The sequence below is a fragment of the Streptomyces sp. ITFR-21 genome, from assembly GCF_031844685.1.
Classification (GTDB): Bacteria; Actinomycetota; Actinomycetes; order Streptomycetales; family Streptomycetaceae; genus Actinacidiphila.
The window spans coordinates 3,854,243-3,911,211 of record NZ_CP134605.1; the positions used below are offsets into that span (position 1 = coordinate 3,854,243).

Annotated in this window: 54 protein-coding genes, 1 tRNA gene and 1 pseudogene (2 of these 56 running past the window's edge); 36 read left to right on the plus strand and 20 right to left on the minus strand. The window is 71.8% G+C overall.

Going from position 1 to position 56,969, the window contains the following annotated elements; translation table 11 throughout:
• On the plus strand, positions 1-1,385 hold the 3' portion of the coding sequence (locus RLT57_RS16935) for a SulP family inorganic anion transporter (protein ID WP_311300742.1). It extends 265 nt beyond the left edge of the window; 1,385 of the gene's 1,650 nt are visible here — the last part of the coding sequence; its start codon lies off the left edge, out of view; it ends in the stop codon at positions 1,383-1,385.
• Between the two features lie 11 nt (positions 1,386-1,396).
• Here the strand turns inward: RLT57_RS16935 and RLT57_RS16940 are convergent, their stop codons facing one another.
• Positions 1,397-1,966, minus strand: a complete 570-nt coding sequence (locus RLT57_RS16940) for an ATP-binding protein (RefSeq protein ID WP_311298241.1) — start codon at positions 1,964-1,966, stop codon at positions 1,397-1,399.
• Between the two features lie 113 nt (positions 1,967-2,079).
• Here RLT57_RS16940 and RLT57_RS16945 point away from each other — a divergent pair, with 113 nt between their 5' ends.
• The 5 genes and pseudogenes from RLT57_RS16945 (at position 2,080) to RLT57_RS16960 (ending at position 6,154) form a co-directional block, all read left to right on the plus strand.
• A complete protein-coding gene (locus RLT57_RS16945; protein WP_311298242.1) occupies positions 2,080-2,424 on the plus strand; it encodes a helix-turn-helix domain-containing protein in 345 nt (114 codons plus the stop codon).
• Positions 2,425-2,455: 31 nt separating this feature from the next.
• Positions 2,456-2,554: pseudogene (locus RLT57_RS33395) on the plus strand (hypothetical protein); the annotation flags it as partial.
• A gap of 524 nt (positions 2,555-3,078) precedes the next feature.
• Positions 3,079-3,837, plus strand: a complete 759-nt coding sequence (locus tag RLT57_RS16950; RefSeq protein ID WP_311300743.1) for a phosphoglyceromutase — start codon at positions 3,079-3,081, stop codon at positions 3,835-3,837.
• A 329-nt stretch (positions 3,838-4,166) separates the two neighbouring features.
• Positions 4,167-5,510 (plus strand): AAA family ATPase, encoded by a 1,344-nt coding sequence (locus tag RLT57_RS16955; protein ID WP_311298243.1) that lies wholly within the window; start codon positions 4,167-4,169, stop codon positions 5,508-5,510.
• On the plus strand, positions 5,507-6,154 hold the full coding sequence (locus tag RLT57_RS16960) for an RloB family protein (RefSeq protein ID WP_311298244.1): 648 nt from the start codon (positions 5,507-5,509) through the stop codon (positions 6,152-6,154). Before RLT57_RS16955 ends, RLT57_RS16960 begins: the two co-directional genes overlap by 4 nt.
• 157 nt (positions 6,155-6,311) lie before the next feature.
• Here the strand turns inward: RLT57_RS16960 and RLT57_RS16965 are convergent, their stop codons facing one another.
• Both RLT57_RS16965 and RLT57_RS16970 read right to left on the minus strand, forming a co-directional pair.
• A complete protein-coding gene (locus tag RLT57_RS16965; protein WP_311298245.1) occupies positions 6,312-6,572 on the minus strand; it encodes a hypothetical protein in 261 nt (86 codons plus the stop codon).
• A 209-nt stretch (positions 6,573-6,781) separates the two neighbouring features.
• Complete coding sequence (locus RLT57_RS16970) at positions 6,782-7,588, minus strand: GAF domain-containing protein (protein WP_311298246.1); 807 nt, start codon at positions 7,586-7,588, stop codon at positions 6,782-6,784.
• Positions 7,589-7,822: 234 nt separating this feature from the next.
• Between RLT57_RS16970 and RLT57_RS16975 the strand changes: the two genes are divergently transcribed.
• Complete coding sequence (locus RLT57_RS16975; RefSeq protein WP_311298247.1) at positions 7,823-8,257, plus strand: VOC family protein; 435 nt, start codon at positions 7,823-7,825, stop codon at positions 8,255-8,257.
• 141 nt (positions 8,258-8,398) lie between these two features.
• On the opposite strand, the gene RLT57_RS16980 is transcribed toward RLT57_RS16975, so the two are convergent.
• Together RLT57_RS16980 and phoU are read right to left on the minus strand one after the other, a co-directional pair.
• The gene (locus RLT57_RS16980; RefSeq protein ID WP_311298248.1) at positions 8,399-8,578 is read right to left on the minus strand and encodes a hypothetical protein; all 180 of its coding nucleotides are present in this window, start codon (positions 8,576-8,578) and stop codon (positions 8,399-8,401) included.
• 532 nt (positions 8,579-9,110) lie between these two features.
• A complete protein-coding gene (gene phoU, locus RLT57_RS16985) occupies positions 9,111-9,791 on the minus strand; it encodes a phosphate signaling complex protein PhoU (protein WP_311298249.1) in 681 nt (226 codons plus the stop codon).
• A gap of 194 nt (positions 9,792-9,985) precedes the next feature.
• On the opposite strand from phoU, the gene RLT57_RS16990 reads away from it, so the two are divergent.
• Together RLT57_RS16990 and RLT57_RS16995 are read left to right on the plus strand one after the other, a co-directional pair.
• Entirely contained in the window at positions 9,986-11,320 is a 1,335-nt protein-coding gene (locus RLT57_RS16990; protein WP_311298250.1) for a sensor histidine kinase, read from the plus strand.
• On the plus strand, positions 11,317-11,997 hold the full coding sequence (locus tag RLT57_RS16995; protein WP_311298251.1) for a response regulator transcription factor: 681 nt from the start codon (positions 11,317-11,319) through the stop codon (positions 11,995-11,997). The genes RLT57_RS16990 and RLT57_RS16995 overlap by 4 nt, the downstream gene beginning before the upstream one ends.
• 24 nt (positions 11,998-12,021) lie before the next feature.
• Here the strand turns inward: RLT57_RS16995 and RLT57_RS17000 are convergent, their stop codons facing one another.
• The gene (locus RLT57_RS17000; RefSeq protein WP_311298252.1) at positions 12,022-12,654 is read right to left on the minus strand and encodes a DUF461 domain-containing protein; all 633 of its coding nucleotides are present in this window, start codon (positions 12,652-12,654) and stop codon (positions 12,022-12,024) included.
• Between the two features lie 462 nt (positions 12,655-13,116).
• Here RLT57_RS17000 and RLT57_RS17005 point away from each other — a divergent pair, with 462 nt between their 5' ends.
• From RLT57_RS17005 to RLT57_RS17035, 7 genes are all read left to right on the plus strand, one after another.
• A complete protein-coding gene (locus RLT57_RS17005) occupies positions 13,117-13,599 on the plus strand; it encodes a CarD family transcriptional regulator (protein WP_033174074.1) in 483 nt (160 codons plus the stop codon).
• A 294-nt stretch (positions 13,600-13,893) separates the two neighbouring features.
• Positions 13,894-14,625 carry a 2-C-methyl-D-erythritol 4-phosphate cytidylyltransferase gene (ispD, locus tag RLT57_RS17010; RefSeq protein WP_311300744.1) on the plus strand — a complete coding sequence of 244 codons (732 nt, stop codon included), beginning with the start codon at positions 13,894-13,896 and terminating at the stop codon, positions 14,623-14,625.
• Positions 14,615-15,124, plus strand: coding sequence for a 2-C-methyl-D-erythritol 2,4-cyclodiphosphate synthase (gene ispF / locus RLT57_RS17015; RefSeq protein ID WP_311298253.1), 510 nt, complete (start codon positions 14,615-14,617; stop codon positions 15,122-15,124). The genes ispD and ispF overlap by 11 nt, the downstream gene beginning before the upstream one ends.
• A 239-nt stretch (positions 15,125-15,363) precedes the next feature.
• A complete protein-coding gene (locus tag RLT57_RS17020; protein WP_311298254.1) occupies positions 15,364-15,753 on the plus strand; it encodes a PPOX class F420-dependent oxidoreductase in 390 nt (129 codons plus the stop codon).
• 225 nt (positions 15,754-15,978) lie between these two features.
• A complete protein-coding gene (cysS, locus tag RLT57_RS17025; RefSeq protein WP_311298255.1) occupies positions 15,979-17,373 on the plus strand; it encodes a cysteine--tRNA ligase in 1,395 nt (464 codons plus the stop codon).
• Positions 17,374-17,530: 157 nt separating this feature from the next.
• Positions 17,531-18,487 carry a 23S rRNA (guanosine(2251)-2'-O)-methyltransferase RlmB gene (gene rlmB / locus RLT57_RS17030; protein ID WP_311298256.1) on the plus strand — a complete coding sequence of 319 codons (957 nt, stop codon included), beginning with the start codon at positions 17,531-17,533 and terminating at the stop codon, positions 18,485-18,487.
• Positions 18,488-18,745: 258 nt separating this feature from the next.
• On the plus strand, positions 18,746-20,494 hold the full coding sequence (locus tag RLT57_RS17035) for a DoxX family protein (RefSeq protein ID WP_399128840.1): 1,749 nt from the start codon (positions 18,746-18,748) through the stop codon (positions 20,492-20,494).
• A gap of 403 nt (positions 20,495-20,897) precedes the next feature.
• On the opposite strand, the gene RLT57_RS17040 is transcribed toward RLT57_RS17035, so the two are convergent.
• The 3 genes from RLT57_RS17040 to RLT57_RS17050 form a co-directional block, all read right to left on the minus strand.
• The gene (locus RLT57_RS17040; RefSeq protein WP_311298257.1) at positions 20,898-21,650 is read right to left on the minus strand and encodes a nucleotidyltransferase family protein; all 753 of its coding nucleotides are present in this window, start codon (positions 21,648-21,650) and stop codon (positions 20,898-20,900) included.
• Between the two features lie 343 nt (positions 21,651-21,993).
• Complete coding sequence (locus RLT57_RS17045; protein ID WP_311298258.1) at positions 21,994-22,398, minus strand: hypothetical protein; 405 nt, start codon at positions 22,396-22,398, stop codon at positions 21,994-21,996.
• Between the two features lie 440 nt (positions 22,399-22,838).
• A complete protein-coding gene (locus RLT57_RS17050) occupies positions 22,839-23,957 on the minus strand; it encodes an ABC transporter ATP-binding protein (RefSeq protein WP_311298259.1) in 1,119 nt (372 codons plus the stop codon).
• Positions 23,958-24,332: 375 nt separating this feature from the next.
• On the opposite strand from RLT57_RS17050, the gene RLT57_RS17055 reads away from it, so the two are divergent.
• Both RLT57_RS17055 and RLT57_RS17060 read left to right on the plus strand, forming a co-directional pair.
• Positions 24,333-24,409, plus strand: a tRNA-Thr gene (locus tag RLT57_RS17055).
• A 564-nt stretch (positions 24,410-24,973) separates the two neighbouring features.
• Entirely contained in the window at positions 24,974-25,582 is a 609-nt protein-coding gene (locus tag RLT57_RS17060) for a hypothetical protein (protein WP_311298260.1), read from the plus strand.
• Between the two features lie 73 nt (positions 25,583-25,655).
• On the opposite strand, the gene RLT57_RS17065 is transcribed toward RLT57_RS17060, so the two are convergent.
• The 3 genes from RLT57_RS17065 to RLT57_RS17075 form a co-directional block, all read right to left on the minus strand.
• Entirely contained in the window at positions 25,656-27,959 is a 2,304-nt protein-coding gene (locus RLT57_RS17065; RefSeq protein WP_311298261.1) for a hypothetical protein, read from the minus strand.
• Positions 27,960-28,249: 290 nt separating this feature from the next.
• Positions 28,250-29,083: a helix-turn-helix domain-containing protein gene (locus RLT57_RS17070; protein WP_311298262.1), complete on the minus strand. Its 834-nt coding sequence runs from the start codon at positions 29,081-29,083 to the stop codon at positions 28,250-28,252.
• Positions 29,084-29,142: 59 nt separating this feature from the next.
• The gene (locus RLT57_RS17075; RefSeq protein WP_311298263.1) at positions 29,143-29,577 is read right to left on the minus strand and encodes a DUF6907 domain-containing protein; all 435 of its coding nucleotides are present in this window, start codon (positions 29,575-29,577) and stop codon (positions 29,143-29,145) included.
• Positions 29,578-29,862: 285 nt separating this feature from the next.
• Between RLT57_RS17075 and RLT57_RS17080 the strand changes: the two genes are divergently transcribed.
• Positions 29,863-30,303, plus strand: a complete 441-nt coding sequence (locus tag RLT57_RS17080; protein ID WP_311298264.1) for an NUDIX hydrolase — start codon at positions 29,863-29,865, stop codon at positions 30,301-30,303.
• A 6-nt stretch (positions 30,304-30,309) separates the two neighbouring features.
• Positions 30,310-31,146: a hypothetical protein gene (locus tag RLT57_RS17085; RefSeq protein ID WP_311298265.1), complete on the plus strand. Its 837-nt coding sequence runs from the start codon at positions 30,310-30,312 to the stop codon at positions 31,144-31,146.
• Positions 31,147-31,184: 38 nt separating this feature from the next.
• Here RLT57_RS17085 and RLT57_RS33400 read toward each other — a convergent pair whose 3' ends face one another.
• Positions 31,185-31,913 carry an ATP-binding protein gene (locus tag RLT57_RS33400; RefSeq protein ID WP_399129865.1) on the minus strand — a complete coding sequence of 243 codons (729 nt, stop codon included), beginning with the start codon at positions 31,911-31,913 and terminating at the stop codon, positions 31,185-31,187.
• Between the two features lie 74 nt (positions 31,914-31,987).
• Entirely contained in the window at positions 31,988-32,392 is a 405-nt protein-coding gene (locus RLT57_RS17090; RefSeq protein WP_311298266.1) for a hypothetical protein, read from the minus strand.
• A 455-nt stretch (positions 32,393-32,847) separates the two neighbouring features.
• Here RLT57_RS17090 and RLT57_RS17095 point away from each other — a divergent pair, with 455 nt between their 5' ends.
• From RLT57_RS17095 to RLT57_RS17150, 12 genes are all read left to right on the plus strand, one after another.
• Positions 32,848-33,534: a hypothetical protein gene (locus RLT57_RS17095; RefSeq protein WP_311298267.1), complete on the plus strand. Its 687-nt coding sequence runs from the start codon at positions 32,848-32,850 to the stop codon at positions 33,532-33,534.
• 61 nt (positions 33,535-33,595) lie between these two features.
• Entirely contained in the window at positions 33,596-34,222 is a 627-nt protein-coding gene (locus RLT57_RS17100) for a 2'-5' RNA ligase family protein (RefSeq protein ID WP_311298268.1), read from the plus strand.
• Between the two features lie 235 nt (positions 34,223-34,457).
• Positions 34,458-35,000 carry a phosphotransferase family protein gene (locus RLT57_RS17105; RefSeq protein ID WP_311300746.1) on the plus strand — a complete coding sequence of 181 codons (543 nt, stop codon included), beginning with the start codon at positions 34,458-34,460 and terminating at the stop codon, positions 34,998-35,000.
• Positions 35,001-35,153: 153 nt separating this feature from the next.
• Positions 35,154-36,401: an IS701 family transposase gene (locus tag RLT57_RS17110; RefSeq protein ID WP_399129868.1), complete on the plus strand. Its 1,248-nt coding sequence runs from the start codon at positions 35,154-35,156 to the stop codon at positions 36,399-36,401.
• Positions 36,402-37,041: 640 nt separating this feature from the next.
• On the plus strand, positions 37,042-37,539 hold the full coding sequence (locus tag RLT57_RS17115) for a methylated-DNA--[protein]-cysteine S-methyltransferase (protein ID WP_311298269.1): 498 nt from the start codon (positions 37,042-37,044) through the stop codon (positions 37,537-37,539).
• A 42-nt stretch (positions 37,540-37,581) separates the two neighbouring features.
• Positions 37,582-38,082: an RNA polymerase sigma factor gene (locus tag RLT57_RS17120; protein WP_311298270.1), complete on the plus strand. Its 501-nt coding sequence runs from the start codon at positions 37,582-37,584 to the stop codon at positions 38,080-38,082.
• Positions 38,079-38,699, plus strand: coding sequence for a methylated-DNA--[protein]-cysteine S-methyltransferase (locus RLT57_RS17125; RefSeq protein ID WP_311298271.1), 621 nt, complete (start codon positions 38,079-38,081; stop codon positions 38,697-38,699). The genes RLT57_RS17120 and RLT57_RS17125 overlap by 4 nt, the downstream gene beginning before the upstream one ends.
• Entirely contained in the window at positions 38,696-38,842 is a 147-nt protein-coding gene (locus tag RLT57_RS17130) for a 2OG-Fe(II) oxygenase (protein ID WP_311298272.1), read from the plus strand. Before RLT57_RS17125 ends, RLT57_RS17130 begins: the two co-directional genes overlap by 4 nt.
• A gap of 4 nt (positions 38,843-38,846) precedes the next feature.
• Positions 38,847-39,125, plus strand: coding sequence for an Ada metal-binding domain-containing protein (locus tag RLT57_RS17135; RefSeq protein ID WP_311298273.1), 279 nt, complete (start codon positions 38,847-38,849; stop codon positions 39,123-39,125).
• A 330-nt stretch (positions 39,126-39,455) separates the two neighbouring features.
• On the plus strand, positions 39,456-41,303 hold the full coding sequence (locus RLT57_RS17140) for an acyl-CoA dehydrogenase (RefSeq protein ID WP_311298274.1): 1,848 nt from the start codon (positions 39,456-39,458) through the stop codon (positions 41,301-41,303).
• Positions 41,304-41,568: 265 nt separating this feature from the next.
• Positions 41,569-41,859, plus strand: a complete 291-nt coding sequence (locus RLT57_RS17145; RefSeq protein WP_311298275.1) for a hypothetical protein — start codon at positions 41,569-41,571, stop codon at positions 41,857-41,859.
• A gap of 228 nt (positions 41,860-42,087) precedes the next feature.
• Complete coding sequence (locus tag RLT57_RS17150) at positions 42,088-42,405, plus strand: hypothetical protein (protein WP_311298276.1); 318 nt, start codon at positions 42,088-42,090, stop codon at positions 42,403-42,405.
• 127 nt (positions 42,406-42,532) lie between these two features.
• On the opposite strand, the gene RLT57_RS17155 is transcribed toward RLT57_RS17150, so the two are convergent.
• The gene (locus RLT57_RS17155) at positions 42,533-43,144 is read right to left on the minus strand and encodes a TetR/AcrR family transcriptional regulator (protein ID WP_311298277.1); all 612 of its coding nucleotides are present in this window, start codon (positions 43,142-43,144) and stop codon (positions 42,533-42,535) included.
• 730 nt (positions 43,145-43,874) lie between these two features.
• Here RLT57_RS17155 and RLT57_RS17160 point away from each other — a divergent pair.
• Positions 43,875-45,212 (plus strand): NtaA/DmoA family FMN-dependent monooxygenase, encoded by a 1,338-nt coding sequence (locus RLT57_RS17160; protein WP_311298278.1) that lies wholly within the window; start codon positions 43,875-43,877, stop codon positions 45,210-45,212.
• Positions 45,213-46,912: 1,700 nt separating this feature from the next.
• Positions 46,913-50,482, plus strand: coding sequence for a choice-of-anchor D domain-containing protein (locus tag RLT57_RS17165; protein WP_311298279.1), 3,570 nt, complete (start codon positions 46,913-46,915; stop codon positions 50,480-50,482).
• Positions 50,483-51,179: 697 nt separating this feature from the next.
• Here RLT57_RS17165 and RLT57_RS17170 read toward each other — a convergent pair.
• The 4 genes from RLT57_RS17170 to RLT57_RS17185 all read right to left on the minus strand — a co-directional run bounded on the left by RLT57_RS17170 (position 51,180) and on the right by RLT57_RS17185 (position 54,203).
• Positions 51,180-52,190 (minus strand): helix-turn-helix transcriptional regulator, encoded by a 1,011-nt coding sequence (locus RLT57_RS17170; RefSeq protein WP_311298280.1) that lies wholly within the window; start codon positions 52,188-52,190, stop codon positions 51,180-51,182.
• Between the two features lie 107 nt (positions 52,191-52,297).
• Positions 52,298-52,753, minus strand: a complete 456-nt coding sequence (locus RLT57_RS17175; RefSeq protein ID WP_311298281.1) for a tellurite resistance TerB family protein — start codon at positions 52,751-52,753, stop codon at positions 52,298-52,300.
• A gap of 247 nt (positions 52,754-53,000) precedes the next feature.
• Positions 53,001-53,489 (minus strand): hypothetical protein, encoded by a 489-nt coding sequence (locus tag RLT57_RS17180; RefSeq protein WP_311298282.1) that lies wholly within the window; start codon positions 53,487-53,489, stop codon positions 53,001-53,003.
• Positions 53,490-53,627: 138 nt separating this feature from the next.
• On the minus strand, positions 53,628-54,203 hold the full coding sequence (locus RLT57_RS17185; RefSeq protein WP_311298283.1) for a TerD family protein: 576 nt from the start codon (positions 54,201-54,203) through the stop codon (positions 53,628-53,630).
• Between the two features lie 355 nt (positions 54,204-54,558).
• On the opposite strand from RLT57_RS17185, the gene arfB reads away from it, so the two are divergent.
• The gene (gene arfB / locus RLT57_RS17190) at positions 54,559-54,990 is read left to right on the plus strand and encodes an alternative ribosome rescue aminoacyl-tRNA hydrolase ArfB (RefSeq protein ID WP_311298284.1); all 432 of its coding nucleotides are present in this window, start codon (positions 54,559-54,561) and stop codon (positions 54,988-54,990) included.
• Positions 54,991-55,054: 64 nt separating this feature from the next.
• On the opposite strand, the gene RLT57_RS17195 is transcribed toward arfB, so the two are convergent.
• Positions 55,055-55,528, minus strand: a complete 474-nt coding sequence (locus RLT57_RS17195; protein WP_311300748.1) for a flavin reductase family protein — start codon at positions 55,526-55,528, stop codon at positions 55,055-55,057.
• Positions 55,529-55,959: 431 nt separating this feature from the next.
• Between RLT57_RS17195 and cdgB the strand changes: the two genes are divergently transcribed.
• On the plus strand, positions 55,960-56,969 hold the 5' portion of the coding sequence (gene cdgB, locus RLT57_RS17200) for a diguanylate cyclase CdgB (protein ID WP_311298285.1). 661 nt of this gene lie beyond the right edge of the window; 1,010 of the gene's 1,671 nt are visible here — the first part of the coding sequence; its start codon is at positions 55,960-55,962; the stop codon falls past the right edge of the window.

Here is a 56,969-nt window from a genome sequence, read left to right on the forward strand (position 1 = left end):
GGGTGCTCCTGATCGTCCTGGCGCTGGCCCGAGCCGGGCGGTGGATGGCGTACGTGCCGGTCCCGGTGGTGGAGGGCTTCACCCTGGGCATCGCCGCCGTCATCGCCCTCCAGCAGGTCCCTGCCGCTCTCGGCGTGAAGGCCCCGGCCGGCGACAACCCGGCCGTGGTCGCGGCCAGGGCCGCCCGGGACTTCGCCGCGGACCCCGGCTGGACCGCCGCCTTGATGGCCGCCGGCGTCGTCGCTCTGATGCTCCTCGGCGCGCGTCTGCGGCCCTCGGTGCCGTTCTCCCTGGTGGCCGTCGTTCTCGCGACCCTGCTCGTCCGGTCCGCCCACCTGCACGTCGCCACGATCGGGCACCTGCCCGCCGGCCTCCCCGCCCCCTCGCTGTCGTTCGTGGAGGCCGGGCAGGTGCTTGGGCTGCTGCCCTCCGCGCTGGCCGTCGCCGTACTCGCGGCGCTGGAGTCGCTGATGTCGGCCTCGGCCGCCGACGCGATGAGCGTGGCGGAACGGCACGACAGCAACCGGGAGCTGTTCGGGCAGGGGCTGGCCAATCTGGCCGCGCCGCTGTTCGGCGGGGTCGCCGCGACGGGCGCCATCGCCCGTACCGCCGTCAACGTCCGCACCGGCGCGGTCTCACGCCTGTCCGCCCTGGTCCACGCCGCGGTGCTCATGGTGATCGTGCTCGCCGCCGCCCCCCTGGTCGCGGGCATCCCGCTGGCCGCGCTGGCGGGAGTGCTGATCGCCACCGCGGTCCGCATGGTCGAGGTCGGCTCGCTGAGGGCGCTGGCCCGCTCGGGGCGCGGCGAGGCCCTGGTCATGGGGCTGACCGCCGTGGTCACTCTGGCCTCCACGCTGGTCAACGCCGTCATCGTCGGCCTCCTGGCCGCCGGCGTTCTCGCGCTCCGCCAGGTCGCCCGCGCGGCCCGGCTGGACCAGGTCCCGCTGTACGCGGACCTGATCCCGGCCGACCACCACGAGGAGGAGCAGCGGCTGCTGGCGGAACACATCGTCGCCTACCGGATCGACGGCCCGCTGCTGTTCACCGCCGCCCACCGCTTCCTGCTGGAGCTCACCGAGCAGGCCGACATCCGCGTGGTGATCCTGCGGATGTCGCGGGTGTCCGCGCTGGACTCCTCCGGCGCGAAGGTGCTGGGCGACGCGATCGACAAGCTCAGCCGCCGCGGCACCCTGGTCCTGGTCTCCGGAGTACGCGAGGACCACCGCAGCCGCCTGAACGCCCTCGGCGTCCTGGACCGGCTGCACGAAGCCGGCCGCGTCTTCCCCGGCACACCTGAGGCCATCGCCTACGCCCGAGCCCACCTCCACGGCACCGGCCTGCTCCCCGACCCGCCCCACCCCGAGCAGGCCGCCGCGGTCCGGTGAGCTCCACCGCGTCACCCGCCGGCTCGGCCCGGTCCCTGCGCCGCGGAGGTGTCGAGTCGCCCGCACGGCGTGTCGCGCGGGTCGGTCACGGCCATGAGGGCGTCGATGCCCAGCACCGCCGCCCACACCACTTTGCCGGGACCGTCCCGGTCGGTGACGCCCCAACAGCCGTCGGTGACCGCGTCCACGATGGTGAGCCCCCGGCCGTGTTCTGCGGTGGGGTCCAGGGCGGTGTTGACGGCCGGGCGCTCCGGGCGGGCGTCGTGCACTTCGAGGATCACGCCCTGGTCCGCCCGGAGAAAGCTGGTGCCGATCTCGTGGTCGGTGAGGCGGCCGTGGCGGTGCGCGTTGGTCATGAGTTCGGACAGCACCAGCGCGGCGTCGTCGGCCAGTTCGGCCATGCCCCACTCAGCGAGCTGATCGGTGAGCGTGTGGCGAGCCCGGTGGACACCGGCCGGGGTGGCCGGCCACAGCCGCTGCGGGGGCGTGTAGACCCGCGGCTGGTCTTTCTCGTAGTCCGTGGACATCACCACCGCGATCGGGACTCCCATGTCGTGCCTGGCCTTTCTGAGTTTCATCATTTTGCCGTTGGGGCTTCAGGTGGCCCTTGTTACTCCTAGGCTGAACTGCCTCGACGGTGCGTAACAAGGACCGGGCGTCTCCGGACGCGTCCGAATACTGAAGAGGGTGAGCCATGGGCCGAGCGGAGGAAGAGCTGCCGGAGGGTTCGTGGCTGCGCTTCTACGGCGAGGAGCCACGGGCGGCGCGCGAGGCCAAGGGACTGACCCTGCGGGCGCTGGCCGCCTGCACCGGCTACAGCTTCCGGCAGGTCGGGAACGTGGAGGCGGCGCGGCGGACACCGTCGCTGGAGTCCAGCAGGGAGGTGGACGCGGCACTGGAGACGGGGGACCGGTTCCAGCGGATCCTGCAGCGGGTGTTGGCTGACACGCATCCGGAGTGGTACCGGGGCGCCGCCAAGGAGGAGCGGCGGGCCGCCAGGATCCGGATCTACGAGGCGCAGGTCACCCCTGGGTCCTGACGACCATGCCGGGCTCGACGGCTCGTTCAGGATCTGGAGCTACGAAGAGCGCAATGACGTGGTTGACGAGGAGGGAATGCCGAGTGGCCGGATTATGGAGAGGCGTGAGGACGTGGTTGCGGCTGACTCAGCCTACGATCTCCCGCAACCGGTGGCCCTGGACCCGGGCGAGTCGCTTGATCTCATCCGTTCCGTTGCGAAGGGCGAGTACAGCGCATGGCCAACGACACGTCGCACGGGCTGGACTGGTACAAGTCGAGTTGAAGCGGAGGTCAGGGCGGCAACTGCGTGGAGGTCGGCCGGTGGCGTAAGACCACGCACAGCAACGCCGCCGGTGGCGACTGCGTGGAGGTCGCCGGCGTCGTGCCCGGCGTCGTGCCCGGCGTCGTGCCCGTCAGGGACAGCAAGGACCCCGAGGTCCGCACCTGGCGCTCACCCCGGCCGGCTGGACCGCCTTCCTCACCGCTCTCAGGGCGGACCGCTTCTCCCGCTCACCCCGCGCCGGAGTCGCGACCCCGTCGGGCCCTGCCGGAGCACTCCGGCAGGGTCCGACGGGGTCGGCAGGGCCCGTCGCCCCGCCGGGGTCAGCGGAAGGGGCGCGTACCGCTGAGGGCGCCCGGGAGGCGTCCGGGAGGTTCCACTACCCTCGATGGCATGGCTGCTGCTGCGTACAAGCTGATCCTGCTCCGCCACGGCGAGAGCGAGTGGAACGCGAAGAACCTGTTCACCGGGTGGGTGGACGTCAATCTCAACGACAAGGGCGAGAAGGAGGCGATCCGGGGCGGCGAGCTGCTCAAGGACGCCGGCCTGCTCCCGGACGTACTGCACACCTCGGTCCTGAAGCGGGCGATCCGTACCTCGCAGCTCGCCCTGGAGGCGGCCGACCGGCTCTGGATCCCGGTCCGCCGCTCCTGGCGGCTCAACGAGCGGCACTACGGCGCGCTCCAGGGCAAGGACAAGGCGCAGACCCTCGCGGAGTTCGGCGAGGAGCAGTTCATGCTCTGGCGCCGCTCCTACGACACCCCGCCGCCGGTCCTCGCCGACGGCGGCGAGTTCTCCCAGTCCGACGACCCCCGCTACGCCCCGATCCCGCCGGAGCTCCGCCCGCGCACCGAGTGCCTCAAGGACGTCGTCGACCGGATGCTGCCCTACTGGTACGACGGCATCGTCCCCGACCTCCTCGCCGGCCGCACGGTCCTCGTCGCCGCCCACGGCAACTCCCTGCGCGCCCTCGTCAAGCACCTCGACAACATCTCCGACGCCGACATCGCCGGCCTCAACATCCCCACCGGCATCCCCCTCGCCTACGACCTGGACGCCTCCTTCCGCCCCCTCACCCCTGGCGGCACCTACCTCGACCCGGACGCCGCGGCGGCCTCCATCGAGGCCGTGAAGAACCAGGGCAAGAAGTAGTCCTTAGCGCGATCATGCCCCCTGTCTGCGGGTTCTCCCGCAAACAGGGGGCACGTCTGCGTCCGGGGGACGACTCACCGCTCGTCTCCGGTCAGTTACCGGACACCCGGCCGACTCGGTTCCCGGACACCCGGCCGACACCTTCACGCTCCGGCGGACCCCGACGGTACAGCGGCGCAGGGCCTGTCGTTCCGGTCGGGAACGCGCCCGCGGTACGGGGTCGGGCTTCTCGGCTGTTCCGCCGGCCTTGACGGAATCATCCTGGTAGGGGGGAGACATCCAGCGTACGGTTTGAGTGACCATGGGGACGTCTACCGTCCCAGGGAGAGTTGAAACTGCATCGAGAGAGTGAGGACGCCGTGCTGTTGAGGTTCCGCGTCACCAACCACAAGTCCATCCGAGACACCGCTGAACTTGTCCTCACCACGGCCGACTTTGATGCGATTCGCCCGAAGGACGGGGACTGGGATTCCGTCACCAACCGAATCGCCGGCCTCTTCGGAGCCAATGCCTCCGGCAAGACCACTGTTCTTGAGGCGATGGCGTTCGCGGTGAACGCGATCAACAGGTCGGCGACGTGGAGCAGCCGCGAGGAGTTCCCGCACCATCCGTTTATGCTCGACGATCATTCGAAGACCGAGACATCGGCCTACGAATTCGACTTCACCGACGGCGGAATTCGCCATGTGTACGGCTTCGAGATCGACTCGGCCGGGGTTGCCTCGGAGTGGTTGAGTGCCTTCCCCGAAGGGCGACGCCGAGTGCTGTTCGATCGGGCGGGTCCGGCCCCGGAAGAGATCACCTTCAGTAGGAACCTCAAGGGCGAGAACGTGCGCATCTCGCGCCTCATGGCCGGAAGAAATCTTTACCTGTCGGTGGCCGCGATGGCCAATCACCCCTACCTGAGGCGCATCCACTATTACCTGACCCGGCATGTGCGGTATGCGGCGTTCTCGGAATTCAACCAGCATGGAAGAATTCAGGCGGTAAAGAAGTGGATCGAGAACCAGGAGGTTCTCGCTGAGGCGCAGAGCTTGCTGCGCTTCGCCGATCTCGGGATTTCTCGCATTTCGCTCGACAGGGTCGATATAGATGAAAACACTGAAAGCGCGATGCGGCGGACCATGCGCGCCCTCCTTGACGACGGAGAGGATGAGGAGGAGCGCTTCGCGGACTTCCTTGAGAGGCAGCGGAACGTCATCAGCTTCTGGCATGAAGGCGGATCTCACGCCGGTGCCCAGAAACTCGATATCAGTGATGAGAGCAGTGGCACCGTAGCGTGGCTCTCCTTGGCGCTGCCGGCGCTGCGAGAGATCAGGTCCGGTGGTGTGCTTCTGGTGGACGAGCTGGACGCCAGTCTGCACCCCCGCCTGGCATCAGCGCTGATCTCACTCTTCAAGTCCCCTGAGATCAACACCCGCGGGGCACAGATGATCTTCACGTCGCATGACACCTCCCTTATGGGGCACCTGTCGGGAGACAGCCTCGAACCGGAGGACGTCTGGTTCTCCGAGAAGGCCGACGACGGTTCCACCGGTATCTATCCCCTCACTGACTTCCCGGTGAAGAAGGACCAGAACATCGAACGGCGTTACCTCGGCGGCCGGTACGGCGCGGTTCCGGCGATCGCCTGGGAAGAGCTGCGTTCCACCCTGGCAGAGGTCAGCGCGTGAGCGGCCGACAGCTCCGGGGGTCGCAGAAGATCGCCAAGTCGAAGCAGAAGCGCAATGAGCACCGAAAGATCCTGATCGCCACCGAGGGGGTCAACACCGAGCCGCAGTACTTCGAAAGGTTTGCGGCTTTACTCAAGGCCAAGGCGGTACGAGTCGTCAGTCTGAAGCCTGTCGGGGTGGGCCGGGATCCGCTGAGCGTGGTGAAAGAGGCGGATCGGCGCAGTGGTATTGAAAGGAGAGCCGGAGATCCTTTTGACGAGGTCTGGTGCGTCGTCGACGTCGATGAACATGCGACTCTGCAAAGGGCCTGCGCGGAAGCGGGTAGACTGAGAATTGATATGGCCATCAGCGCACCCAGCTTCGAGATCTGGTTGCTCTGGCATTTCGAGGACAGAATGGTAGAGACGGACGCGCGCACGCTGTCGCGCACACTGAAGAGAAAATGGGGGTTTTCCGACAAGAGCATGCCCGATGGTTTCCCTTATGCCGAGTACGATTCGGCGCTCAAGCGGGCGGGTAAATGTGAGGAGGTACGGGTGAGGCATGCTCCGCCAAATCCTTCCAGCTCGGTATCGTCCCTCGTTGAGGCGCTCATAAAGGTGTATACCGAAGAGAATCGCAGTCACGACAGCGGGGTCATGTGAGCGTTGCGGGCACCGGCCGGCAGACGGCTCCGCTTCCCGTCCGTGCGTGGCCGACCGCGTGACGGCGTCCGATGACCGGCGGCGGACCGGTGCGCTCACCTGCGAGTCAAGGGCATCCGGCTGGTTGCCCGCGGGCCGGCGCCGCCGGGGCCGGGGGTCAGCGGGGCGGGCGGGGTGGGCGGAGCCAGCGGGTGAGGACGGCGGACAGGCAGAGCAGGCCCGGGGCGGCGAAAGCGTAGACGCGCCAGTCGGGCCAGCCGGTGACGGTGAGGGCGAGGAGGAGGGCCACGGCGAGGCAGCCCGCGGACAGGACGAGGAGGCCGAAGGCCTCCCAGCCGCGGGAGCCGGTCGCGGCGGCGACGCGCTTGTCGAAGTCCGACCGGGCGGCCCGCTCGAAGCGCTCCCATTGATGGGTCATCCGAAGGGTCTCCCGCGCGTGGGGCACCCCCTCGCGGCCGTCGGGGTCCGGTTCGGGCTCCGGATCCCCTCGGAGGTCCGGTTCCGGTTCGGGTCCGGGCTCGGGCTCGCTTCCGGGGTCCGGTTCCGGTTCGGGTCCGGGCTCGGGATCCCTTCCGGGGTCCGGTTCCGAGTCGGGCGGGGGGCCTGCCATGGCGCGGCTCCGTTCGTCTACTCAAGGGCCAGGGCCGTGCCGAGGTAACCGGCGAGGGACTTCATCAGCTCGACCTGCAAGCCGGTGAGATCGGTGTCCCGCGGGGCGTCGACGCACAGCACGCCGATCTCCCGGCTGCCCGCCGCCACGGGGACGGCGATGACGGACCCGTATGTCGGGCTCATGGGGTCGATGACGCTGCGCAGGCCGGTCTCCTTGCCGGCGTGGAACGGCGTGTGGGGTTCCAGGATGCCGTGCAGCAGGTGCGCGCCCTCGGCGCCGTCCAGGACGAACCGGGGCGCGGGCGACGGGCCCGCCCAGTCCTCGCGGACGAACCGGTGCCCGGTGGACCCGTCGCGCCGGTAGAACGCGCAGCGCGCGGTGGGCAGGTGCGAGGCGGGATCCGGCTCGGCGGCCAGCACGCTCCCGCCGACCACCACGGTCCGCAGCGCGACGGCCGTCTGCCCCGCCTGCCCCGGCACCGGCGCCGCGCCGGTCGCCTGATACGCCGCCGCCTGCCGCTGGGCGAGCGCGCCCAACGCGGTGGACAGTGGGGTGAGCACCGAGTGGTACGACAACGCGAGCGCCGCGGCCGCCCGACTCACCTCCTTGCGGGCCTGCTCCTTCTCCCGCTCGCTCAGGTACGCGTCGGTGGCGGCGACCAGGACCACGGCGACCGCCATCACCGCGCCGATTCGCAGCATCGCCACGTGGTTCTCGTTGTTGCCACCGGCCCAGACCGAGGTCACGAACACCCCGGCGGCGAACACGCTGGAGCTGACCAGGAGAACGATCTTCCACCCGTACGTGCGCAGCCAGTCCATCCCGCCCCGTCATCCGCGTACCTGATCCGCCCAACGCCCTCTGCCCGCGCTCCACGGTGTTACGCCGTCCGCGAGCGCGCTCCGCCCGCAGAGACACCCGCGGGGCCGGGGCGGTTCCGGGCACGCCGCACCGGCGGGCTCCGCCCGGCCCGGCGGCCCTGGCGGACAGTCGGCCCGGACGAACCCGGCGGCCCCGGGACCCTCGGTGGATGACTCGCTGGATAAGGTGAGCCGATGGAACCGCGGATCAGCCTGATCACCCTGGGGGTTTCCGACCTCGGCCGGGCCCGGTCGTTCTACGAGGCCCTCGGCTGGGCCGGGCAGTCGGTTCAGGAAACGGTCTTCTTCCAGGTCGGCGGCCTCGCGCTGGTGCTGTGGGACCGCGACAGGCTCGCGCTCGACTGCGGGGTCGAGGATCAGCGGCCGGCCGGGTTCGGCGGGATCGCGCTCGCCCACAACGTGCGGTCCCCGGCCGAAGTCGACCAGCTCATCGCGACGGCGGAGCGGGCGGGCGGCACCGTCACGCGTCCCGCGGCCACCACGTTCTACGGCGGCTACGCGGGAGTCTTCCTCGACCCCGACGGCCACGCCTGGGAAGTGGCTCACAACCCAAGCTTCCCACTGGCCGCGGACGGCTCCCTCACCGTTCCCGACTTCGACACCCGCTAGGCGGCCCGTCCACCGCCCCCGGCAGGACCGGCTGCATCCGCTCCTGGTGCGGCAGGCGCCGCCCCGAGCCCGGCTTCGGGGTACGCGAAGAGGGCCCCGCCCGGGTTGGGCACCGGGTGAGGCCCTCGGGGGGAGGGGGAACTAGTGGGAGCAGCCGCTGCACTGGCAGGGCGCGCCGGACTGGCAGCCGCAGCCGCAGCCCGAACCGCAGCCGCAGGCGGCGAACAGGGGGAGCGGCGTACGCAGCAGCGGGGTGCGGGTGCCGGCGGCGGGTGTGGGCTGGTCGCGGCGGGCGGGCGGTGGCGTGGGGTGATCCGTCATCAGTGCAGCCTCCTCGGACTTGCCTGCCACCAGTGAACCGCGTGACGAACCAGCGCATCAACGGCGCAGAAGGGTATTTCGCCCGAGCCGCCGCGCCGCGCACGCCCTCCCCGGCGAACGTCCGCCGGAGACGCCCCGCCCGCTGAACGCACGCCGCCCCGGAGCCCGCGCGCCGCAGACGCCCGGCCGGGGGAGACGCCCGGCCGGGGGAGACGCCCCGGCTGCCCGCTGCCCGCTGCCCGAAAGACCGCACGCCGCCCGCCGGACGCGCCCCGCCTGTCGCGTACCGGCGTACCGGCGTACCGGCGCGCCGCCTGTTCCGCGCGCCGCCTGTTCCGCCCGCCGGACGCGTCCTCTTTGCCGAGGGCTCCGCCGGGCGCACCCGGCCCCGGGCCCGTCGGCCGAAGGCGCGCCGCCCGCCCGCCCGCGCGGCGCGGCCCGCCCGGGGCCCCGCCGGAGGCACCCCGGCTCCGTACCCCGCCGGCGGCGGGAGACGGCAGGCGGGAGGTACCGCGGTCGGCCGCCCGCAGGGCTACGCCCCCTCGACCACCGTCGGCGCCGGCGTCAGCTCGTCCGCGTGCTCGCCCGTCACCAAGTAGATGACGCGCTTGGCCACCGACACCGCGTGGTCGGCGAAGCGTTCGTAGTAGCGGCCGACCAGGGTCACGTCCACCGCCGTCTCGATGCCGTGCCGCCAGCGGTCGTCGAGCAGGTGCTGGAAGAGGCTGCGGTGGAGTTCGTCCATGCGGTCGTCGTCCGCCTCCAACTGGAGCGCGTCGTCGACGTCCTTGGTCACGATGACCTCGGCGCACTTCACCATCAGCCGCTGCGCCAGCTGGCCCATTTCCAGTATGGTCGCGTGCAGGTCGCCCGGGACGGCCGAGTTCGGGAAGCGCAGCCGGGCCAGCTTGGCGACGTGGCGGGCCAGGTCGCCGGAGCGCTCCAGGTCCGCGCTCATCCGCAGGCTCGTCACGACGGTCCGCAGGTCGGTGGCTACCGGCTGCTGGCGGGCCAGCAGGTTGATCGCCCGGTTCTCCAGCCCGCGCTGGAGGTCGTCGACCTTCTCGTCCGCCGCGATGACGCTCTCCGCGACGTTCAGGTCCGCGTCCAGCAGCGCGGTGGTGGCCCGGCCGATCGCGGAGCCGACCAGGCGGGCCATCTCGACCAGCCCGTCACCTATCGAGTCCAGCTCCTCGTGGTATGCGTCCCGCATCGCGTTCCTTCCGTCCGAACCGTCTGTTGTACAGAGGCTTCTCCGCCACGTTGCCACGCTCCCGGGCGTACGCGTACCCGTCGCGCACCCAGAGTGAATCACCACCTACGTGGAGGTGAACTCTTGGCAACGTGCGTCCGAGAGGTATCTCTCAGGCTGTGGTCCCTTTGAGCGGGCCACTTAGTGTGGTCGGCATGGACGTGAACGCGGCAGTCGCCGCAGCCAGCGCGATGGTCGGTCTGCTGACCGGTGTGATCGCCGTGCTCGCGTTCCGCTGGAGCGAGCGGGAACAGGCCCGCCCCACCCGTACCGCCGCGCGGCCCGACAGCGTGACCGCCGTACTGCCGCCGGGCGTGGACACCGTACTGTCGGTGCTGCGGTCCTCGGCCGTCGTCCTGGACGAGGGCGACACCGTGGTCAAGGCCAGTTCGGCGGCGTACGCCCTCGGGCTGGTACGAGGCGGCCGGCTCGCCGTCGACCAGATGCTGCAGATGGCCCGCGAGACCCGCAGGGACGGTGAGATACGGCAGGTCGAACTGGACCTGCCGCGCCGCGGCGCCGGCCGCGGCGAAGGGCTCGCGGTCTCGGCCCGGGTGGCCCCGCTGGGCTCCCGGCTGGTGCTGCTGCTCGTCGAGGACCTCACCGAGGCCCGGCGGATCGAGGCGGTACGGCGGGACTTCGTGGCGAACGTCAGCCACGAGCTCAAGACCCCGGTCGGCGCGCTCTCGCTGCTGTCGGAGGCCGTGACGGACGCGGCCGAGGACCCCGAGGCGGTGGTCCGGTTCGCCGGGCGGATGCAGACCGAGGCCACCCGGCTGACCAGTCTGGTCCAGGAGATCATCGACCTCTCCCGGGTGCAGAACGACGACCTGCTCGACGACGCCGAGCCGGTCGCGGTCGACGACCTCGTCACCGAGGCCGTCGACCGCTGCCGGCACCAGGCCAACGCCAAGCACATCACCATGGCCACCGGGACCACCCCCGACCTGTACATCTGGGGGAACCGGGGCCAGCTCGCCGCCGCGCTGGGCAACCTGGTGGAGAACGCCGTCAACTACAGCCCGGCCAGGACCCGGGTCGGCATAGCCGGACGGCGGATCGCCGCCACCGGGGGCGGCTCCCGGGGCAGCGGCTCCGGGGGAGGGGACCTCATCGAGATTTCCGTCACCGACCAGGGCATCGGCATCTCCGAGAAAAACCGCGACCGGGTCTTCGAGCGCTTCTACCGGGTGGACCCGGCGCGCTCGCGGGCCACCGGTGGCACCGGGCTCGGTTTGTCCATCGTCAAACACGTGGCCGCCTCGCACGGCGGGGAGGTCACGGTGTGGAGCGCCGAAGGCCAGGGCTCCACGTTCACACTGCGGCTTCCCGAGGCCGGGATCGCCCGCGACCGAGCGCTTCCGCCGGGTACCGATGCCGATGCCGAGGCGGAGGCGGAGGCGGAGGCTGATCCGGCCGACGAGCCGTCGGACGACCAGCTTTTCCAGACCCTGCCTGAACACATCCCCGCCCCGGAGGTCCTTCCGTGACCCGCGTACTCGTCGTAGAGGACGAAGAGTCCTTCAGTGACGCGCTGTCGTACATGCTCCGCAAGGAGGGCTTCGAGGTCGCCATCTCCGCGACCGGGCCCGACGCGCTGGACGAGTTCGAGCGCAATGGCGCCGACCTGGTACTGCTCGACCTGATGCTGCCGGGCCTGCCCGGCACCGAGGTCTGCCGCCAGCTCCGCCTGAAGTCCAACGTCCCGGTGATCATGGTCACCGCCAAGGACAGCGAGATCGACAAGGTCGTCGGCCTGGAGATAGGCGCGGACGACTACGTGACCAAGCCGTTCTCCTCGCGGGAACTGGTCGCCCGCATCCGGGCGGTGCTGCGGCGCCGCGGCGAACCCGAGGAGGTCTCGCCGGCCGCGCTGGAGGCGGGGCCGGTCCGGATGGACGTCGACCGCCACGTGGTCACCGTCAGCGGCGGCAAGGTCGACCTCCCGCTCAAGGAGTTCGACCTGCTGGAGATGCTGCTGCGCAACGCCGGCCGGGTGCTGACCCGGATGCAGCTCATCGACCGGGTCTGGGGTGCCGACTACGTGGGCGACACCAAGACCCTCGACGTCCACGTCAAGCGGCTGCGCGCGAAGATCGAGCCCGACCCGGGCGCGCCGCGCTACCTGGTGACGGTCCGTGGGCTGGGCTACAAGTTCGAGCCGTAAACCGGGTATCCGGTTCGGCCGCGGCTACGGCTGTGTGGTGCCCGTCGTGCCGGGCGTGTCCGTCGGTGTCGCGGTGTCCGTCGGCGTCGCGGTGTCCGTGGCGCCCGGCTCGGAGGGGGCCGACGGGGTCGTGCTCGGGGAGGGCGCCTGCGTGGCGGGCGGCGAGCTGGGCCCGTACGGCTGGAAGAAGCCCTTGGACGGGGTCACGTTGGCCTGCAGTGAGACCGGGCCGGTGCCGCTGAAGAGGAACACCGCGGTCTGTACGTCGCCGTCGCGCAGCGACTCCTTGCCGGAGTCGATGACCGCCGACGGGTTGCCTTTGCCGCCGAGCAGGACCGTGCCGTGCGCCGGGACGGTGACGGCCTGCCCGCCGTCCGCGCCCGACAGCCGCGCGTCGATCGAGTTGCCCACCCGTACCGACTGCAGGGTCTGCGCGGATCCGCCGTTGTTGAACAGCCGGGCCGAGACGCTGGCCGGGCCGTCCGCCTGGGTCAGCACGTAGGCGTTCTGCACCTTGATGTCGCCTACGGAGGCCGAGGCGCTGTCGGGGTGCACCTCCAGGGTCTGCGCGTGGTTCCCCGCGGCGCAGGCGGCGAGGGGAGCGAGCGAGAGCGCGAGGACGGCGGCGAGGACGCCGTGACGGAAGCTGCGGACCACGGCGGCGCATCTCCTTGGGCAGGTGGGGAAGATCTCCTGGCGGCCTTAGATTACCGAGCCGTCCCGCAGACCGCGCACCGGGCCCGTTCTTTACGTGACCACTTCAGGGCGTCGAACTGGACGCCGAAGAGGGCACGGAACAGCGCCCGGATTTCCATGACTGGGCAAAATTGGATCTTCAACCACCGAGAACCCGAACGGAGTAGCGAAGGACCACCCGTTCGGGAGGGACAGATACGGACGTATCGTCCGTTGTGTCAGGGCTTCCGAGGCTGTAACGGGCGCGTTTCAGGTCCGCCGTATACCCGCTCCGACCTGCGAATACCCCTCCGCGGACGCACCCTCCAGCACGTCCCAGGGGCCCTTGTCAAGCCCCGAGATGTGCCCTGACCTGCGAAAACGCCATTCAGATGAGGCCGTTCCCGTGTTACTCTGGATAGCCACGGAAGGGGTACCTGTCACATGACGTTCAAGGTTGGCGACACCGTGGTCTATCCCCATCACGGGGCCGCGCTGATCGAGGCTATCGAAATTCGCCAGATCAAAGGCGTGGACAAGACCTACTTGGTGCTCAAGGTCGCTCAGGGCGACTTGACGGTACGCGTGCCCGCGGACAACGCGGAGTTCGTCGGCGTACGCGACGTGGTCGGTCAGGAGGGTCTGGACCGGGTCTTCGAGGTGCTGCGCGCGCCGTACACCGAGGAGCCCACCAACTGGTCCCGCCGATACAAGGCAAATCTGGAGAAGCTCGCCTCCGGTGACGTCATCAAGGTCGCGGAGGTCGTGCGCGACCTGTGGCGGCGGGAGCGCGAGCGCGGCCTGTCGGCCGGCGAGAAGCGCATGCTCGCCAAGGCCCGGCAGATCCTGGTCAGCGAGTTGGCTTTGGCGGAGAACACCAACGAGGACAAGGCCGAGGCGTTGCTCGACGAGGTCCTCGCGTCGTAAGACCGTCCCCTTTCGGACGCTCTCGTGTCGCGACGACAAACGGCTCAACATCTTGCGCCGATGTGACGTACCCGACTTACGAAGACGCACACCCCCCGGCCGGCTCCGGGGGAACGTGCCGCGGCACCCGGTTGAGCGCCATGACCGGGTGCTGCGGCATGCTTGGCCCAAAGCCACGCACCGCGAGGTGCCGGCCCGCGGCGACCCCGGACGGACAGGGGTCAGCCGGTGGGAGCTCCCCCGGACTTCACGGAAGGGGTCCGGAGGAACGCCGTGCCCGGCACCTTGAATGCGATACCCAACTCACACGAGGAAACAAACCTGCGTACCGCAGCCGTCATTCCCGCCGCCGGACGTGGTGTCCGGCTCGGCCCCGGCGCGCCCAAGGCGCTGCGCACCCTCGGCGGGGTCCCGATCCTCGTACACGCGGTGCGCGCGATGGCCCGCGCCCGCGCCGTCCAGGTCATCGTCGTGGTGGCGCCCCCCGAGGGCACCGCCGAGGTCAGGGCACTGCTCGACGCCCACGGCCTGCCCGCGTCGACCGACATACGGGTCGTGGCCGGCGGCGACGTCCGCCAGGACTCGGTACGGCTGGGGCTCGCCGTGCTGCCCGACGACGTCGACGTGGTGCTGGTCCACGACGCGGCCCGCCCGCTGGTGCCGGTCGAGACCGTGGAAGCGGTCGTCGACGCGGTACGGGCCGGCGCGGCCGCCGTCGTACCGGGGCTGCCGCTCGCCGACACGGTCAAGAGCGTCGATCCGGACACCGGCCAGGTCACCGGCACCCCGCAGCGCGCCCTGCTGCGGGCCGTGCAGACCCCGCAGGGCTTCGACCGGGCCACCCTCGCCAAGGCGCACGCCACCGTCACCCAGGACGTGACGGACGACGCGAGCATGGTCGAGCGGCTCGGCGTGCCGGTGCTGGTGGTGCCGGGGCACGAGGAGGCGTTCAAGGTGACCCGGCCGCTGGACCTGGTGCTGGCCGAGGCGGTACTCGCCCGCAGGAGGGCCACCGATGGCTACTGACGGACTGCCGCCGGGGTACCTCCTGCCCCAGGTGGGCATCGGCACCGACGTCCACGCCTTCGAGGAGGGCCGCGAGCTGTGGTGCGCGGGCCTGCGCTGGGAGGGCGAGGGCCCCGGCCTCGCCGGGCACTCCGACGCGGACGTGGTCGCGCACGCCGCCTGCAACGCGCTGTTCTCCGCGGCCGGCCTCGGCGACCTGGGCGCACACTTCGGCACCGGCCGCCCCGAGTGGGCCGGCGCCTCCGGGCTGACGCTGCTCACCGAGGCGGCCAGGATCGTCCGCGCGGCGGGCTACGCCATCGGGAACGTGGCCGTACAGGTGGTCGGCCGGCGGCCCAAGGTCGGCAAGCGCCGTGAGGAGGCCCAGCGGGTGCTGTCCGCGGCGGTCGGCGCGCCCGTCGCGGTCAGCGGCGCCACCACCGACGGGCTCGGCTTCCCCGGCCGCGGCGAGGGCCTGGCCGCCATCGCCACCGCCTTGGTCGTGCGCCTCCCGGAATGAGGCCGGCGGGCGGGTGGGCCGGTGAGCCGGCGGCGGCAGCGGCGGGGGCGTCGGCAGGTGTGTCGGTGAGCGGCCCCGGAGGCGGCGCCGGGGTCCCGGCGATGTGGGAATGCCGTGCCGCGTACGCTCGTTGCGCTCTCGGACCCGGCGGCGCGCTCCCGGACCTGCGACATACCGGTACCGCGCCACTGACGCCCATCCGCACCCGCACACCGTGACCCGCCCCTGAAAGGACCCCCATGGCCGCCCTCTCCGACGCCGCCCGTGCCCTGATCGACGGCAAGAACTTCGCCACCGTCGGCACCATCCAGCCCGACGGCCGGCCGCAGCTGTCCCTCGTGTGGGTGGACCGCGACGGCGACGACGTGCTCTTCTCCACCCTGGAGGGCCGCCGCAAGCACGCCAACCTGGTGGCGGACCCCCGGATCACCCTGCTGATCAGCCCGGTGGAGAACCCGTACGCGTACCTGGAGATCCGCGGCACCGCCACCCTGGAGACCGAGGGCGTCACCCAGCTCATCCACGACCTGGGCATCAAGTACACCGGCGAGCCCTACGGCGACGGCGCCAAGGCCCCCCGGGTCACCGTCCGGATCAGCGCCGACCACGTCGTCGAGTACGGTCTGTGACCGCTGACCGCTGACCGCTGACCGCTGACCGCTGACCGCTGACCGCTGACCGCTGACCGCCGGCCGCCGGTGAGCCGGCCCGTGACCGCGCGGCCGGCCGGGCGCGGTCCGCGATCACGCCGGCCGCGGTCGGCCGCCCCGGCCCCGGGCGGCGAATTGTGACCGCTGTGTGTGCTCTGCGCACTGGGGCGCAGGGCACACGCTCAGGGCCACTACCCTGGAGGCGTGACCATTCGCCTGTACGACACCAACGCGCGCCAGGTACGTGACTTCATCCCGCTCACGCCGGGCTGTGTCTCGATCTACCTGTGTGGCGCCACCGTGCAGGCGGCCCCGCACATCGGCCACGTTCGGTCCGGCCTGAACTTCGACATCCTCCAGCGCTGGTTCCGCTACCGCGGCCACCAGGTCACGTTCGTCCGCAACGTCACCGACATCGACGACAAGATCATCAAAAAGGCCGCCGAGCAGCGGCGCCCCTGGTGGGCCATCGGCTACGAGAACGAGCGCGCCTTCACCACCGGCTACGACGCGCTGGGCTGCGAACCGCCCACGTACGAACCGCGGGCGACCGGCCATGTGCCGGAGATGATCGAGATGATGCAGGGCCTGATCGAGCGCGGTCACGCCTACGTCTCCGACGGCAACGTCTACTTCGACGTGCGCTCCTTTCCCGGCTACCTCCAGCTCTCCAACCAGGAGCTGGACAACCTCCGCCAGCCCGAGGGCGAGGGCGAGACCGGCAAGCGGGACCAGCGCGACTTCGCGATGTGGAAGTCCGCCAAGCCCGGTGAGCCCTCCTGGGACACCCCTTGGGGCCGCGGTCGCCCCGGCTGGCACCTGGAGTGCTCGGCGATGGCCCACAAGTACCTGGGCCGCGCCTTCGACATCCACGGCGGCGGCATCGACCTGATCTTCCCGCACCACGACAACGAGATCGCGCAGGCCGAGGCGTTCGGCGACGAGTTCGCCCGTTACTGGGTGCACAACGCGTGGGTCACCATGAGCGGCGAGAAGATGAGCAAGTCGCTCGGCAACTCGGTACTGGTCTCCGAGATGGTGCGGCGCTGGCGGCCGATCGTGCTGCGCTACTACCTCGGCACCCCGCACTACCGGTCGATGATCGAGTACAGCGAGGAGGCGCTGCGCGAGGCCGAGTCGGCGTTCGCCCGCATCGAGGGCTTCGTGCAGCGGGTCACCGAGAAGGCCGGGAAGGTCGTCGCCCCGGCCGCCGAGGTGCCGCCCGCCTTCGCCGAGGCCATGGACGACGACCTCGGCGTGCCGCAGGCCCTCGCCGTCGTGCACACCACCGTCCGGCAGGGCAACAGCGCGCTCAACGCCGACGACAAGGAAGCGGCGGTCGCGCGGCTCGCCGAGGTCCGTGCGATGCTCGGAGTGCTGGGCCTGGACCCGCTCGACGCGCACTGGGCGGGCGCCGAACGCGGCGACGACCTGCACGGGGTGGTCGACTCGCTGGTCCAGCTGGTACTGGAGCAGCGGCAGTCGGCCCGCGCCCGCAAGGACTACGCGACGGCCGACGCGATCCGGGACCGGCTGGTGCAGTCGGGCCTGGAGATCGAGGACACGCCGACCGGCTCGCGGTGGACGCTGCGGGGCTAGGGCCTTTCTGTCCGCCGTGCCCCGAGCGCCTGAGGGCGCCGGGCCCCGCCCGAGCGCCCTCAGGCGCTCGGGTCCCGTCCGTCCCCGCCTCCTGGGATCCTTGAGACGCTTGTCGAGAGACGCCCGTCGAGTCCGACCGAAGAAGTGAGAGTGTCCGATGGCCGGCAACAGCCAGCGCAGGAACCGCCGTACCAGCAACAAGAAGGGCGCCACGGTCGGCAGCGGCGGGCAGCGGCGCAGGGGCCTGGAGGGCAAGGGCCCGACGCCGCCCGCCGAGGCCCGCAAGGGCCACAAGAAGAACCGCATCGCCACCGCCCAGGCCAAGCGGACCGTCTCCGCCCAGTCCCGGCGCCCCTCCGGCCGCGGCGCCAAGCAGTCCTCCGAGATGGTCGTCGGCCGCAACCCGGTGGTGGAGGCGCTGCGCGCCGACATCCCGGCCACGGCGGTCTACGTCCAGCAGTACATCGACAACGACGACCGGGTACGTGAGGCGATCAAGCTCGCCACCGACCGCGGGGTGCCGCTGCTGGAGGCCGCCAAGCCGGAGCTGGACCGGATCACCGCCGGGCTCAACCACCAGGGCCTGGTGCTCCAGATCCCGCCGTACGAGTACGCGCACCCCGACGACCTGCTGGCCGATGCCGCCGACCGCGGCGAGGACCCCCTGATCGTGGCCCTCGACGGCGTCACCGACCCACGCAACCTCGGCGCGGTCGTCCGCTCGGTGGCGGCCTTCGGCGGCCACGGCGTGGTGGTGCCGGAGCGGCGCGCCGCGGGCATGACGGCCGGCGCGTGGAAGACCTCGGCCGGCACCGCGGCCCGGGTGGCGGTGGCCCGCGCCACCAACCTCACCCGCACGCTGGAGGCGTACCAGAAAGCCGGCCTGACCGTGGTCGGCCTCGCCGCCGACGGCACCACCGAACTCCAGGACCTCGAGCTCCTGGCCGGCCCGGTCGTCATCGTGGCCGGCAGCGAGGGCAAGGGCCTGTCCCGGCTGGTCGGCGAGACCTGCGACCTGCTGGTGCGGATTCCGATGCCGGGCGGGGCGGAGTCGCTCAACGCGGGCGTGGCGGCCGGGGTCGTCCTGTACGAGGCGTCGCGCCGCAGGGCCTGAACGGCGGGGAGCGCCCCCGGCGCGGCGGTCCTGGCGCGCGCGGCCCGGTCGCGGAGCCGGGCCCGCGGGGTCTTCGGACCGCCCGCGGGCCCGCGGCGCAGGGCCCGGCCGGGCCGGGCGCGCGGCTGAGCGGTCCGGGTCGTCGGGCTTGAGCCGCGGGGCTTGCGCGGGTCCGCGCCCCGAGCCGCCTGCGGGTTGTCGGAGTTCCGACATCGGTGGAGTGCGCGGCAGTGTCCTAAAGGTCCGTCACTCGGTTAGATGAGCGTGGACACCAGAACACCCCGCACTCCCACGGGGGGAGGCGCGCCGGGATTTGATGAGCGTGTGATGACCATGGCACGGGTTCCGAGCGACCCCGCCCAGGTCATCGTCAACCACGCGAGCTTCCGGGTGCAGCTCGGGGCCACTTCGGGACGCGCCCTAAGACTGGACGACACGGCGAGGATCCCCGTCGTACCGGCGGGCGTCGCCGTCCCCGCCAAGCGCAGGCCCGCGCCCGTGGTGTGGTCCGGGCGCTCCGCGCCGGGCGACCCGCTGGCCGGCGAACTGATGCGGGCGGTCCGCAGAGCCGACGCGGGCCGCGCCGGCGGCGGTACGCAACTGCTGCCGCGCGTCGAGGAGACCACGGTCCTGCCGACCGTGGTCGGCCAGCGCGCCGCCGCCGAGCCGTCGTCCGGCCTGCTGGGCGGGGTACGGCCGGGCCGGGGCGGGTACGGCCCGGCCGACGACGGTCCGGAGACCCGCTGGGCCACCGGGTCGCAGGGCCCGCGCGGCGCGGGCGGTCCGCAGGACGCGGCCGGTGGCGCGGCCGGCACGGACGCCTCGGAGGCCGGGGCCCGCCGGGCACGCGAGCACCGGGGCGACCCGGCCAAGCACGCCTGGTACCCCGACCGCCGGCTCAACCTCGGCATCGTGCTGCTGCCGCTGCGCGTCTTCCTCGGCTTCATCTCCATCTACGCCGGCATGGGCAAGCTCTGCGACCGCGTCTACTTCGACGGCGGCAAACGCGGCTCCATGGTCACCTGGCTCACCTCCCTGCACCCCTGGGGGCTCGCCGAACCGCTGCGGGACGCCGCGCTCAACCACCCGGTGGGCGCCGGCCTCAGCATCGCCTTCCTCCAGGTGGTGGTCGGCGCGCTGACCGTCTGCGGCCTGTGGCAGCGGGTCGCGGGCGCCTTCGGCGCGGCCCTGTCCATCACGCTCCTGGTCACCGTGAGCTGGCGGACCGTCCCGGTCTACGACGCCCCGGACTTCATCTACCTGGCCGCCTGGAGCCCGCTGATCATCGCCGGCGCCCCCGTCTACTCCATCGACTCCCACCTGGCCGGCGACGCGTGGCGGCGGCTGGGCCCGCGGGTCTCGGTGTGGGACCTGCGGCGCCGGGTACTGCGCCGCGGCGCCCTGCTGGCCGCGGTCATCGCCGGTTCCGCCCTGCTGATCGGCTCCGTGCTGGGCGCGGCGGTGCGGGCCACCACCACACCCGACGGCCGGCCGGGACCGGGAGTGACCCCCGTCAACAACCTCCCCGGCGCCCCGCTGCCCGAGGTGACCGGCGGATCCGGCGCCACCGCCGGCGGCCCCTCGCCGCTGCCCTCGCAGTCCGGGTCGGCCACGGCGAAGGCCAGGGCGGAGAAGGCGAAGGAGCAGGCGCAGGCCCACAAGAAGCAGGCCACGCAGGCGCCCAGCACCGCGCCGACCGGCCAGGGCGGCGGCGACGCGACCAGCACGGGCAGTGCCGGCAGCGGTGCCGACAGCACACCGACGCACAGCGGTCCGGACGCCGAGTCCGGCTCTTCCGGCGGCACCGGCGGCCCGCAGACCTCCGAGGCCCCGCCCGCGCCGACCGCCGAGGCGCCCGCGCCCGCGCCGCCGACCGCCAGGCCGACGCCGGGGGCGATCGGCGGGCTGCTCGGGAGCCACTCGCCGACGGGGCTGCTGCTCGGCATGGAGCCCAGAGGGACGTCCCGCGGGAACTCACCGGGCGGGGGGTCGGGCGCCGGCGCGTGAAACGGTTCGCGAACGGTGGCCCCGTACGAGCGGCGGCCACCCGTGAGCGCCCGCGAGCGGGGCGGGGTGCGGGGGCCTTCGGCGGTCCCGTGCCGCGGGCTCTCCTCCGTCGCGCAGCCCCCCGTTCCGCCGCTCCTTTGTCCTGAGACCTTGTGGCGAGCCCCCGGAGCGCCTTTCCGGCGGGACGGCCGCGGCCCGTACCGGCCCCTTCCCCGGTACGGGCCGCGGCCGTATGCGAGCCCGGGGTGGCGGGCGGCCGGTGGGGGGGGGGAGAGAGAGAGCGGCCGGCGGGTGGCGGCCGGCCGGGTGGTGGGCTGCGGTCAACGGTCGGCGCCGGGGTCGGGAGCTGCGAGCCGGGAGTCCGGGGGGAACCCGGCGCGGTGAGGCGGCTCAGGAGGCCGTGCTAGGCCTTCAGCGCGGCCAGTTCCTGCGCGGCCAGGCTCAGGTCCTTCGCGGTGTCGATCGCCCGCCAGTAGGCGCCCTGCGGGATCGGGAAGCCGGCCAGGCGGCGTTCACGGGCCAGCCGCGGGAAGGTGGTGCGTTCGTGGTCGCCCAGATCCGGCAGCAGCTCGGTGAACTCCGGCGCGAACACGTACACACCGGCGTTGATCAGGAACGGCGACGGCGGCGACTCGATGAAGTCCAGCACCTGCCCGAACTCGTTGGTCTCCACCGCGCCCCACGGGATGCGCGGCCGGGCCAGCGCGAGGGTCGCCGCCGCGTCCCGTTCCTCGTGGAAGGCGGCCATCTCCCGCAGCGAGAACCGGGTCCAGATGTCGCCGTTGGTGGCGTACCAGGGCTCGTCGGAGCGGGGCAGCGACTTGGCCGCGTACTTCAGCCCGCCGCCGCGGCCCAGCGGCTCGCGCTCGACGACGGTGGTGACGTTCAGCGGCTGCGGGGTGGCCGCCAGCCAGTCCTGGAGCACCTCGGCGAGGTGGCCGCAGGAGACCACCGCGTCGGTGACGCCCTCGGCGGCCAGCCAGGCCAGTTGGTGCCCGATGATCGGCATCCCGGTGCCGGGGATCTCCACCATCGGCTTGGGCCGGTCGTCGGTGTACGGCCGAAGGCGCGACCCCTGCCCGCCGGCCAGCAGAACGGCCTGCGTGACCGCGTAGAGGTTCGGGGCGGCGGGTACTGGCTGCTCGGCAGGCGTCATGCAGCGCACCCTAGACGACCCGGGCACGGGCGGGGCGTGCGGCCCACGTGAGGTGGGGCGCACGCCTGTTGCGGGTGGGGTGTGCCGGCGGTGCAGGCGCTGCCGGCGGCGGTGTCCTCCGGCCGGGCGGCGCCCGCGGAGTGCCGGGCGGTCGGCCCGTGGCGGGTCGGCCCGTGGCGGCCCGGTCTGCGGCGGGTTGGTCCGTGGCGGCCCGGTCTGCGGCCGGGTGACCTGTGGCGGGTCGGTCCGTTGCGGGTCGGCGTGTGATCCGCCGGTCCCCGGTCCGCCGCCCGGCGGCCCGCCGCCTTGTGGTGAGTCGCCTTGCGGTCCGCTGTCCCGCGGTTCACCCGACCGAGGCGACCCCGGTGGCGAAGGCGGTGTCGCACACCGGCCGCGACCACGACTGGGCCTTCTGCGTCGCGCCGTCGTACTTGGCGACCGCGGCCCGCCCCAGCGAGCGGGCGATGTCGGCGCAGTAGCGGGCGAGCGACGGTTGCTCGGTCATGGCGCGCTGGAGGTCGGTCAGGGCCGCGCCCGGGTTCCTCTCCTGCAGCTCGGCCAGCAGCCGCTGCCGCAGGGCCTCCTGAGGCGTGGTGGCCTCCCTCTTCGCCGACGCGGTGAGCAGCGGCGCGTCGGAGGAGGGGGCCGCCCACGGGACGCGGGTGACGGCGAGCGTTCCCGACAGCACGAGAACGACCGGAAGAACGAGCGCGAATGTCTTGCCGAGACGGCGAGCTACCTGGTTCACGCATCGGATCGTAGCGACTGGTGATGATTCGGCGACATTCAGTCACCCGACCGGGGGAGTGAAATCGCCGAGAGGCTTGTTCGGGTATTGACGTACGGGCGAACGGAACACTCGAAAGGCCCTATATCTGTGGATATGGGGGTGGGTTGGGCGCGGGGTGCGGCGTACAGGCGTGCGGGCGCGTTCCGGTGCGGGTGCGGGGCCGGGTGCGGGGCCGGGCGCGTATGGCGGGTGCTGGCGGGCCCCCTGCGCCCCGGACGCCCCGGGCCTCCCCGGCCCCGGACGCACCGACCCCCCGGACGCACCGACCCCCCGGACGCACCGACCCCCCGGACGCACCGGACGTCCGGCGTACGCGGCAGGGCGTACGACGGCGGGCCGGTCCGTACCGCGTGGGTACGGACCGGCCCGCCGAGGTGCTCGACCGTGGCGCGGAGGCGTCAGTCGCTGAGGCGCTCGCCGGAGGACGCGGCGAAGACGTGGGTCTCACCGGCCCGCGGCACCACGTGCAGCACGGAGCCCTTGTCCGGGATGGAACGGCCGCCGACGCGGATGACCACGTCCTTGGTCTCGCCGTTGACGTCCGCGGAACCGTAGACGTAGCCGTCGGCGCCGAGTTCCTCGACCACGTTGACGGTGATCGCCAGGCCCGCGGGCGCGTCCTTGGACAGGCCGGCGCCCTCGCCGCTGGCGATGTCGAAGTGCTCGGGGCGGACGCCGACGAAGACCGTGCGGTCGCCCTTGTCGGCGGCGGCCTGCACCGCGTCGCGCGACACGTTCACCACCGTGTTGCCGAACTCGACGCCGCCGTCGGTGATCGGGACCTCGATCAGGTTCATCGCCGGGGAGCCGATGAAGCCCGCGACGAAGAGGTTGGCCGGCTTGTCGTACATGTTGCGCGGGCTGTCCACCTGCTGGAGCAGGCCGTCCTTGAGCACCGCCACGCGGTCGCCCATCGTCATGGCCTCGACCTGGTCGTGGGTGACGTAGACGGTGGTGACGCCCAGGCGCCGCTGCAGGCTGGCGATCTGGGTACGGGTCTGCACACGCAGCTTGGCGTCGAGGTTCGACAGCGGCTCGTCCATCAGGAAGACCTGCGGCTCGCGGACGATCGCCCGGCCCATCGCGACACGCTGCCGCTGACCACCGGACAGCGCCTTCGGCTTGCGCGCCAGGTACTCGGTGAGGTCCAGGATCTTGGCGGCTTCCTCGACCCGGCGGCGGATCTCGGACTTGTTGACGCCGGCGATCTTCAGGGCGAAGCCCATGTTGTCGGCGACCGTCATGTGCGGGTACAGCGCGTAGTTCTGGAACACCATCGCGATGTCCCGGTCCTTCGGGGGCAGGTGCGTGACGTCGCGCTCGCCGATCCGGATGGCGCCGGCGTTGACGTCCTCCAGCCCGGCCAGCATGCGCAACGAGGTCGACTTGCCGCAGCCGGACGGCCCGACCAGCACCAGGAACTCGCCGTCCCCGACCTCGATCTCGAGCCCGTCCACCGCGGGCTTGTCGCCACCCGGGTAGATCCGGGTCGCCTTGTCGAACGTGACAGTAGCCATGACTGTTGCAGTCCCTTCACCGGCAGGAACGTGCCGGACGATCCGAGTAAAGGAGGCACGAGCGTTCGTGCGTTCTTGTTTTCCCGGCCCGGCGGCCTTCGCCGCCAGACCCCCGAGACGGTACGCCCCCACCGCCACCTTGTCACCAGCCCGCATGGGCTTCCTTGCCCCGTCCCCCGAGCTCCTGCTTCCCGCGGCCCCGGCCCGCGGGGCTCCTGCTTCCCCCGCCCCCGGCCTGCCGGCTCCTCACTTCCCCCGGCCGCCGGCTCCCGCCTCCCGTTCCTGCTCCGCAGGACCTCGCCTCTTCCGGGGCCCGCCCGCGCGCCCTCTTGTCCCCGCCCACCCCACCACCCCCGCCCGGTACAATGCCGCTGTGCCTCCTTAGCTCAGCTGGCCAGAGCACCGCTCTTGTAAAGCGGGGGTCGTCGGTTCGAACCCGACAGGGGGCTCCATGGTCAACTCCATGTCAAGGCCTTGACCTGGGGTTTTGTGTTTCGGACGACCTTGGGATTCGGGCGAATCGGGCACGTGAGGTCTGCGCATCGCAGTGCGTTGGTCGCAGGTTTCGGATCTGTGACGGATCTTGCTCGAGAGGGGCTCTGAGCTGCGTCTTTACTGGTCTCGGCCTCAGCTCTGGGGTGTGCGGTCGTTGTTACGGTGGCCGAGCGGTGGCCATCCGTGCAGCGAGCGTGCAGATAGGTGCCTGAGGGGGCAGCCGACGGCGGTCTCTACGGCCTACCGAATTGTGGCAATGTGCCAACGCCCGTGGTGCTGGGAATGCGTCGGCCTGTATGGGGTCGCCGATGCGGCCGCGCAGCTCGGCAACACGCTGCTCATGGGCGCGGTCGGGATGGAATAGCGCAGGGTGGCTGCTCGCGGTGGCCCATCCGTTCGGCAATGCCTGACCCACCCAGGGTCCGGGAGGCTGGACGGCCGCCACCGGCTCGCGGGAGAACTCGAGGCGGTGAACCTTGATCCGCACCTTCATCTGCTGGCGCGGCGACTAGCATCGGGGCATGGACTACGACCCGTCTCGTGCGGAGCGGACGACAGCCGCCTGGGGGCGCATCGAGGAGTGGCTGGGGGTGCATGCGCCGCAGTCGCACGCGACGCTGCCCGGCCCGGCCGAGCCGTCCGAGGTCGCCGCGGCGGAGGATGCCCTGGGGGAACTGCCGCCGGAATTGCTGGCGTTGTGGTCGCGCCATGTCGGGGGCCGTGGCAGCGGTCCTCGCCTACGGATCCTCCGGGGCTATGACGTGTTCCCGCCGATGGATGCGGTCCGGTGTCGTGATCAGGCGCTGTCGGCCATCCTCGAAGCCGAGGAGATGGGTCCGCGTCCGTGGGTTCCCGCGTGTGCGATGTCGACGGCTGAGCCGCGCCTCTGGAACTTCATCGATGTACCGACAGGGCAGCTGGGGTGGAATGTCCATGCTGGCGAGTTCACCGAGCCGGAGGAATCGGGCGAAACGTTCGCCGAGTGGATCGAGGGCGTGGCCGACGAACTCCACGGGGGAGCAGGCCGGGGGATCCTGGTGCCCGGGGTCGCCGACGGCTGGCTGTCGTGGCACGACATCCGGGTGCGGGATCGGATCCCGTCGAGCTGGCGGCCGCTCCGACCCGAGTAGGCAGGCGGCTCCGGAGCCGTTCGCCGACATCCGCGGTGGGCCGCCGGCTTGGCCGGCAGCCCACTGCGGTGCGTCACGGACGCAGGGTCATCGTGCAGGTGAGGGATCGGCCGACCGGAGCGCAGTTGGAGGTCATCCCGGTGTCGAGGAGAAAGGCGTCCCCGTTCATCAGCCGCAGGTTGCTGAAGAAGCTACTCAGCCCGCCCGCCGAGCCGCTGTTCTGGCTTCCTGATATCGATGAGCGGCCGCACACCTCCGACCACTGTGGGGCGTAGCCGCCGATGTTGTACAGGTGAACGGTCCCGTTCACGTTCTTCGCGTACGTCTGCAGGCACTCGCTGCCGGAGGACACGGGATTCAGCCCGCCCAATGAGGCGGGCATGCCCCCGCTGTTGTAGGTGGCGTTGAAGGAGAACTCGTCGCAGTTCAGTGTGTCGTTCGGGCTGCTCAGCGCCGCGGGGTCTCCGTTGGCGGCGGCCCACCCTTCCTCGTCGCAGACCACATCCCTGTTCTGCTCGTCGCGGCCACCGGGCAGGTAGTACAGCGGCGTGGCCGGGAGTCCCGGCTGTGGCAGCAGCTCGGTCTGCACGAGCCAGGCGTGCGCGGCGGCCTGCGGGAACTTGCCCGCGTTGAACGTGTAGGTCGGGGCGTAGTTGACGAACACGCAGCCGCCGGCGGTGTCGATGACGGTGTCGCAGCGGACTTCGTCGAGTCTGGTCGGGTTGTCCAGGCTGAACTGGTAGCCGACCGTCGGGACGTTCGGGTAGCCCGCTGCGGGGATGATGTCCGCGGAGAGTTGGAAGTCCGGCTTGAGGAAGAGGGCTCCACCCGCCTTGGAGTTGTCCCACGTGTATTCGGTGGTGAGCGTGGCGACGTGGGTGTCGCCGGGTGTCCAGGACGGCTGGCCGTCCCACGAGGCGGAGTTGTCAGGTGCGCAGCCGGACCCGCACAGATGCCGGTCCATATGCATGTTGACCATGGCAACCGGCCCTCCCCAGAAATACGGGGTGATGGACAGGACCTCGTGGAAGGTCCCGGCGGAGTCGTCCAGCAGCAGTTCGCGGTGGAAATGGAAGCTCACCACCGCCTGGTCCTCCCCGTCCAGGCGCATGTATCCGGGCACGATGCGGTGGTCGCACTCCCTGAACCGGGTCGCGTACGGCTTGGGGTCCTCAGAGTTGCACCAGTCGTCGGCGTCCAGTGGGGCGACGCGGGCCGCGGCGGCGCGGTCGGAGGTCTCGGCGAGTGACGGTCCCATGCACGCCTGCGCGCCGTTCTCCACCGGTCCGCATTGCGGCTTCGCGGCAGCCTTTCCGGCCACGCGTTCGGCGGAGGCGCCGGACTGGCTCAGGGGAGGGGTGACGTTGTGGCTCGGCTGCTGGACCTTCTGATCGGGGTTGGGGCTGGTGGCGTCGGCATTGGGGAGGGTGAGGTCGATCGCCGGGCCGTCGGGCACACCGAAGTCGCCGGGCAGGAAGGCGACGGCGTCGTACGCGACGTCGTCGTCCCCGTTCCCGCTGCTCACCGTGTTTGAGAGACTGACCTGCGGCGTCTTGTTGTTGAAGCGGTAGGCGCCGAGGACGAGCCAGTCGTTGTCCGCGTGAGCGCTCTGGTCGAGCGTGCGCTTGACGGTGCCGAAGGCGGTCTCGATCTGGTAGACGGCTTGTTTGGTCTGTGCTCCCGTGTCGGGGATGTGTACGAGGACCTCGGCCTGCTTCGCGGCGACCGGGCCGCTCATCGACCAGGTTCCCAGGACGGTCATGCGCCCGCCGTCACCGCCGAGGGCGGTCTTGTCGCGGTCGTGTGCGTACCAGAAGTGGCCCTGGTAGCCGCCGCCTATCTGATGGAGATCGCTCTTGGCCTCGTACTGGCCCGAGGAGTCGGGGTAGAAGGTGAATTGGAAGGACCCGGAGGATGTCGCGTTGCCGCAGGTATCGCTCCACGTGGGTGTTCCGTTGGGCACTGAGTGGACGACGACGGCGCCCGCAGGGGGGCTCTCGCAGTCGGGTTCGCCGTACTGGAGGCGGGTGCCGCGGCCGGGTTCGGCGCGCAGGGTGAGGTATTTGATGCTCTCGTGGCCGCAGGTGTCGGCGCAGTCCGTCTTCCAGACGGTGTTCTGGGCGTTCCACCAGTGGAGTTGGTCGCAGCCGTCGATGTGCTGGGTCTCGCAGGGGGGCGAGTTGTTGACGTCGCAGGCGTTGGCGGCGGTGCAGAAGGTGTTCAGCGGGGGCTTGATCTCGCTGCGCTGTGCGGGGGTGAGCCACCAGGCGGGCTGGAAGCCGGCGGAGGAGAAGCCGGACTCGCCGGGCCAGTCCTGGCGGCCGGTGGTGGCGTAGGAGTGGCCGGTGTCGATGGACCAGGCGGCCCAGCCCATCACCTTCTCTTCGTAGGGCCAGTCCTGGGGGTCGGCGGCGTCGGCTGGACAGACCCAGGGGCCCGGCTGATGCCCGGATCACCCGGCGCACCCGGCCGTCAGCCTGCTGGCCGGGACAGTCCCGGATGACCGGTTGGCGGGGTCGTGGTGCTGCTGAACCGGGAAGCCGTGAGGCCGATCATCTGGGCGAGGGCGTGTTCGGCGCGGTCGGATTCCTCGCGGGACCCAGGCTGCGGCTTCGGGTTCCCGGTGCGAGGGTCGTGGGCGGGTGGAGCGCGCGTGGTGGTCGCTGTTCAGGACTGGGCGGTGGCGCGATGGTGGTGGTGGGTGGTGTGGAGAAGGGTGTGGGTTTGGTGGGGTGGGAGGGCGGTGGCGGCGAGGGTTTCGAAGGTTCGGTGGTAGTGCCGGACGGCGTCGGGTGTGTCGATGAGGGCGTGGGCGTCCATGGCGGTGAGGTGGGCGACAGGCTGGGTGTCGGGGAAGGCCATCAGTGTCAGGGCGCCGTCGGCGCCGGGGTGGGGTCCGCAGGCGAAGGGGAGGATTTGCAGCAGGATGCGGTGCTGGTCGGCGAGGTCGGCGAGGTGGGTGAGCTGGCCGGCCATGGTGTCGCGGTTGCCGGTGTGGTGGTGGAGGGCGGCTTCGCCGAGGATCACCCAGTAGAGCGGCGGGTTGGGGCTGGTGAGGGGGCGGGGTTTCGCGTCGGGCGGCGCGGGTGGTTCCGGGGCGGGTAGCGGGCTGCGGGTGGTGTGGAGTGCGTGGGCGTAGGCGGGGGTTTGGAGGGGGTCGGGGATGCGGGTGGGTGCCCATTGGCGGATTTCGGTGGCGTGCTGGTGGAGGTAGTCGAGTTCGAGGTGTGGTTGGGGGTGGGGTGAGCGGGCGGCGGGGAGGTTGCGGGTGAAGAAGCCGTTGGTGCCGTAGATGACGTCCAGGCGCTGCGCGATGTCGGGCTGGATGCGGCGCCGTCCGGTCTCCAGGTTGGACAGGTGGGAGACCGACAGGTGCAGCAGCTGCGCCAGTTCTCTCAGGCTGAGTCCGGCCTGTTCGCGGTGGAAGCGCAGTTCGGCGGCGTACAGGGCGCGGGCCGACTCCCCCGGGTCGATGCTCCGGGACAGGAAGTGGGTGGACACGAATCTTTCCCCTTGTCGTTGTGATGGGGGAGCGGAGTGGCGGCGACGAGGAGCGGTGTTCAGGTGGGGGTGGGGGCTGGCGGGTGGTGTCGGGCCCAGTCGGTGCGGGCCGTGATGAGGGCGGGGCGTACGTCGTTGTCGAGGCGGTCGGCCTGCCGGCGCAGTTGTGAGGCGAGGTCGGCGAGGCCGTCGGGTGTGAGGCCGAGGATCCAGTGCTCGGGGTGGACCTGGATGTTGGCGACGGGGACGCGGGGCTCGGGGTGTTCGGCGTAGGGGCAGCACTCGACGACGGCATCGAAGAGGGTTTCCTCCCCGGCTGCGCCGTGGGCGTCGGGAGCCACGACCTGCATCGTCTGGCCGGGGAAGTGGGCCTGGTGGCTGATGTCGGCCAGGCGGATCGGGAGCAGCCGCAGTGGTACGCCGGTCCGGCTCGGGTCGTCCTGTGCCCATGCGGGCAGGTGTCCGGAGACCGTGACCCCCTCCGGTGTCGTCATGGTCCACGTGCCCGGCCCGGCGCTCCTGGGGGAAGGCTGCCCGCAGCGCCGTCGTGCCTGTCCGTGCGTCGTGTCCGCCGTATGCGTCGCCGTGGTGGTCTTCGGGCCGGTGGGGTTGGTTGGGTTCGTGCTGGTCGGGGGTGCTGGCGTGCTCATGAGCGTTGTCCCGTCGTGGAGGGCAGGGGCGGAGAAGGGGGGTGTTCTCGGACTGCGCCGTTGTGCACCGGGCCGATGATGTCTGTCGCGTGCTGCGGTCCGAGGCCCCGTCATGCTGCGAGGACTGTCATGCCGTCGTACAAGCCGCCTTTGTGGCCGGTGTCTGTCAAGGCCGTCGTCTTCGACGGCGAAGGCCGTGTGTTCCTGCTGGAGAACGAGCGCGCCGAGTGGGAACTCCCGGGCGGCCGGTTGGAGATCAGCGCCCAGGACACCGGCGAGCCGGCCGACGTGTCGCCGGAGTCCGCGGTGGAGCGGGAGGTCCTTGAGGAGACCGGCTGGCAGGTCGAGGCCGGCAGCCTCGTCGACGGCGGGGTGTGGGTCTACGAGCCGGTTCCCGGCCGGCGGGACCTGATCGTGACCTGCGGCTGTACGGTGCGGGGGCCGTACCGGGAGCCGGTGGCCAGCCACGAGCACAAGCCGATGGGACTGCACGCCGTCGGCGACGTACCGGGTCTGGCCATGTCCGACCGCTACAAGCAGTCGATCCTCACCCGGCACGGGCGGCTCTGACCCGGCATGGGCCGCGACCCGGCAACGCGCGTCCCGGCAGGGTACGTCCCGGTACGGCAGTGGCGTTGGGCGACCCCGGAGGCCCAGGCCGTCCTCGCCGGTCGGAACCTCGGCCGCATCCTGCGCTTCTACCGGGCGGCGAACGGGATCAGCCAGGCCGGGCTGGGTGTCGCCCTCGGCGACATCCCGCCCGAGGAACGCCTGGCCACCGCCGCCCACTGGACGGGCAAGGCCCTGCCCATCGCGGACTTCGTCGCCGACCCGGGCCTCGGCTCCCACGCCCTGCGCATGCACGGCAACGAACTGCGCAAGGCCGGCCTGCGCGGAGCCGCGGTCGACCGCCTCGCCCACGCCGCCGCCCTGGCACCCGACCTCGACACCCGGGTCGCCGTCCTTCCCCTTCTGGCCCGCGCCGCCGGAGCGCCGGGCAACGCCGACCTGTTCGACCGCGCCCTGCGCGAAGCCCGGGACAGCCTGGACCGGGGGGCACACACCAGCTTGTTCGACCCCTTCGCGCTGCACGAGGTGCGGCTGCGGGGCCTGGTCGCAATCGCCTGCACCGAGGCGGCGATACGCCTGGTCGAGAACAGCCCGGTTCCGGCCGGCGCCGCGGCACCGCAGTGGCGTGTCATCGTCATGGTGACCATCGCCCATGTCCGGCTCCGGGCCGGGGACCGCAACGGTGCGGCCGACATGCCGGCCGCCGCCGTAGGCGAAGCCGCCGTCCAGCGGCTGCCCCACCAGCTCCGACGCATCGAAGGAACCGCCGGCCGCCACCTGCCGGACATCACCACGGCGGCCCACAACGCCCTGCGCCACCTGCGTCAGCAGGTGCCCGCATGAGCCGCGGTATGCCTGCGACGGTACGGGACACCCCCGCCTCATGACTCCCCGCCCTCCAGGGAGAGGGCGAACCACACGACCGTGCCGTCAGGGGCGACCCCCCAGGCATCGGCGAGCCGGTCCACGAGCACCATCCCGCGCCCCCGCTCCTCGTCAACACCCGCTTGACGCAGACGGGGTGAGCTCCCCGACGCCTGCCGCACCTCGACGCGGACGCCGTTCACCGTCCGGAACAGGACGACACTTCGACAACCGCCGCCGTGCTGGCAGGCGTTCGTGACCAGTTCGCTGATCAGAAGCTCGGCTCTGTCAGTGAGGGAAGGAAATCCCCAGTCCCGGAGCTTGCCGACACCCCTGTGCCGAACGTTCCGGCCCCAATGCCCTTGGTGCTCCTGTCCCGGCCTACCTGAATCCGTTTCTCCCACGAGGTGCTTGCAGATTTCGACGGCCTCGGCGTCCTGCCCATCTGCGGAGTGGGTGCATCGGATACCCGATGGGTGGGCCTGGGACGCAGGGCCTTCGGCGGCTTCCGGGACGGCGTGAGGGCGGGCGCGCTGTCGTCCGGTGAAGCGAGTCGTCGTCATGGTTGGCTCCGTGTCGCTGCGGTGAGGGGCTGGCCGGGGCATCCGCAGTGTCGGATGCCCCGGCTCACGCTTGCCCCGGCGGGATGGCGTGTTCTTACGATCCCGCTGAAATCGGCGCCCGGTCACGGGCATTGGTGTCCGTAGATTCCGTACCGGTGACACGGCTCTGACCTCCGAAAACATCGCTTCTCGGGCGGTTTTCCGGGCGCTGGACCACTCGCTGAACCGGGCAATGGGCTTCGCCCCGGCTTCACCGTTCAGTACGGTTGATGAAACAACAGGCACCTCGCGCACCCCCGGAGCACGCCATGGCTCAGCGACCTAAGCCCGGCAGTAAATCCGAACGCGACGCGCTGCGTCACGAGATGCTGTCCGGCGGCTTCACCCCTGCTGATATTGCATCCGAGATGCGCGCCCGCTTCGGCTTCCGCCCCCGGGAAGCGTGGCGGCATACCCTTGGCTGGAGTACTCAGCAGGCCGCAGACCGGATCAACGAGGTCGGTGCTGATCGGCGCGATGCGGTTGCCGCGGACGCCTCCCTGATCGGCAAGTGGGAGAAATGGCCGTCGGCCGCAGGCCGCCGGCCGGGAGAGGTACTTCTTTCCTTGATGGCAGTGGCGTACGACTGCTCCGTCGATCAACTCCTCGACATCGAGGACCATCGGGCCATGCCGACCCGCTCGGCTCGCCCGAGCCAGGCTCCACCCGCGGAAGCCGCCGACTCCGGGCCGACCTCCACGCCGCATCTTGTGCCGACTGCGGGGCTCAACAGCCCTACGGGAGCGGAAGCGGTACGCCAGGCAGCTGAGGAGTCCGCAGCCTGGGCCGCATGGGCGGATCCGACCAACGTCGGTGACATTGCGCTGGAGCAACTGAACGCTGAAGCCCGTCGACTCGCCAACGAGTATCTCAGCGGTGAGGCGGTCAGCGTCTTCGTACGCACCCGCCGTCTGCGCGACAGGGTCTTCCATCTCTTGGAGGGGCATCAGAGCCCTCGGCAGTCCGTGGACCTCTACGTCGTCGCCGGCTATGCGTGCGCGCTTCTGGCCTGGATGTCTTCGGATCTCGGCCATCTCGCCGACGCCGATACGCACGGTCGCACGGTCGCACGGCCTGGTTGTGCGGCGAGAAGGCCGGCCACCAGGATCTGCTCGCCTGGACCGCATCCACGCGAAGCAAGATCGCCATCTGGGACGGACGTGTGCGCGACGCGGTCAATCACGCCCGCCGAGGCGCTTCCTACGTCACCCACGGGACGGTCGGTGCCCTGCTCGCCTGCCAGGAGGCCGACGCGTGGTCCAAGCTGGGAGCGACTGCGGAAACGGAAGCAGCCCTGCGCCGCGCCGAGTCCGCCCGCGGCGCAGTCCAGGGCGAAGACGTGATCGGCGGGCTGTTTGCCTGCTCCATCGGTCGGCAGGAGCAGTACCACGCCAGCGCTCATCTGCGGATCGGCAGATATGAGTCGGCTCTCGCCGAAGCGGACAGCGCCCTGGCCCATCTGCAGGCGCAGCCGCAGCGCGCGTACGGCACCGAGGCCCAGACCTCGATCAGCCAGGCTATGGGCCACATCGGCCTTGGCCGGCCGGAGGCGGTGATGGAGGTTCTCGCTCCGGTGATCCGACTACAGCCCGAGCAGCGACTCGACACCGTCATCGGACGCATGCGGGAACTCACCACGATGATGCGGTACGCGCCGGGGGCGCGTGGAGCCGCGGGCGTCCGGGCGCGAGCAGAACTCACCGACTGGTGCCAGGACTCCGCTCCATCGCGACTGGCTCTCCCGTCGGGTTGCAGTCTGTCCTGACAACAGCGCCGACCGCACTTCCCCCTGCCGCCCGGCCGGGGGCGACCGAGGAGGAGTACCTGTGACCGATCCGCACGTGCCCGGATTCATGCGCGACCACTGGTGGTGGCGGCCGGGCTGGCGCGAGGGCCGCTCGTTCTACACCTGGCACCTGACCTTCGCCGACCAGCCGGACGTGCGCCGCTTCGCGGCCGAGTACCGCCGGGCCCTCGACGGGCTGCCGGGGCTTGACCTCATCCCCGACGCCTGGCTCCACCTGACGATGCAGGGCATCGGCTTTGCGGGAGAAACGGCCGAGACCACGGCCGAGGAGATCGCCGACGCCGCCGCGTTCCGACTCGCCGCGCTCCCCGCCTTCGACATCACCCTGCACGCCCCGGTCGTGGACCCCGAAGCCCTCCTCGTACCGGTCCACCCGCAAGGACCCGTCACCCGGCTGCGCAACGCCATCCGGAACGCCGTCGGTGACGTCCTCGCCGAAGTACCGGAGACCGCGGAAGGCTTTGTCCCCCACGTCTCCCTCGCCTACAGCAACTCCGACCGCCCCGCCGCCCCGTTCGCCGAAGCCCTGGCCGCCACCGACATCCGACCGGCGAACGCGTCGATCACGCACGCCGACCTGATCCGGATCAACCGCGACCACCGCATGTACGAATGGTCCGAAGTACGAAGCGTCCGCCTGGGATGACCGCCGAGACCTGCTACAGATCAAGCACCTGTTGGGGCTCGTGGCGGCTGTCGGATGCCGCCCGTCCGTTTGTGAGGCGGCCGGCGGTGGCGGATCTGCGGCGGAGTATCGCGGCCGTCGTCCAGGTGTGATGGCGTCCCGTGTGGAGGAGTAGTGGCTTGTCCTGCGGGCGGCTGCCCGCGCGGCCGGGTTTTCGAGTGGCGGTGCCGAACCGATCCGTCTGGCCGAGAACGGTCTGTGGCGGCTCCCGGGCCGTGTCGTCGTCCGGATCGCCCGGCCCGGTCAGGAAGCCGCAGCCGCTTGCGAAGCCGCCGTGGCCAGGTGGCTCGGCGGGCAGGGCCTGCCCGCCGTGTCTCCGCTGGCGATCGGGCAGCCGGTCGTGGTCAGCGGCCGGGCTGTCACTTTCTGGCACGAGCTGCCGGAACACCGCCAGGGGAGCGCGGCCGACCTCTGCGTCCTGCTGCGGCAGCCCCACGGTCTGCCTCTTCCCGACGAGGACCGGCTCGGCCTGGCCGTCGGGCTTCTCGACCCGTTCGTCCGGACACGCGACCGGATCGAAGCGGCCGAGGCGATGCCGGAGTCCGGCCGGGCCTTCCTCCCCGGCGAGCGGGAAAGGCTCCGTGCCGGGTGGGACACGCTCTCCGCCGACTGGCCGGTCCGTCTGATCCACGGTGATGCCTGGCGCGGGAACTGCGCGGTCACCGACGACGGCCGCCGCTGCCTCCTCGACTGCGAACGCACGTCTGTGGGGCCGCCCGCATGGGATCTGACCTCTTAGTACTCCAGCAGCACTTCGCTATTCCTGCTGGTCAGGTGCCTGATTGTGAGTGTAGTGGGGTGGCGTTTCGCCGGGTGCGGGATCGGTGGGAGTCTCATCCGAAGGAGGGGTTTGTGCTGATCGGCAGCCCGGGGTGGGCAGGGTCTGAGCGTGATCGAGGATCTTGGAACGGGCCTGTGGGCAGCGGAACTTGAGGATCTGTTTCTGCGTGTGGGCGGCAGGTTCTCGCGCGTGGAGCCACGGCGGCGGATGCGGGACTATGTTCGCGGCCTGCTGGGACCGGTCGGCCGTAAGAACGGGTGGCAGCTCGCCGAGTTCGCCGGCCACAATACCCCCGACGGCTTGCAGCGGCTCCTGGCCGGGGCCCGGTGGGATCCCGAGGAGATCCGCGATGACCTGCAGGAATACGTCGCTGAGAAGCTCGGCCGGCCAGACGGTGTGCTGATCATCGACGACACTGGGTTCCTGAAGAAGGGCGTCACCTCGGCCGGGGTGCAACGGCAGTACTCCGGCACGGCCGGGCGGACCGAGAACTGTCAGATCGGGGTATTCGCCGCCTATGCCTCCTCCAGAGGCCGTGCGCTGGTGGACCGGGAGCTGTACTTGCCCAAGTCCTGGACGGCCGATGCGGACCGCTGCCGCGCTGCCAAGATCCCCGAAGACCGGGCGTTCGCGACGAAGGGTGAACTCGCCCGCCGTCTGGTGCTGCGGGCGCTCGCCTCAGACCTCCCTATCGGCTGGGTGACCGCCGATTCCGCCTACGGTCAGGAATGGGGATTCCGGCGCTTCCTGGAGGAAGCCGGCGTCGGCTATGTCCTCGCCGTTCCGAAATCACAGCAGGTCAAGTCGCTGGCTGGGATCTGGCGCATCGACCAGCTCATCACCGAAGCCCCCGAGGATGCCTGGCAGCGCGTGTCAGCCGGCGACGGCGCCAAGGGCCCTCGCGTCTACGACTGGGCCTCGGCAAGACTTCCGGTCATCGACTTCTTCGACGGCGATCTGCCCACGCATCGCCGCTGGGTGCTGGCTCGCCGCAGCATCAAGCGGCCCCAGGAGATCGCCTACTACCTGGCCTACGCGCCGACCGCCGTCACGGTCGCCGAGCTGGTGCGGATCGCCGGATCGCGCTGGGCGATCGAGGAGTGCTTCCAGGCCGCGAAGAACGAGTGCGGCCTGGACGAGTACGAAGTCCGTCGGTATCCGGGCTGGTACCGCCACATCACCCTGGCAATGCTCGCCCACGCCTTCCTCGCCGCGATGGCCGCAGCGGCCATCGAAAGGGGGACCGAAGAAACGATCACTGCACCCTCGCGCCCTTCACCGTGGCAGAAGTCCGGAAATTGCTGGCAACTTGCCATCCCCACCCAACACCCCAACACCAGAGGGCTGTTCACGCGCTGAGATGGTCGAGATGGCGACGCCACCACCAAGCCGTCGCCCGCCACTGCCATTACCGGAGCCGAACCCAAACACTACAGGGATCCACCGATCCCGCACCCGGCGAAAGGCCACCCCACTACACTCACAATCAGGCACCTGACCAGCAGGAATAGCGAAGTGCTGCTGGAGTACTAGCCTCGATACCGGTACCTTAGGTGCAATCCGGTCATTGTCGGTGGTATGCCGAGAGCGGGTCAGCTGAAGTCATCTGGTGAGCGGGCTGACCTGGGACGATGCGAGATCCAGCCTGCTGACCAGACCAAACACCGTTTGCTGGTTGCCGTCAGTCCGCTTCGGTTTCCGCGGCCACGTGTGTTGAATCCGTGCTCGGACAGCAGCCCACATGCACGCCTGCGGCTTCAGGAATTCGTCCATTGGCGGCCGGCAGTCCGGGCGCCGTAGCAGCACGTCATACGCTGGCCTGACGCGATCGAGGCAGCCCGTCAGGGCATCGTGGGCAGGCCGGTCCTCCGGCGGGAGTGGGGCCCTGCTCGGTGGCACAGACCTCTTCGCGCCCGTCTCACGTTCCGTGCCGCCGGCGCGTCTACGGCCTGTGCGGACCGATTCACCCGGATCGGGGTTCAGGGAAGGAACCACTGCCATGAGGACCCACACGATCATTGACTCGCCGCTCGGCGGTCTCACCGTTGTCGCCGAGAACGACAGGCTGACCGGCCTGTATTTCGAGTGCCACCGCAGGCGCCCCGCGGCGACGGAGCTGGGCACGCGAACCGATGAGGGGTTCGAGGAGCTCCGACGGCAGCTCGACCAGTACTTCACCGGCGACCGACGCGACTTCGCATTGCCCCTGGCCCCGGCCGGGGACGGGTTCCAGCAGCGGGTGTGGGATCTGCTCCAGCTGATTCCCTATGGGGAGACCCGTTCCTACGGTGATCTGGCCCGTCGGCTGGGCGACGCGTCGCTGGCTCAGGCGGTGGGCGCGGCCAATGGCCGCAACCCGCTGTGCATCCTCATTCCCTGCCACCGGGTGGTCGGTGCCGACGGCAAGCTGGTGGGCTACGCCGGCGGCCTCGATCGCAAGCTCCACCTGCTGGAGCTGGAGCAGCCGGCCCGCGGCGGTGCCGGTCGACTTTTCTGAGGACCGGTCTCACGTTCGGTACCGCTGGGGCGTTTACCAGATGTGACGAAGCGACCCTTCCAGCAGATCGTGACCGACCACGGGCCGATGGTGCTCCGTGTCGTGCGGGCCGTCCTTGGTCCGGACGACACGGACGATGCCTGGTCAGAGACGTTTCTGGCAGCGATGACGGCCTACCCGGACCTGCCGGACGACACCAACATGGAGGCATGGCTGGTGACCGTCGCCCATCGCAAGGCGATCGACGTCACCCGGACCAATGCCAGGCGTCCCCTCCCCGTGGAAGAACTGCCCGAGCGCCTGAGCCGCACCGGCCGGCCGCAGGACTGGGACGGCGACCTGTGGCAGGCGCTGAAAGAGCTCCCCGACCGGCAGCGGCAGTCGGTCGCCTATCACTACCTCGCCGGGCTGCCGTACAAGGAGATCGCCGCCCTGATGGGCGGCAGCACCGACGCCGCACGCCGGGCGGCGGCCGATGGGATCAAGACCCTGCGCAGCACCTACCCGGCAGACACCGACCAGACGGGAGTGACCCGCAAGTGACGAGCACACCGGATTTCGAGGACGAGCGCGTGTTCGCCGCGCTGCCCCGACACGACGACGACGCCATGGCGCGCCTGCAGGCGGCCCTGGCCTCGAAGGCACAGCAGGAGGGCATCCTCGACCTCGCCTACCGCACCGTGGACACCCCGGTCGGCTCCCTCCTCCTGGCAGCCACCGAGCAGGGCCTGGTCAAAATCGCCTACGCCGTCCAGGACCACACGGCGGTACTCCGGCAACTGTCCGACACCGTCAGCCCGCGCGTCCTGCTGGCCCCCGCACGACTCGACGAACCCGCCCGGCAGATCGACGCGTACTTCGCCGGCCGCCGCACACACTTCGACCTCCCGCTGGACTGGCGGCTGAGCAAGGGCTTCCGCCGCGATGTCCTCAGCCACCTTCGGCAGATCGGTTACGGAAGCACACAGAGCTACGCCCAGGTCGCCCTCGCCGCCGGCAGCCCCCGGGCAGTCCGCGCCGTCGGCACCGCCTGCGCCACCAACCCCCTGCCCCTGGTCGTGCCCTGCCACCGGGTGGTGCGCTCCGACGGCGCCGCCGGCCAGTACGTCGGCGGCAAGGACGCCAAGAACATCCTTCTCACCCTGGAGGCGGCAGCATGACCATCTCACCGAACACACGAGACACCTTCGCCCGGCGCGTCGACGCCGCCGACCGGTCCGCCGCCCCGGTACGGCACGGTGTGTCCGTCGTACGCCCCGGCCGGCGCCACACTCTCGGCCTCGTCTTCCACGACGCCGGCTGAACCGGTGAACACCACGACGTACACCCTTCTCGGAGCCGACCGGACGACCTGTCGGAGCACCCGGCCGGGAACGCTCGGGGGTCACCGCGCCAACCGGATCTACGGTCGTCTGGACTGCCCGTCCGCACTGCGCGCACTGGCCCGCGGCGGCTACGTGAAAAATCGCGTCTTCTTCGCCGACGAGGCAACGGCCCGCGCGGCCGGCTACCGCCCCTGCGGCAGGTGCCTGCCGCACGAGTACCGGACCTGGAAGGGCCCCGACACACATTCTGTGCGCGGCTAGGTCGCAGGACTCCCCGCCTGGCGCCGCAGCTCCCCGGTCGACCCGGTGCCGGCCCCGGACCCCATCGGCTCCCCCGAGATCGTCGCCACCCGGGCACCGTGACAGCCGGACAGAGCACCGGGAGTCCTTGTTCCGGATCATCATGCCGGCGGGTGAAGATGCCTGCGAGGTGGAATCCAGGGAGGCGGACGGTGCGCGCGGACCTCCGTGCACGTGCGGGCGCGGGTCAGTGCACCGGTGCGTGCGGCCTCGGCGGTGGGGCGGGGATCCGGTCAGCTGATTGGCCGGATGTGGTGGGGCGGAAAGATCTTGCGACGCGTTGATGGTGGTGTGATCACCAACTCTCGGGACGAGCTCACCCGCGCCTTATTCGGAGACGAACACGCCGACCTGCACGGTCCCTGGCGCAAGCTCGTGTCCACCGAGCCCTTCCGGCGCCGCGACGCCCTCACCCCGGCACAGCGGACCGCCCTTTCCTACGAACGCCTCCGGCTGGTCAACGAGCACCTTGCCGACCCCGCGGACTTCGCCCGTGATCCGGCGGCGGTGAGCGCCCTGCACGAGTGGACCGCTGTGGTGGACGCCGGTCTGACCACGGTGGCCGGCATCCACTACAACCTCTTCCTCGGCAGCCTGCTCGACCATGGCCCCGCGGGCGCCCGTGACCTGGGCGAGTTCACTTCCATGCGGCAGCTCGGCACCTTCCTGTGCACCGAGGTCGACCACGGCAACGACGCCGCCGCCATGGAGACCACGGCGACCCTGCAGGCCGCGGACGGCACGTTCGTCCTGCACACCCCGTCGGCCGGCGCGCAGAAGTTCATGCCCAACACCAGTACGGCCGGCGGTCCGAAGACGGCGGTGGTGGCCGCCCGGCTGATCGCCGACGGCACCGACCACGGCGTCTTCCTCTTCCTCGTCCCGCTCAGCGGCCCCGAGGGCACGCTGCCCGGCGTACGCGTCCGCCCGCTGCCGACCCGGGTCGGCGCCCCGGTGGACCACTGCCTGACCGCCTTCGACCAGGTCTTGCTGCCCGCCGACGCCCTGTTGGCCGCCGGGCACGGCAGCCTGGACCCCGACGGCACCTTCCGCAGTACGCTCGGCAGTCCCCGTAAACGCTTCCTGCGGTCCATCGCCCGCGTCACCACCGGCAAGCTGTGCATGAGCGCCGCAGCCCTCGGCGGCACCCGGACGGCACTGACCGTCGCCGTACGGTACGGACACCTGCGGCATATCGGCGGCGGCCGGAAGGGCGAACGGGTCCCGCTGTTCGCCCACCACAGCCACGCCGCGCCACTGACCCGGGCCCTCGCCGCCGCCTACGCCATGACGGCCTGGCACCGGGAAGTCGTGGCCGCGTGGTGCTCCCAGGTCCGCGACGGGGGGTTCGGCGGGGAGGCGGCCGAGCGGGAGACCGTCGAGCGGGAGATCGCGGTGGCCAAGGGCTGGATCACCTGGCGGTGCCGCGACCTGACCACCGAGGCCCGGGAGCGCTGCGGCGCTCAGGGACTGCTGGAGGTCAACGGGATCTCCGAGCGCGCCGTCGACATCGAGGGCACGATCACCGCCGAGGGTGACAACCTCGTCATCTGGGCCAAGGCGGCCGGTGAGATGATCTTCGGACACACCGCGCCCCCACTGGCGCCGCCCGCCCCGCGGGGCCGCCCGGTCACCGACCCCGAACTCCTCACCGAGCTGCTGGCGGCCACCGAACACCTCTGGCACGAGCGGGCCCGCACCCGGCTGCGCGGGGGCCCGTCCCGTGACCCGCTGGGCCGGTGGAACACCGCCGCCGGCCCGGCGCTGCGCCTGGTGGACGCCTACGGTGCGCGGCGCGCCGCGCAGGCCCTGCGCACCGCCGCCCAGCGGGCCCGGCTCCCGCGGGCCGCCCGGCTGCTCGACGACCTCCACACCCTCTTCGCCCTGCAGCAGGTCACGGCTGCCGCCGGCGACCTGCTGGCGGCGGAGCGGATGACCGCCGACCAGGTCCGCGCCCTGCCCGACGCCGTCGACGCCGTCACGGCCCGGCTCGTACCCCATGCGCAGGAACTGGCGGACGCGTTCGACGTGCCGCAGGAGTGGCTCGCCGACCTGCCCGTCACCACCGCGGACCTCGCCACCGCCTACGACGACCCGGACGGAGCCTGGCACCGCACGCGGCCCACCCCGGTCGGCTGACGCCTGCCGGGGCGACTCCGCCCAACGGTTCCCCGAAGGCCGGCGCCTGCGCCCCGGCGCACCGACCGCCCTCCGGGCCACCTGACGTGAGCGACCGGTGGGGGTGACAGCCCCGCGGGTGCGGGGACCACGCTTTCTGAGCCACCTGTTCGCCGGGGGAAGCCCATCGAGCGGCGGTGAGAATGCAACCCACCGCGGTTTTCGGAAGTCCTACCTCCTGATCGTTCGGTGATCCGGCCGGCCCTGAAGGTGCGAGGAAGTCGCCATGACGAAGCCCCCCAGCGGATCGCGGAGGCCCGGAGCCGGTCGGATCGGGACCGGGACCGGGACCGATGGGACGGAGCCGGCGGGGCCGGGCGGCGGCGGTCGGGCCGCCCTGAGCGGCGCCGGCAAGCAGCTCGGCGATACCAAGGGCTGCGCCGAGGTCAGCACCTTCAACGACGTCATAGGACCGGACGCCGACGGCGTGCCCACCAGCTCCGACCACCCGGCCGCCAGCACCTCCCCGACCCGCGCGTACGCCCTCAGCCCGAACGTGAAGGACTCGGCGCCGTAGGCCCCCGGCGGCGCGCCGCCCGGCGCCCCGGCAGCGGGTGCCGGGCGGCGCGGCCAACCGGACGCCCCTCTCCCTGATCTCTCGGCCGGCCTGCGGCAGCCCGCCTTTTCCACAAGTTCCACGAAGCGGTCGGTGACGCAGGAGTTCGCGGTCACCGTCTTTCAGCGGGACCCGGGGTCTCCTCCGCCGAACCGTGGCAGGACGGCACCAAGCGTCCCTACGGTGTCCGTGAAATTCAGCGCCGGCGCGGTCATGCGGCTGTCGATCACGGCTGTGTCGCCCGCCGGTGAGAAGGACAGCGAGCCCGAGGTACCCATTGCGGCGGCCCCGCCCGGCGAGATTCCGCTGCCGGACCCGTTCGAGGGCGGGAAGATCACCCCGCAGCGCGCCGAGAGGTATCTCGCCGCCCCGCCGAGCAACTCGGGCAGCCCGGAGACCGCCGGCACCTACGCCTACTCCGCCCGGGAGACCGCGGCCGTCCACCCCGGGCTCGGTGTGAACTCTTACAGCGGCGGCAAGGCGCACATGCTCATCACCGCCGTGTGAGGTCCGGAGTCCCGGACGCGGCGCCACGAGCCCCCCTGCCGACCGGCCGTCACCGGTCCGGCAGGGGGTCGCGGCGCTGCGGGCGCGATCGGCGCCGCCTACGGCCCGGCCTGCCGCCGTTGCGCGGCTATCGCGGCAGGCGCAGCCCCGCGACGAGGAGTTCGACCAGCCGGCGCGCGTCGTAGCGCGGGTCGTGGCCGGCGCCGATGCAGAGGTTGCCGACGCCGCGCAGGAGTTCGTAGGCGTCCACGCCGGGGCGGATCTCGCCGGCGGCGGTCGCGGCGTCGAGCAGCCCGGCGCACACGGGCAGCAGCCGGCCGAGGAAGTAGGCGTGCAGCGCCGCGAAGTCGGCGTTGTCGGGCTGCAGTACGGCGGCGAGGCCGTGCCTGGTGACCAGGAAGTCGACGAACAGGCCGATCCAACGCGCCAGCGCGGCATGAGGGGTCGGGCCGGCCGCCAGCAGGCCGGGGCCGGCGTCGGCGCAGGCGTCGACCTGGTGGCGGTAGACGGCGATGACGAGGTCGGCCCGCGTCGGGAAGTGGCGGTAGATCGTGCCGGTCCCGACGCCGGCCCTGGCGGCGATGTCCCATACCGGTGCCTCGACCCCCGACGTGACGAAGATCGCGGCGGCGGCGTCGAGCAGGTCCTCCTCGTTGCGCCGGGCGTCGGCCCGCCTGGGCCGGGCCGCGTGCCCCGCGCCGCTCCCACCGCTCCCACCGCTCCCGCTGTCGTCGTCCACCGTGCCGCTCTCCCCCTGCTGGGTCCGCTCTCCAGGCGGCGTTCCCCACCACCAATCGGAACGAAGTTCCGCTTGGGTCGTGATGCCAGAGCGGCGGCCGGCGGACCAACGCCCGCGGCCCCGGCCACGGATCGGCGCGATCCGCCACCGACCGGCCGGCGACCGGCCGGCGACCGGCCACCGACCGGCCGGCGTGCGCCCGTCGTGCGGGCGGCGGGCGGCGCCCGTCGTGCAGGCGGCGGGACCGGCCGGGGCGGCCCGGGGCAGCCCGGTCTTGACAAGAGCGCCCACCTGGCACGTACGTTCGTTCCGCACCAACTGTGACACGGCCTCGGGGCCCGGCTCGGCTTGTCGAAGCCGTGGGCTCCGCGGGCCGTGCGCCGCGGCGCCGTCGGGCGCCGGCGACAGGTCGACGGGAGTCACACCGTGAGGGCATCGCACGTCGGACCGGTCGGGGCCGCGGTTCCGCTGCCGGTCCGGACGAAGCGCCGGCACGTCGACCTCTGCCGCACCCACGCCGCCCTCTGTCGCTGACGGTCCGCGCCGGTCTGCCCCGGGCGGCCCGCGCCGCTCCCGTTTCCCCCGTTTCCCCTTCCCCGGCAGGCCCGCGTGCCCGTGGCGCCGCCCGGCCAAACCCGGTCCGGCGTGCCGGAACTGTTCGTTCACCCCGAGCAATCCCCCGCCCCGAGACACCGGCGATGCCCGCGGCGTCGGCGAGAATGGACGAGTTGTGAGCGCGAAGCGCCCCAGGACGCTGAAAACCGTCACCGGAGCCGGTGGCACGTCGGAGACCTACGACCTGGCGATCGACCCCACCAGGTCCACGCTGGACACCGCCGTACGGGTGGCGAAGCTCGCCGAGGCCGCGAGGATCGACGCCCTGTTCACCGCCGACCTGCTCAGCTTCGGCGCCCAGGGGGCGATCGGGTCGCAGGAACCGCTGGTCTTCGTCTCGGCGCTGAGCCAGGTGACGTCGCGGATCGGCCTGATCGCCACGGTCTCCAGCACGTTCCACCATCCGTTCAACCTGGCCCGGCTGTTCGGCACCCTCGACCACGTCAGCAACGGGCGGGCCGCCTGGAACCTGGTGACCTCCTCGATCGGCGAGGAGAACTTCGGCCCCGGCGAACTGCCCAGCCCGGAGGAGCGCTACGCGCGCGCCGCGGAGACGCTGGAGGTGGTCAACGCGCTGTGGGACAGCTGGGAGCCGGGCGCGCTGACCGTCGGCGCGGACGGCAAGGCGGTGCTGCACCCCGCCCGGGTACGCCCCATCCACCACTCCGGCCGGTTCTTCACCGTGGCGGGTCCGCTGAACATCCCACCGCTGCCGCAGCGCCGCCCGGTGCAGATCCAGGCCGGGCAGTCCGCGGCGGGTACCGCCCTGGGCGCGCGCTACGCCGAGATCGTCTTCACCTCGCTGCCCACCCTCGACATCGCGGCGGACTTCACCCGCACGATCCGGGCCCAGGCCGGGCAACTCGGCCGGCCCGGCGGCCTGCCGCTGATCTTCAGCTCGCTGCACGCCACGTACGGCGCCACGGAGGAGGAGGCACAGCGGCTCGTACGCGAGCGCCGCGAGGCGATCGACTTCGAACGCGGGCGCGCCCTGGTGGCCGACATGCTCGGCGGCGGAGTCGACCTGGCGGACCTCCCGCTCGACGAGAAGCTGCCGGAGAGCCTGCTGCCCGACGTCACCTCGGTGAACCGCCGGCGCGGTCGGGTCGACATCTTCGCCGGCTACGCGCGGCAGGGCTACACGCTGCGCGAACTCGTCATCGCCGCCCAGGACACCGGGCACTGGGCCGTCGCGGGCACCCCCGAGCAGCTCGCCGACGCCGTCGAGGAGCGCTTCCGGGCCGGCGTCCTCGACGTGATCTCGCTCGGCGGCCTCGCCGACCCCCGGCAGCACGACTTCGCCGTCAACGGCCTGCTCCACGAGCTGCGCAAGCGGAAGATCGTCGCCCCCGACTACACCGGCACCACCCTGCGCGAGAACCTCGGCCTCGACCTGCCGCCCCGCGCCGGGGCGCCGGTCCCCGCCGCCCCCGCGGCCACGACGCCGCGCTGACCGGCGACCCCGAAGCCGGGCGCTCCCGAAGGAGGTTGTCCGTAGGCCGCCCCGCCCCGCCCCGCCTTGCCTCGCCCTGCCCCGCCCCGACCCGCCTTGCCCCGGCTGGTCCGCACCGGCCGCCGGTGGTCCACTGGACACCAGGCCGGGGTACGGGGGCGGGTCCGGTGGCCGGCGCGCTGGGGCATCGGGGCGGTCCGCGGGCCGCGGCGGTCGGGGTCCTGCTTCTTCTTCCCTCGGGGGTCGCGGTGAGGGCAGGCACGGGTACGGGTTCGTTGGCGGGGCGTCGGCGCGGAGCGCCGGCCGGGCGGTGGGCGGCGGTGCCGCTCGCCCTCGCGGGGATCGGCCTGTCGACACCCGCGCAGGCGGCGGGCGGTGGCGGAACCGGTCACGGTACGGGCCGGGGCACCGGTCATGGAGCGGCGCGCGCGAGCGTCCGCGACAGCGGCCGGGCGACCGGGGGCACGCCGTCGCACGCCGTGCCGGCACGGTCCACACCGTCGTCTACACCGGCCTGCTGAACAGCGACGCCGTCGCCGTGGTGGACGCCACCAGCGGTACGCGGACAGCGACGGTCGCGACCGGCGACCAGTCGCAGGCGATCGCGGCGAACGCGGCCGGGACCCGGGTGGTCCCCGCGGCGTCGCGGGGCCCGGCCCGCAGGTCCGCCGTGTTCCCGTCGGTCGGCGCCGGGCCCCTCGGCCCGGCGGCCGGGCAGGTAGCGCCGCCGCGCCGCCTCCCTCCTCCGCTGCGCGGCGCAAAACGCACCGGGTCCCGCTCCGCCGCCCACGGGGATCCACCCGACCGGCCCCGGCCCGCCGCATCCCCGCCCACCCGCCCACCCGCACGCGCCCCCGCCGCCCCCGCCGCACTCGCCGCACCCGCCGCCCCCGCCGCACCCGCCGCCCTCGCCGTCCCCCGGTCACCGGGGCCCGGCGGGGGCGGCGCCGTGTGCTCGGGCGGGGCGCCGCGCGGGCGGGGAATGCAGGCGGCACCCTTTCCCTTCCCGGGTTTCCGGCATCCCCGCGGGCGGCGCCGGCGCGCCGCCCGCCGCACCCGCGGGCGGCTTTTCCGGCCTGACCCCGGCGGTTTTCCCGGCGGGCCGCCGCAGGCCGGGCGGCCGGGCCGGAAGCCGCGCGTCCGCGCAGGTCGGGGGAGCCCGGGAGCCGCCGTCGGGCTCGGGTGCGGCGGCGCGGTGGTAATGCCGGGCCGCCGAATCCGCTGGCTGAATCCGCCGGCTGAATCCGCCGGCTTTTCCGGTCGGCCCGGAAATCCCCGCCGCGCCCCGGGCCACCCCGCGACCGCCATTCCGAGCGAGCGGAGACCGGCGTTCCCGGGCCGGGCGCCGGGGCGCTCCCCGGGGCCGCGGCGCCCCTCCCGCCCGGCCGCCGGGCCGGCTCCGGCAGGGCATCCCCGCCGCCCTACATCGAATCTTGCGGAGGAAAGTAGTGATTAAGCAAAGATGCGTCTGGATATTGCGCGCCCGTGTCCGTGAGATTACGGTGCCCCTTGCGCCGTCACCGCCCGCACTGCCGCACCAAGCCCAGGACCCCCCCGCCCCCCCATCCGCTCACGGAGCCAGCACCGCGTCCGACCGTGCTCCGTGCCGCGTCAGCTCCATGTGCCCTCGCTCCCCCCTGCCGCCTCACGGCGGCACCCGACGGTGCAGAACCGGCATCGAATGTCGAAAGGAGCAGAAGTTGTTCCAGTCCATGCGCTACCTAGGGCGAACGATCGCCGTGGGAGGCACCACCGCGCTGATCGCCGCCGCCGGCGTCTTCGCGCTGACGGTCCCCCCGGCGGTGGCCGCCGCCACCGCCGCCACCGGCGGCAGCGGCGCGAACCTGCCGTACGTCGAGGTGCAGGCGGAGAACTCCGCCACCAACGGGACCGCCATCGGCCCGAGTTACGCCCAGGGCCAGCTGGCCGACGAGGCGTCGTACCGCAAGGCGGTGACGCTGCAGGGCGCCGGCAAGTACGTCACGTTCACCACGCCGGTGGCCACCAACTCGATCGACTTCCGGTACAGCATCCCGGACACCGCGGGCGGCTCGGTCTACACCGCCCCGCTGTCGCTGTACATCAACGGCACCAAGCAGTCCGACTTCTCGTTGACCAACGCCTATAGCTGGTACTACGGCAGTTACCCGTTCACCAACTCGCCGGGCAGCAACCCGCACCACTTCTTCGACGAGACGCACCGCCTGTTCCCGACCACCTATCCGGCGGGCACCACCTTCAAGCTGCAGGTCGACGCCGAGGACACCGCGTCCTCGTACACGATCGACTTCGCCGACTTCGAGCAGGTCGGCGCCGCTCTGACCGCCCCCTCCGGCTCGGTCTCGGTGACCAGCAAGGGCGCGGACGCCAGCGGCGCGGCCGACTCCACCGCCGCGTTCAACTCCGCGATCAGCGCGGCCGGTCCGGGCGGCACGGTGTGGATCCCGCCGGGCACGTACAACATCCCGGGCCACATCGCGGTCAACAACGTGACGGTCGCCGGCGCCGGTATGTGGTATTCGACGGTCACCGGTACGGCGCCCGGCTTCTACGGCAACTCCGCGCCGTCGGCCAGCACCAACGTGCACCTGCAGAACTTCGCGATCTTCGGCAACGTCCAGGAGCGCGACGACAGCGCCCAGGTGAACGGCATCGGCGGCGCGCTGAGCAACTCGACGGTGACCGGCGTCTGGATCGACCACGAGAAGGTCGGCGCCTGGATGGACGGGCCGATGACGGGCCTGACCTTCAGCGGGGTCCGGATCCGGGACACCACCGCGGACGGCATCAACTTCCACGGCGGCGTCACCAACTCGACGGTCACCAACAGCGACATCCGCAACACCGGTGACGACGGCATCGCGACCTGGGCGGACTCCGCGCTCGGCGCCGACGCCAACGACACGATCTCCAACAACAACGTGCAGCTGCAGATCCTCGCCAACGGCATCGCGATCTACGGCGGTCACGACAACACCGTCAGCGGCAACCGGGTGATCGACACCGGTCTGGCCCAGGGCGGCGGCATCCACGTGGGGCAGCGCTTCACCTCCACGCCGGTCGGCACCACCACGATCTCCAACAACACCCTGATCCGCGACGGCAGCCTCGACCCGAACTGGCAGTTCGGCGTCGGCGCGCTGTGGTTCGACGGCAGCCAGGGGGCGATCACCGGCCCGATCAACGTGAGCAACGCGCTGATCCAGCAGAGCCCGTACGAAGCGGTCCAGTGGGTCGAGGGCACGGTCAGCGGGGTCAGCCTGGACAACGTGACCATCGCCGGCACCGGTACCTTCGCCCTCCAGGAACAGACCGGCGGCGCCGCGAAGTTCACCAACGTCACGGCGACCGGCGTGGGCGCGCCCTCCCCGGTGTACAGCTGCGAAGGCGGGAACTTCGCGGTGACGGACGGCGGCGGCAACTCCGGTATCACCGGTACGCCGATCTGCGGCCCGTGGCCGACCCCGGTCTTCCCGCCCTACCCGGCCGAGGGCGTGACCGCCACCCCGGGCGCGCTCAACTTCGGCTCGGTCGCCACCGGTTCGACCAGCGCGGCGCAGACCGTGACGGTCTCCAACCCGACCAACGCCGCCGCGGCCGTCGCCTCGATCGCCGCCACGGGCGACTTCTCGCAGACCAACACCTGCGGTACGTCGATCCCGGCCAACGGCTCCTGCACGGTCAGCGTGAAGTTCGTGCCGACCGCGACCGGCAGCCGGACCGGCACCCTCACGGTCACCGCGGGCGGCAGCACCAGCACGGTGACCCTGTCCGGCAACGGCACCGCGCCGGGCCCGATCCTCAACACCGACCCGGGCGGCCTGTCCTTCGCCGCCACCGTCGTCGGCTCCTCGGCCGCCACCCAGGCGGTGACGGTGAGCAACACCGGCACCACCTCGGCGACCGTCTCCGGCGTCTCGGTGACCGGTGACTTCAGCCAGACCAACAACTGCGGCACCGTCGCGGTCGGTTCGTCCTGCACGGTGACCGTCGGGTTCAAGCCCACCGCGGGCGGCGCCCGCACCGGCACCCTGACCGTCACCAGCAACGCCAACAACAGCCCGACCACCGTCGGCCTGAGCGGCAGCGGCATCGACAGCTCCACCGACATCGCGGCCGGCCGCCCGGCGTCGGCGAGTTCCAGCAGCGGCGTCTACGTCGCCGGCAACGTCACCGACGCGGACGCCTCCACCTATTGGGAGAGCGCCAACGGCGCCTTCCCGCAGTGGGCGCAGGTCGACCTCGGCCAGAACTACAGCGTCGGCAAGGTCGTCCTGAAGCTCCCGCCGGCCACCGCCTGGGCTACCCGTACCGAGACCCTGTCGGTGCAGGGCTCCACGGACGGCTCCGCCTTCTCCACCCTGGTGGGCTCGGCCGGCTACACCTTCGACCCGAACGCCAACAACAACACGGTGACGATCACCTTCAACGCCGCCACCGAGCGGTACCTGCGGGTCAACATCACCGCCAACAGCGGCTGGAGCGCCGGTCAGCTGTCGGACGTCGAGGTCTTCCCGAGCGGCGGCAGCACCAACCCGACGTCGGCGACGCTGTCGACGAACCCGGGCTCACTGACGTTCGCCACGCAGGCCCTCAACACCGCCAGCAGCGCGCAGACGGTCACGGTGACCAACACCGGTACCGCCGCCGCGACCGTCTCCGGGGTCTCCACCAGCGGCGACTTCTCGCAGACCAACACCTGCGGGACGTCCGTCGCGGTGAACGCCTCCTGCGCGGTCAGCGTGAAGTTCACCCCGACCGCGTCCGGCACCCGGACCGGCAGCCTGACCATCACCGGCAACGCGTCGAACAGCCCGACCACGGTCGCGCTGACCGGCACCGGAGCCGGCACGGTCAGCACCAACCTGGCGGCCGGCAAGGCCACCAGCGAGTCCAGCCACGCCGATGTCTACGCCTCGTCGAACGTGACGGACGACAACCAGAACAGCTACTGGGAGAGCGCCAACAACGCCTTCCCGCAGTGGGTGCAGGTGGACCTCGGCTCCGCGCAGAGCGCCGGCCGGGTCGTCCTCCAGCTCCCCGCCGCCTGGGGTGCCCGCAACCAGACCCTGACGGTCTCGGGCAGCACCAACGGCAGCACCTTCACCACCCTCAAGGCGTCGGCGACCTACACCTTCGACCCGAACACGAACGACACGGTCACCATCACGTTCCCCGCGTCCACCCAGCGCTACTTCCGGGTGACCCTCACGGCGAACACCGGCTGGCCGGCCGGACAGCTCTCGGAGTTCCAGGTCTGGAACAGCTGACCTGAGCCGGGCGGTGCCGGCGAGCGCCCCGCGCGCCCGCCGGCCCCGCCCCGCCCCGCCCCGCCCCGCCCCGTCCCGGCCCGTTCACCCCCGGTCCGCCTTGTGCGCGCCAGGGGTTCGCCGTGCGGTGCGCGGGAGTGCTCCGGCGGGGCCCGGACGGTCGGCGCGGCCGGGCGCGCGGGGCCGCGGCTGTCCAGATCGTGACGTGTCCCTTTTTGGACAGAGGGTGACCCAGGGTGGAGAACGCGCAGCTCGCGGGGGTGATCACCGGCCGGTGACGGATCCGGGCGCGGCTAAACTCGCTAGTCGCCGAGGTACGGCGTCCGGTAGTTATCTCATACGGCATGCTCGCGGCGGAACTCCCCTCCGCGGCGGAACGCCGCTGCACCGCCAGTGCTCCCGGACGCGGCGCCCCCGAGTCGCCGCGGCCGGGCCCGCCGATGGCAGCGACCGGCACGCTCGCCCGGTTTCCCGGGGGGAGCCATTTCGGCGGAGGTGGGGACCGGCACGGCCCGCTGGTCCCCACCAACCAGGCCGACCCCGCCCGGCCGGGCGGCACCCCGCGTCCGTGCGCCGGACCACGCCGCCCCGGGCGGCGGCTCCCTTCCCGTCGCCCCGCCCTCGGCGCCCCGATACCCGGCACCCCCCCCGGCCCCGATACCCGGCGACCCGGGACCCCGGTGTCACGGCGCCCCGGCTACTTCCGCCGCATCACCCGGACGAACTCGGGGTCCTGAGCCAGTTTGATGCCCGCCTCGAAGCGGCTGGTCGCGCCGAGCCGCTCCATGAGCTTGGTGACGGCGCGCTGCACGGTACGGCGGCTGACGCCCATCCTGCGGGCGATCTGGTCGTCGCTCAGGCCCTCGGCGAGCAGCCGGACCGCGATCCGCTCCTGCGGGGTGAGCTCGGTGTCCCCCGGGGCGGCGGCCGGCGCGGCCGGCTCGTACGGGACCGCGCGCAGCCACAGGTCCTCGTACACCGAGATCTGCGCCTGGATCAGGGCCGAGCCGCGGACCACGACCATCAGCGGCGACTCGGCGCGCGGCTGGTAGCCGGTCAGGAAGACGGCCACCTGGCTGTCGTAGATGATCAGGTCGTACGGCGCGTGGTCGATCAGCCGGACCTCGACGCCCAGCTCGGCCAGCTCCCGCAGATGGCGGTTGAAGTGTGGCAGCTGGGCGGCGGACTGCGGAAGGATCGTCCGGTTGCGCACCCCCCGGCCGATCATCTCCGCGTCCTGGCGGGCCGACGCGTCCAGCGCCTCCATGGGTGCCACCGGGCCGGGGTGCACCGCGGCCGAAGTGTGCCGGACCGTGCTGTCCAGCTCGCGCAGCAGCCGGTCCTTCTGCCGCCGGTCGCTGTAGTACTCCACCTCGACCAGCGACGCCTCGCGGGCCACCGCCGGGCGGTAGACCGTCAGCAGCGAGTCGGTGAGCTCCCGGACCGCCACCGCGCTGCGCGCCTGCTCGGCGGCGGTGGCGTGGTAGGTCTCCATGGTCCGGGTCAGCGCGGTGTCCGGGTCGACCGGCTCCAGCACGCCGTCCTGCGCGCGGATCAGGCCGAGCCGCTCCAGCCGGCGCCGACCGCGCTCGGCCTGATCCTGGTCCAGCCCGGCCGCCTTGCCGAGTTCCCCCGCCGAGGCGGCTGTGCCGCGGGCGCGCAGCACCTGGTAGATCGCCAGAGCCGGTGTTTCATCGTCGTCCCGCATCGGACGGCCCCTCCGGACGAAGACTCGACAGCTCACCTACGGCTCACCCCGGGTTCCCCCGCACCTGATGACACGTCCCGGGCGGGCGTTCGGTTCAGCCGAGCCGCTCAGAGGTCGAACTCCGCCGGATCGAGGCCCACCGCGAAACACGCCTCACGCACGACCGCCTGCTCGGACTTGTCGAAGACACCGTCCGCGCCGCCGATGACGATACCGATCTGGATGACCGCCCGCGCTTCGGTGGGCTTCTTCTTCGCCTTGGCGATCTCCTGCAGGATCGCCACCTTGCCGAAATCGAAGTCGGAGGTCAGCTTGGTGAGGTAGTCGTCGAAGCGGCGCTGGAGGTCCAGCGCGGGGAAGTTCTGCAGGACGTCGTTGGTGCCGATCAACGTGGCGACGCGCTGCCGCTCGGCGGGGTCGACCGAGCCGTCGGCGGCGGCCACCAGGGCGCACATGGCCATGCTGGCGTCGCGGAAGGCGCCGCTCTTGAGGTCGTTCTTCTTCGCGGTGAGCTGGGTCTGCATGCCTTGGGCGGATTCCTTGAAGCGGTCCCACAGGGCCATGGCGGGTCTCTCCTCGACGGGGTTCGGTTGCGCTCTGAGAACTCTCGGCGAGCGTAAAGGAGTTCCCCAGGGGGCCGCCGGGTGGGGCCGACCGGGTGACAGGGCGGGCCGGCGGCGCTGCGCCCGGGGCGACGCGTTCGCTCTCGGCGAACATCACGCGGGCCGTACCGGCCAGGCGGACCCGCCGGACGCATCCGGCGGACGGATCCGGCGGACGGATCCCGGGGGCGGACACGCGGCCCGCCCGTCAGACCCGCGGGAAGCGGGCCAGCAGGTCCCAGACCACCGGGTTGGCGTCCAGTCCCTCGTGCATGTCGGTGAGGTCGGCGGTCAGGTCGTGCAGGAAGTCCCGGGCCTCCCGGCGCAGCCCCCCGTACGGCAGCACCAGCGGCGCCTCGTCCGGCAGCCAGTCGGCGGTGACCTCCACATGCCCGAACCGCCGGACGAACCGCAGCCGGTCCGTCGACTCGGTGAAGTCGAACTCGGCGTACTGCGGCCGGGCCGCCCGGCTCCCGCGCGGGTCCCGGTCCAGCCGCTCCACGATGTCGCACAGCGCCCACCCGAAGTCCAGCACCGGCACCCATCCCCAGGCTGTGGACAACTCCCGCTCGCCCTCGGCGAGATACACGTCACCGCAGAAGAGATCGTGCCGCAGCGCCTTGACGTCCGCCCGCCGGTAGTCCGTCTGCGGCGGGTCGGGAAAGCGGCGGGACAGGGCGTATCCGAGGTCGATCACCGGGTGATGGTGTCAGACGCGGGCGGGCGGGTCGGCCCCCGTACCCCTGGCCGGACGTGACGCGGGACGCGGGACGTCGCACGGCATCGGGGCGGGCGGGGCACGGGGGCCGGCGGGACGGCTCCCCCGGAGGGAGCGTCAGAGGGTGACGCCGAAGTCGGTGGCGATGCCCACCAGGCCGGAGGCGTAGCCCTGGCCGACGGCGCGGAACTTCCACTCGGCGCCGTTGCGGTAGAGCTCGCCGAAGACCATGGCGGTCTCGACGGCGGCGTCCTCGCTCAGGTCGTAGCGGGCGATCTCGACGCCGCCGGCCTGGTTGATGATGCGGATGTAGGCGTTGCGGACCTGGCCGAAGTTCTGGCTGCGGGTCTCGGCGTCGTAGATGGAGACCGGGAAGACGATCTTGTCCACGTCGGCGGGCAGGGCGGCCAGGTTGACGTTGATCTGCTCGTCGTCGCCCTCGCCCTCGCCGGTGCGGTTGTCGCCGGTGTGGACGATGGTCTGGTCCGGGCTCTGCTTGTTGTTGAAGAAGACGAAGTGGCCGTCCGAGTAGACCTTCCCGGTGCCGTTCACGGCGATCGCGCTCGCGTCGAGGTCGAAGTCCGTGCCGGTGGTGGTCCGGACGTCCCAGCCGAGGCCGACCGTCACGGCCGTCAGGCCGGGCGCCTCTTTGGTGAGCGAGACGTTGCCGCCCTTGGACAGGCTTACCGCCATGGGAAGTCCCCTTATGTGGTCGTTGGTGTTGCCGACGAAAGTACCGTCATTCGTCAGAACGCGGACCGGGCATCGCGCGGTTCCCTCCCGGCCGTGCCAGGTTGCCCCGGCTTCCCGCGCCACTGCCCCTCCGGCGCCCCCGCCTGCACCGGCGCCCCCGCCTGCACCGTCTGCCCCGCCTGTCCGCGTGTCCCCGGCCGGGCCCCGGACACGGCCGGGCCGCCGCACCCCCGGGCCGCCGGCACCCCGGCCGATCCCGGCGCCCCTGCCGGCTCCCGCACCCCCGCCGTCCCGCCGTTCCCGTTATCCCCGTTATCCCCGTGACGCGGCGGCACGGACGCGGGATCATGGGGGCATGTCCGGGCCCCTTGTCATCCGCGGTTCGGTCTCCGTGCCGGAGGCCGAGCTGGTCTGGCGTTTCTCCAGGTCGTCCGGGCCCGGCGGGCAGCACGTGAACACCAGCGACAGCCAGGTGGAGCTGCGCTTCGACCTGGCGACCACCGAGGCGCTGCCGCCGGTGTGGAAGGAACGCGCGCTGGAGCGGCTGGCCGGGCGGCTGACGGCCGAGGGCGTCCTGATCGTGAAGGCGTCCGAGCACCGCTCGCAGTGGCGCAACCGGGAGGCCGCCGCGGCCCGCCTGACCGCGATCCTCGCCCAGGCGACCGCACCGCCGCCCAAGACCCGCCGCCCCACGAAGATCCCGCGCGGGATCAACGAACGCCGGCTGCGGGTGAAGAAGCAGCGCGGACAGACCAAACGGGGCCGCAGCGGCGGCGGCTGGGACTAGCCCCCAGCCCCCGCGCGGGCCGTGTCCCGCCGGGCTCCGCCCCGCCGGCCGCCGCGGCGAGCGGTCAGCTCAGGTGGCGGTAGCGGCCGCGGAAGTACGTCAGCGGGCCGCCCTCCGCGCCCGGGGTGCGGGCGGTCAGCACCCGGCCGATCAGCAGCGCGTGGTCGCCGGCCACCACCCGCTGCTCGGTCTCGCACTCGAGCGCCGCCAGCGCCCCGCCCAGCACCGGCGCGTCCGACCGCTCACCGCGGTGGTGGGCGACGTCCTCGAACAGCAGCCGGTCGCTGATCCGGCCGCGCATCGCGAACCGCCCGGCGATGTGCCGCTGGCTCTCGCCGAGCACCGAGACCGCCCACCTCGGCTGCCGTTCCAGCACTTCGTCCATCCGCGAGCCGACGCGCACGCTCACCAGCACCAGCGGCGGTTCGAGCGACACCGACAGGAACGCGGTGGCGGTCATGCCGACGTCCTCGCCGCGCGGCCCGTCCTCCGGGTCGTGCGCGGTGACGAGGACGACGCCCGCGGCGAGCCGCGCCATCGCCGCGCGGAAGTCGTCGGTGGTGGCGGACTCGGCGGACTCGGCGGACTCGGCGGAGGCAGCGGTGTCGACCGGGTCGGCGGGGTGGCTCGTAGCGGGCTCGGGAGGACGCCCTGGCGGAGTCGGAAGCACGCTCTTCACGGTACGGGTCGGTGGGGGAGGCGGGCATCGGACGGAGGTCGCAGGGCGCGTACCGTCCGGTCCTAGGACCTCCGAGGACGGCGTTCGACGTTCAGTGTTCAACTGATTACCCGAAGGTGTGACTTGGGTCACAAGCGACAGGAATTGTTGACCCTGTGTACCGAACGCACAGCTCGCTGTGATTCAGTTGCGGTGTAATTGGAAGAGTGTGAATTACACCGTGGCCGCACCGGTTTGGGGACGGGGCCACCGCACTACCAGGAGTCGCTGTCGAGGGCGTGGAGAGGGGCATGGACACCGAGTCGGAGCCGTATGTCCGTCTCGCGACACTGCGTCAGCTGCATCAGGTCGTGGCGGACCTCAACACCGCGCGCAGTCTCGCCGACACCCTGCAGGCAGTCGCCGACGGGATCGTCCGCGGACTGGGTTATGAACTGGCGGCCGTCAATCTGGTCCGCCCCGACGGCGATCTCGTCGTGGCGGCGTTCGCGGGCAGTGCGGCGGGCGAGGCGCTGCTGCTCGGCCGGGCGGGCTCCCGTACGTCCTGGGAGCGGCGGTTGACGATGGGTGAGCGCTGGGGGTCGCTGCGGTTCATCCCGCACACCGAGGGCTGGGTGCTCATCGACGACGACGTGCCGCAGTGGCACACCGAGGGTCCGCTGCCGCGCTTCCCCGACGAGTGGCACCCGGGCGACCGGCTGTACGCGCCCATGTACGCCTCGCAGAGCGTCGGCAGCGAGCTGATCGGTGTGATCTCGGTGGACCGGCCGGTCAGCGGCCGGCATCCGGGGCCCTGGGGGTGCGAGGCGCTCCAGATGTACGCCTTCCAGGCGGGCATCGCGATCAGCAACGCCCGGTTGCGGGCGAACATGCAGCGGGCGCTGGTCCGGCTGGAGCGGGACCAGCAGGCGCTGCGGGCCAGTGAGGAGAGCTTCCGGCAGGCGTTCGAGTACGCGCCGAGCGGTATGGCGATCGCGGAGATGGGCGGCGACCAGCACGGGAAGCTGCTGCGGGCCAATGACGCGCTGTGTCGGCTGCTGGGGCGGTCGGCGTCGACGATGCGGCGGTACTCCTTCTCCGATCTGGTGCATTCGGAGGATGTCGGGCTGCTGCTGCGGACTTCGGCCGAGGGCGGGCGGGCCGAGCTGCGGCTGGCCCGGCGGGACGGCACGTATGTGTGGGCGTCGCTGCGGAACTCGGTGGTGGCCGACACCGCCGACGGGCCGCGTTTCCTGCTGACGCATGTGGAGGACATCGAGGAGCGCAAGAGCCGTGAGCTGCAGCTCGCCCACCGGGCCAG

Bases quoted from the DNA above. Each gene is read 5' to 3' on its own strand.
- RLT57_RS16940 (WP_311298241.1), bottom strand. From the start codon at position 1,966: ATGATGAAACTCAGAAAGGCCAGGCACGACATGGGAGTCCCGATCGCG.
- RLT57_RS16945 (WP_311298242.1), top strand. From the start codon at position 2,080: ATGGGCCGAGCGGAGGAAGAGCTGCCGGAGGGTTCGTGGCTGCGCTTC.
- RLT57_RS16950 (WP_311300743.1), top strand. From the start codon at position 3,079: ATGGCTGCTGCTGCGTACAAGCTGATCCTGCTCCGCCACGGCGAGAGC.
- RLT57_RS16965 (WP_311298245.1), bottom strand. From the start codon at position 6,572: ATGACCCATCAATGGGAGCGCTTCGAGCGGGCCGCCCGGTCGGACTTC.
- RLT57_RS16970 (WP_311298246.1), bottom strand. From the start codon at position 7,588: ATGGACTGGCTGCGCACGTACGGGTGGAAGATCGTTCTCCTGGTCAGC.
- RLT57_RS16975 (WP_311298247.1), top strand. From the start codon at position 7,823: ATGGAACCGCGGATCAGCCTGATCACCCTGGGGGTTTCCGACCTCGGC.
- RLT57_RS16980 (WP_311298248.1), bottom strand. From the start codon at position 8,578: ATGACGGATCACCCCACGCCACCGCCCGCCCGCCGCGACCAGCCCACA.
- phoU (WP_311298249.1), bottom strand. From the start codon at position 9,791: ATGCGGGACGCATACCACGAGGAGCTGGACTCGATAGGTGACGGGCTG.
- RLT57_RS16990 (WP_311298250.1), top strand. From the start codon at position 9,986: ATGGACGTGAACGCGGCAGTCGCCGCAGCCAGCGCGATGGTCGGTCTG.
- RLT57_RS17005 (WP_033174074.1), top strand. From the start codon at position 13,117: ATGACGTTCAAGGTTGGCGACACCGTGGTCTATCCCCATCACGGGGCC.
- ispF (WP_311298253.1), top strand. From the start codon at position 14,615: ATGGCTACTGACGGACTGCCGCCGGGGTACCTCCTGCCCCAGGTGGGC.
- RLT57_RS17020 (WP_311298254.1), top strand. From the start codon at position 15,364: ATGGCCGCCCTCTCCGACGCCGCCCGTGCCCTGATCGACGGCAAGAAC.
- rlmB (WP_311298256.1), top strand. From the start codon at position 17,531: ATGGCCGGCAACAGCCAGCGCAGGAACCGCCGTACCAGCAACAAGAAG.
- RLT57_RS17035 (WP_399128840.1), top strand. From the start codon at position 18,746: ATGAGCGTGGACACCAGAACACCCCGCACTCCCACGGGGGGAGGCGCG.
- RLT57_RS17040 (WP_311298257.1), bottom strand. From the start codon at position 21,650: ATGACGCCTGCCGAGCAGCCAGTACCCGCCGCCCCGAACCTCTACGCG.
- RLT57_RS17050 (WP_311298259.1), bottom strand. From the start codon at position 23,957: ATGGCTACTGTCACGTTCGACAAGGCGACCCGGATCTACCCGGGTGGC.
- RLT57_RS17060 (WP_311298260.1), top strand. From the start codon at position 24,974: ATGGACTACGACCCGTCTCGTGCGGAGCGGACGACAGCCGCCTGGGGG.
- RLT57_RS17075 (WP_311298263.1), bottom strand. From the start codon at position 29,577: ATGACGACACCGGAGGGGGTCACGGTCTCCGGACACCTGCCCGCATGG.
- RLT57_RS17080 (WP_311298264.1), top strand. From the start codon at position 29,863: ATGCCGTCGTACAAGCCGCCTTTGTGGCCGGTGTCTGTCAAGGCCGTC.
- RLT57_RS17085 (WP_311298265.1), top strand. From the start codon at position 30,310: ATGGGCCGCGACCCGGCAACGCGCGTCCCGGCAGGGTACGTCCCGGTA.
- RLT57_RS33400 (WP_399129865.1), bottom strand. From the start codon at position 31,913: ATGTTTTCGGAGGTCAGAGCCGTGTCACCGGTACGGAATCTACGGACA.
- RLT57_RS17090 (WP_311298266.1), bottom strand. From the start codon at position 32,392: ATGGTCCTCGATGTCGAGGAGTTGATCGACGGAGCAGTCGTACGCCAC.
- RLT57_RS17115 (WP_311298269.1), top strand. From the start codon at position 37,042: ATGAGGACCCACACGATCATTGACTCGCCGCTCGGCGGTCTCACCGTT.
- RLT57_RS17130 (WP_311298272.1), top strand. From the start codon at position 38,696: ATGACCATCTCACCGAACACACGAGACACCTTCGCCCGGCGCGTCGAC.
- RLT57_RS17145 (WP_311298275.1), top strand. From the start codon at position 41,569: ATGACGAAGCCCCCCAGCGGATCGCGGAGGCCCGGAGCCGGTCGGATC.
- RLT57_RS17170 (WP_311298280.1), bottom strand. From the start codon at position 52,190: ATGCGGGACGACGATGAAACACCGGCTCTGGCGATCTACCAGGTGCTG.
- RLT57_RS17175 (WP_311298281.1), bottom strand. From the start codon at position 52,753: ATGGCCCTGTGGGACCGCTTCAAGGAATCCGCCCAAGGCATGCAGACC.
- RLT57_RS17185 (WP_311298283.1), bottom strand. From the start codon at position 54,203: ATGGCGGTAAGCCTGTCCAAGGGCGGCAACGTCTCGCTCACCAAAGAG.
- arfB (WP_311298284.1), top strand. From the start codon at position 54,559: ATGTCCGGGCCCCTTGTCATCCGCGGTTCGGTCTCCGTGCCGGAGGCC.
- RLT57_RS17195 (WP_311300748.1), bottom strand. From the start codon at position 55,528: ATGGCGCGGCTCGCCGCGGGCGTCGTCCTCGTCACCGCGCACGACCCG.